This is a genomic window from Leucobacter edaphi (assembly GCF_016522535.1).
Taxonomy (GTDB): Bacteria; Actinomycetota; Actinomycetes; order Actinomycetales; family Microbacteriaceae; genus Leucobacter; species Leucobacter edaphi.
In genome coordinates this window covers 56,552-114,222 of record NZ_JAEHOI010000007.1, presented here as the reverse complement: position 1 = coordinate 114,222, position 57,671 = coordinate 56,552, and the positions used below count along the sequence as shown (strand labels likewise).

The following is a 57,671-nucleotide window of genomic DNA, read 5'->3' as shown; positions in this document are numbered from 1 at the left end:
CGCCGTCAATCCGACCAGATCGAGGACCTCATCGACGGGACGCGGGTTCGCAGAAAGCCGGCCAAAATGCCCGATCAGCTCGCGCGGTGTATACGGCCCGAGGTCGCCGGTGTCCTGTGCGACGATCCCGATCCGGGAGCGCCACGCACGCGGGGCCGAGAGCGGGTTCGCGCCGAGCACGCTGACCTCGCCGCCGCCCGGCCTCCGAATTCCCTCGAGGACCTCGATCGTGGTGCTCTTCCCCGCGCCGTTCGGGCCGAGCAGCGCGTAGGTCTCACCGCGCGCAATGTCGAGGTCGATCCCCTCGAGGATGGTGCGGTCGCCGTAGCGTTTCTCGAGGCCGCGAACGTGAACCGCGGTGTCCGCGGGGCTCCGATGGTCCTGATGCTGAGTCATGCTCCCAGAATCGCCCGTTCCGGGAGCGCGCGTAATGGGCCGTTCGCCCGAGATTCGGCATCCTCCGACCGGTGGATGCGCGCGCCCGTCTCGGCGGCGGCACCCGGCTCAGATGGAGTTCGCGAGCACCGTGAGCGTCACGTAGATCGCCACGAAGCCCGCAACGAAGATCGTCCCGGCCCCGACCCCGAAGCGCAGACGCCTGCCGCTCTCCCCGACGCGGCCCGCGGGTCCGCGGCGCTCCATCGTCAGCTCGCCAGCGCGCGCGGTCGGCTGGTCGAGGCGGTCGTCGCGCCACCGTTCCCACTGCTCGATCCGCTCCTCGAGCGCGGTGAACGCGTGGGCGAGGCGCTGCCAGTCCGCGGGGTCCCGCGTCACCTGGTCCTGCCGGGAACGGAACACGACCTCGCGCCCGCGGAGCTCGACGTCGTACCCGCGCGCGTCGTCGATGAGCCACGCCATCACGTCGGGGGTGAAGAGGTAGAGCGCATCGCGCTCGTAGCCCTTCGGGGCGTACAGCTCGAAGTATCGGTCGAAGTCCCCCTCGAGGGAAAGGTGCTGGTCGCGGGCGGGCGCGGCGTACGCGGAGAACGCGGGGAGGCGATTGCCCCGGGCGCGGAGGCGAATGTTCGGCAGCTCCGTCGCGAGCTGCACCGCGCACAGGCCGCCGAAGTGCGTGAACCCGTCACCCACGGCGTTCGCGTCCACCGCCTCGCGGTTCGCCACGAGCACCCGGTTCCGGATCCCCTCCGCGTGGAGTTTCCGCGTGAGCACGTCCTCGCCGTCGGGCGAGACCCCCGGTTTCGGGTCGTAAATCAGGCCGTTCACTGCGGCGAATTGCGCGTAGGCGAGATGATCCACCGGGCGCGTGATCCGCGCCCGCGAGCGCACCGACCACCACACCAGGATCCCTCCGCCGAGCAGCATGAGGGCGAGGGCCGCCGACATCCCGAGCAGCTGGCTCGCGGTGTCGTCCTTGCCGCTCAGGGCCTGCTCCGTCATGCCGAACACCAACGCGATGATCCCGATCGGGAAGATCGCGGCGACGATCGACACGAACGCGCTCCCCGTCGCGGCGGCCCCCGACGCCGCGACCGCGGGATCCGCCGCGGCATAGGCGCGCCCCTCGGCCCGCGGAATCTGCCTGATGAGCGGCCGGATGTCAAAGTGCGTACGCGCCGGATCGCCCACCAGCTCGACCCCCGCCCAGTCGCGGGCAAGCACCCGGCCGGGCGCGCTCGTACTCCGCTCACGGGCCCGGCCGAGCGCCGCCCCGATCTCCGCGCCGACCGGGATTGCGAACGCGTTCGGCCAGTACCCCGGCTCGATCGTCACGGGAAGGAGCAGCGCCGTGAACAGGAGCGGAATCCCGATCGTGACGAGCGCCCGCGCCCACAGCGCCCCCGGGCGCAGCCGGTACAGCAGACGGCCGAGTCCCGTACCGATGAACACGAGAAACACCGACGCGATCATGATGCGCGGCTCCACCGAGAAGAGCAGCGCGGCCGCGAGCAACCACGGCATGAGCGCGGCAAGGAATCGACCCGGCCGGCCGAGCCCGAGCGCGCCGAAGAGCTGCGCCGACAGCGGCCCGGTGCTCCGCCCCCGACGGATCCCGGCGCCGCTGGCGGCCGCGTCCGCGAGCCGCTCCGCGGACACGGGCCGCCCCTCGGCCTCCGCGCGCCGGTCCCGCCCATTCGCGGCCAACGCGACGAGCAGGGCGATCGCCCCGGGGATCAGGAACAGCGCACCCGAGAGCATCCCGAGCGCGGTACCGAAGGGTTCACCCCCGATCACAACGCCAAACCACCAGAACACGAGGATCAGGAGCGCGCCGACGAGAATCGCGAGGGCCGGCGCGAGGAGTCGCGCGCGCCGGGGTACTGCTGCAGACATGGGTCGAGCCTAATGCCGCCCGTGCGCCGGAGCACACGCGGGCGTACCCTGGGTTCCGTGACCGCACACGACGCCTCCATCAGCCGCTTCTTCGCCTCCGACAATTGGGCGGGGGTGCACCCGGAGGTGCTCGCCGCGATCGCGGCGGCGAACGTCGGCCACGCGCCGGCGTACGGCGGCGACGACTGGACGGCCCGCTTCCGCGAGCTCGCGCAGCGGCTGTTCGGCGAGGGCACCGAGGCGTTCCCCGTGCTGAACGGCACGGGCGCGAACGTGCTCGCGCTGCAGGCGGCGGCCCCGCGGTGGGGCGCGGTGATCTGCGCGTCGGCGGCGCACATCGCGGTCGACGAGACGGGCGCCCCGGAGAAGACAGGCGGGCTGAAGCTCCTCCCCGTGGCGACGCCAGACGGCAAGCTCACCCCGGAGCTCGTGGACCGGGAGGCCTGGGGCTTCGGGAGCCAGCATCGCGCGCAGCCGAGCGTGGTCTCGGTGGCGCAGGTCACGGAGTTCGGCACCTGTTACACGCCCGACGAGCTGCGCGCGCTCGCGGATCACGCGCACGGTCTCGGCATGCGCTTCCACCTCGACGGTTCACGGCTCGGCAACGCGGCCACCCACCTGGGCACGACGCTCGGCGCGATCACGCGCGACGTGGGGGCCGACATCGTCAGCCTCGGCGGCACGAAGAACGGCCTGCTCGGCGCAGAAGCTGTGATCGCCCTCACCCCCGAGGAGACGCCAGGGATCGAGTATCTCCGCAAGATCGATCTGCAGCTCGCATCGAAAATGCGTTTCGTCTCGGCCCAGCTCCTCGCGCTCTACGAGGGCGACCTCTGGGAGCGCTCGGCCCGCCACGCGAACGCGATGGCCGCGCGGCTCGTCGCCGGAATCGCAGGGGTCTGCGAGGGCGAGGACGAGCGTGACGGATCGGGATCCGGGATCCGGATCGCCTACCCCGTCGAGTCGAACGCCGTGTTCGCGCGGATTCCCGCCACGTGCATCGCCCGCGCGCAGGAACGCTTCCAGTTCGGCCCATGGCCGGGCGATCCGGAGCTGTACCGGCTCATGTGCGCGTTCGACACGACGCCGGGCGACGTCGACGCGCTCGTGCACGCGCTGTCGGCGTAGCTTCGTCGGCTGTCCCCGAGGAGGCCCTCGCGCTATACCCCGACCCCGCCGAACACGAGCCGCGCGGCGATCACGAGCATCACGACCGCGACCACCCCGTCGAGGATCTGCCACGAGCGTGGCGTCGCGAAGAACCTGGTCAGCGCCCTGGCGCCGTAGCCGAGCAGGAAGAACCAGGCGATGCTCGCGAGCGCGCCGCCCGCGACGAACCACCAGCGAGCGGGGTCGCCCTGCGCGTTGCCGATCGACCCCATGAGCACCATCGTGTCGAGGTACACGTGCGGGTTGAGGTAGGTGATCGCGAGGCAGGCGAGGATCGTGCGCTTGAGCGAGCTCGTGCCGCCCTCACCGGCGACGAGCACCTCGGGCTTCATGGCGCGCCGGGCGGCCGTCCACGCGTACCAGAGCAGGAACGCGACACCGCCCCAGCGCACGATCTCGAGCACCACGGGCGCCCGCTCCACGACGTAGCCGATGCCGACCACGCCGAGCGTCTCGAGCAGCGCGTCGGTCAATCCGCAGATCAGCACAACGGGGAGGACGTGTTCGCGGCGGATGCCCTGGCGCAGCACGAAGGCGTTCTGGGCGCCGATCGCCACGATGAGGGACAGGCCGCTGCCCATGCCGACGAGGAAGGGAAGGAACATGGTTTCGACGTTACGGGCCGGATCGCTCGCGCCACGAATTCAGAATCCCTAAACTTTCTGAAGGATCATCAAAATTGCTTCATTTACAACCCTGAGCCGGATCACAACCCGGTTCCGGATCACACCCCCGCCAGCAAGGAGCGCCCGTGGACCTGCCCGTCGAGCACCTCACCACATTCGCGGCGATCATCGCGGAGGGCAGCTTCGAGGGCGCGGCCCGCGCGCTCCACGTCACACCGTCGGCGGTGAGCCAGCGGGTGCGGGCCCTCGAGCAGCGGGTCGGCACCGTCCTGCTGCGCCGCACCCGGCCCGTCGAGGTGACGGAGGCCGGCGCAACGGTGTTGCGGCTCGCGCGCCAGTTCGAGCGACTCGTCGGCGACGCGGCGCTCGAACTCGGCGTCGGCGCGGGGCCGGGCGGCGCGGGCGACGGCGGAGCGGGGACCGACGGCGCCGCCCCGGGCACGGCGGCCGTGATCCCGATCGTCGTCAACGCGGACACCCTGGCGACCTGGTTCGTGCCCGCGATCGCGCGCGCCGCCCGCGAGACGGGCGCGCGTTTCGAGCTGATCAGGGCCGACGAGTCGATCTCGACGGAGCGGCTGCGTCGCGGCGACGTGATGGCGGCGGTCACGGCGACGCGGGAGCCGGTGCCGGGCTGCGTGTCCACGAAGCTCGGCGTCGACCGCTATCGCGCCGTCGCGAGCCCCGAGTTCGCGGGGCGGCACTTCGCGCGCGGTGTGAACGCGGAGTCCCTCGGCGCCGCCCCGATCATCGAGTTCGACCGGCACGACATGTTCCAGCACCGCTTCATCAGGCGCTTCACGCGGGCGACCGTGACGCCGCCGCGGCACCTCGTGCCGTCGTCGGCGGAGTTCGCGCACGCCGTCGAGCTCGGCATGGGCTGGGGCATGCTCCCCGAACTCCAGTGCGGCGAGCTCATCGCGGCCGGACGCCTCGTCGAGGTCGGGCCGAACGCCGCAATCGACCTGCCGCTCTACTGGCAGCGCTGGCGCCTCGACTCCCCGCTCCTCGACGCCCTCACCCGCGTGATCACGGAGGAGGCGGCGCTGGCGCTGCGCTGAGCCGAGGCGGCGTCGCGGCTGTGCGGGGCGCCGATCCGCGCACCGGATCGCGGAAACGCAGGAGCCCGCCCCGGCGAAACCACCGGAACGGGCCCTGATCAGCATCCGCTGCGGCGAGCGCCCCGCTACGCCCCCACGATCGCGAAGCCCGCGATCACGTAGGCGATGAGCGTGAGCACCGCGGCCACCGCCGCGTACGGCAGGATCGACAGCATCAGGTTGAGCGGCTTCACGCCGACCGACTTCGAGGCGAGGATGATGCCGTCGCCGTAGAGGCAGGTGGTCGAGCCGAGCGCGGCGCCCGAGAAGACCGCCGTGCCGGCGAGCACGGGGTCGACCCCGACGGCGATCGCGAGGGGCAGCACCACGGGCGTGATGACCGCGGCGAGATCCCAGAACGCGCCCGTCGCGTAGGCGTAGACACCGCAGACGAGGAACACGATCGCGGGTAGCCAGGCGCCGTGCATGACGGGCTCGGTCACCCCGATGACCCACTCGGCGAGCTTCAGATCCATGTTCATCTGCTGCACCATGAACGCGAGCACGAAGAGCACCATCACGTACCCCATGCTCATGATGCCCTCGAAGGCGCTCTCGAACACGGCCTTGATCGTCATCCGCTTCTGCGCGACGTAGAGAATGATCGCGACGACCACGGCGGCAGCGGAGCCCTTCACGATGTCGACCTCGGTGAAGATCGTGACGGCGATCAGGGTGATGATCGGGATCAGGAAGTTGAACGGCAGCGGCCTGTGGCCGGTGTCGGTCTCATCGGAGAGCTCTGCGGCGCGCTCCTCCTCGGTGAGGCCCTCGGGCAGCGGGTCTCCGGTGCGGTCGACGCGGAGCTGCTCCCTGCGGAGCGGGCCGACGAGCGGGATCACGCCGAGGGCGAGCAGCAGGCCGATCGCGAGCGCGAACCAGCCGAAGAACACGAACGGGAGCCCCTGCACGTAGGCGCCGAAGCCGGAGCCGTTGACGGTGACGCCGTCCTGCTCGAGGAGCGCGGAGAAGAAGACAGCCCAGGTCGAGAACGGGATGATGACCGCGATCGGCGCCGAGGTGAGCTTCACGATCGTGCCGAGCAGGGTGCGCGGCACGTTGTAGCGGTCGGTGACCTTCTTCATCGACGTGCCGACGGTGAGCGCGTTGAGGTAGTCATCGATGAACAGCGCAACCGTGAGCAGCCAGGTCAGGAGCAGGGATTTCCGTCGCGAGTTGACGAACTTCTCGGTCCAGCGCGCGAAATCGCTGACCGCCCCCGACGCGTTGAAGTAGGCGATCAGGATGCCGAACAGCACGACCACGAGCGCGAGCCAGTGGACGGTCTCGTTCGACATCGACTTGCCGAAGGTCGCGACGAGCGTGTCGAAGAATCCCCAGCCGCCGAGCAGGATCGCCCCGACGATCGTGCCCGAGAGCAGGCCGAGCAGGGCGCGCTTGGTGAGCACGGAGACGAGCAGCACGGTGATCACTGGCAGGATCGCGAGTGCGGTGTTTTGTGGGTCCATGGGTGTCCTCAGGAGAAGGGCATCGCTGCGGGATGCAGAAGTGGTGGGTGCAGAGTGTGTGGTGCGTGGTGCGTGATGCGTGATGCGTGGTGCGGCGTGCGCGCCGCCGTTATTCGGCCAGGTGATCCTCGCGGATTCCGTCGACGTAGGTCGAGATGACGGGCAGCTCGGCGAGATCGTCGCCGTTCACCCGCACCGGGTCCTCAGCCCAGACGGCGAGGTCGGCGATGGCGCCCGGACGGATCACGCCCAGGTCTTCGTCGCCCTGCGCGAGGGCGGCGCCTCGCGTGTACCCGTGGAGGGCTTCCGCGTTCGTGAGCCGCTCGTGGGGCTCATACACGAATCCGTCGCGGTCCCCAGGGTGGCGGCGCAGCACCGACCAGGCGAGGCCGAAGCGCGCGTCGAGGTCCGCGATCGGCCAGTCCGAGCCGAGCGCGAGCGGAGCGCCGGCGCGGAGCACGGAGCCGGCGTTCCAGGCGCGGGCCGCGCGCTCGGGGCCGAGTCGACGCGACCACTCGTCGCTGCCGTCCGCGATCCGCCACTGCATGTGCGGGAGCTGCATCGAGGCGGCGATCCCGGTTGCTGCGAGGCGCGCGATGTCCTCGGGCGTGAGGGTCTCAAGGTGCTCGATCCGGTGCACCGGACCGCCCTGGGGGCGCAGCCCCGCAGCCTCGTAGGCCGTAATCGTCTCGCCGACGGCGCGATCGCCGATCGCGTGCGTCGCGACCTGGAAGCCCGCGTCGGTGAATTCGCGCACGGCCTCGACGAAGCGGGCCTGATCATCCCAGAATCCGGTGATTCCTTCGCCCTCGGCGTCGGGCTCGTAGAGCCAGCCGGCTCCGGTCTCGATGACGCCGTCGGCGTAGAGCTTGATGATGCCGCCGCGCCAACGCTTGCCCGCGCGGTCGCGCTGCGCGGCGATCGCGGCGCGCTCGTCGGCGGAGAAAGTGGGGCGTACGTCCATCGCGCTCGCGATGCGCACCGGCAGGCCGTCGCCGGATCCGGCGAGCGCCTCGAGCAGGTCGAGCGTCTCGGAGTTGCCGTCCATGATCGTGCCGCCCGTGAGGCCCGAGCGGCGCATGCCGGCGAAGGTAGCGCGGGAGGCCTCGAGGGTCTCCTCGAAGGTCGGCTTCGGGGCCGCCTCGACGATCGAGCGGTAGGAGCTCTCTTCGCGCAGCTCGCCAGTTGGCGTGCCGTCGCCGCGCACGACGATCTCGGAGCTGTCGCCGAAGTCGCGCGCGCCGGTGACGCCACCGCGCGCGAGCCCCTCGGTGCTCGCGAGCGCGGTGTGGAAATCGAAGAAGAACAGGATTCCGGGGAGGCCGCCGAGCGCGTCGTCGATGAGCTCGGAGCTGAGCGGCACGCCCTCAAAGACGGCGTAGTCGAGATTCCAGCCGCGCACCCAGCCTCCGGCCTCGCCGCCGCGCACGCGCGCGGCTTCCGCGCGGAGCGCCTCGTCGAGCTGGCGGCGGTTCTCGATCCCGCCGAGATCGATTCCCTGGCAGAGCTCGACGCCCTGGATCGGGTGGAGATGGGCGTCGATCAGGCCCGGGGTGATCGTGCGGGTGCGCGCATCGTCGATCCGGGTCGAGGGTCCTGCGAACGCCTCGCGGATCGCGTCGGCGCCATCGGGCTCCCCGACCGCGAGGATCCGGCCGTCCGCGATCGCGATGGATCGGGGCGCGAGCTCGCCGTCTCCCGGCTCGATCGTGCGCACGGCTGCACCCTCGATGATGATGTCGGCTATCGTCCTTGACACGACCACTCCTCTGTGTTGGTTCCCGCGCGCCGCCCCCGGCGCACGGTGCTCCGAGCCCTGACTCGAAGATCAGAGGATAATTTACGCTCATTCAATTGAACCCGCAAGACAGCGGAGAAAGCGGTGACCCGATGGCTGAGCCGGGGCCCACTCCTGGGAAGCGCGCTGCCGGGCGCCCGAAGCGTGCGGTGCTCTCGCGCGAATCGATCCTCGCTGGGGCGTTCGCCCTGGCCGAGGAGCGCGGCGCGGACTTCACCCTGGCCGCCCTCGCCCGGCGACTCGGCGTGCAGCCCTCCGCCCTGCACCACTACTTCCACGGCCGCGCGGACCTCATCGCGGGCATGCGCGGTGAGCTCGCCCTGCGGGTCGGTGATCACGGCTTCGACCGCCTGCCCTGGCACGAGGCGATCATCCCGTGGGCGATCGCCTACCGTGACACCTTCGGCACGCACCCCGGGCTGATCGCCGCACTCGCGACGCTGCCGATCGAGAGCGAGCCGGAGTCCATGGTCGACTACGAGCGCGTCGCGGCGGCGTTCGCCCGCGACGGATACCCGGAGCACCTGATCGTGCCGGCGCTCGTTGCCGTCGAATCGTTCGTGATCGGATCCGCGCTGGACGCGCTGACCCCCGACGACAACCTGCGCCCCTCCGGCGCAGAGGCCGAGGCGAACGCCCCAACGCTCGCCAGCGCCGAGCGGTCAGCGCGCGAGGCGGCCGTGGCCCGCGGGCGAAGCGTCGCGACGGAGACCTTCGAATTCGGTCTCACGGCGCTCGTCGCCGGGCTCCGCGCGGCCGGCGAAACCCGCTGATGCTCGGCGTCCTGCAGGGCTTCGTCCTGATCCTCGGCATCATCGGGATCGGCTATGTTGCGGCGCGCGCCGGCGTCGTGAAGGGCGATCAGCGCCTCGTGCTCAATCGCGTCGCCTTCTACGTGGCGACGCCCGCGCTGCTCTTCGGCGTGCTCAAGGACAGCGATCCGGCCGTCATGCTGTCGCCGGTGATCCTCGTCACGAGCCTCGCGGCCGTGATCGTCGCCGGAGTGTACGTGGTCGTCTCACGGCTCCGCTTCCCCCGGGACCTCGCCTCGACAACGCTCGGCGCAACCGCCTCCGGGTACGTCAACTCGAATAACCTCGGCCTCCCCGTCGCGATCTACATCCTCGGCGACGCCCTCTACGTGGCGCCGCTGCTCCTCGTGCAGCTCGTGATCTTCGCCCCGATCGTGCTCGCGATCCTGGAGTCCACGAGGGGAAACCAGCGCGGGGCGATCGTCGCGCTCGGTCGCGCGGCCTCGAACCCGATCATCCTCGCCTCCGTCGCGGGCCTGCTCTTCGCGCTGCTCCGGATCCCCGTGCCGGAGTTCCTGATGGCGCCCGTCACCATGATCGGCAGCGCAGCGATTCCGATGGTGCTGCTGAGCTTCGGGATCTCGCTCCACGGCCAGCGCGCGCTCGCGCCGGGCAGCGATCGCGGGGCGGTCCTCTTCGCGACCAGCCTGAAGGTGCTCGCGATGCCGCTCGTCGCCTGGCTGCTCTCCCTCGCGATGGGACTCGGCGCGCACGAGACCTTCGTCGCGACGACGATCGCCGCGCTCCCGACCGCGCAGAACGTCTACAACTACGCCGCAACGTACCGGCGCGCCGAGACCCTCGTGCGCGACACGGTGTTCCTCACGACCTTCGCTTCACTCCCCGTGATCGCCGCCGTCGCGCAGCTGCTCGGCGGCGGCTGACGAGGATCGCCGTGCGCGCTCGGCATAGCGCCCGGGCGTCTCACCGACGATCCGCACGAACGCCCGATGGAAGGCCGGTTCCGAGGCGTATCCGAGCTGCCTGGCGAGGCTTGCCGCTGTGCCGCTGCCGTCGGCGAGGCGAGCGCGCGCGACGCTCATGCGCCAGCCCGCGAGGTAGGCGATCGGTGACGCGCCCGTGAGGTCCAGAAACCGGGCCGAGAACGCGGAGCGCGACATCGACGCGAGCCGCGAGAACGATTCGAGCGTCCACGCGTCGCCCGGTCGCTCGTGGATCGCGGCGAGCACCGGACCGATCCTGGCGTCGCGAATCGCCCGTACCCAGCCGCCGGCGTCGGCGCCCGCTCCCGCGACCCAGGCCCTGATCGCCTGAACGACCAGGATCTCTGCGAGTCTCGTCGCGACGGCTTCGGAGCCGAGCGCGGGGGCCGTCTGCTCGCTGGCCATGAGCCGGAGGGTGTCCCGGATCGCGGACGCAGCGGACTCCTCCTCCCCCGAGATCACGACGATCTCGGGCAGGCTTCTCGCGAACTCGCGCGCCGTCGGATCGTCGAACCTGACGATTCCGCAGATCAACCGCGATGCGCGGCCCCCGCCGCCGTACTCGAGCACGGAATAGTGCTCGGTCAGGTACTCCTGCGGCAGCTCGTCCACGCGCGGATGGGCAGCGTGCGCACCCGCCGCAGCGGGATCCGCGAGCAGTTCGTGGCCCCGCCCGTGCGGCACGAGGGCCAGGTCGCCCGCGCGGAGTTCCACGGGCGCGGCTCCCCCGATCCGGATCCACGCCGTCCCCGCGGTGATGACGTGGAAACTCAGGGAGTCAACGGTCCCGGGCATCTCGAGCGCCCAGGGAGCCGTGAGGGCGGCGTCGCAGGTGAAAGTGCTCCGCAGCCGCAGGGTGCGGAGGAAGCGGGCGAGGCGCGCCTCGCCGTCCGTCGTTGATCCGTCCATGCGCACAGCTTCGCACACGAAAGATCTGGATGCTTGGCGGAATGATCAATAGATCAGGTAATTTGCGCATTGTTTGTCCGAATTCACCGACCTATTCTGGGGTTTCGATCCGAAAGAAACCGAGGTCCGATGCCCTGGCTCGACAAGCTCGCCGTTCTGTCCGTCGCACTCAACGGGGTCCTCGCGGGACTCTATTTCGCGTTCACTTGCGCTGTGTCCCCCGCGCTCGGGCGCCTTGAGGATCGCAGCTTCGTGGTCGCGTTCCGCGCGATCAACGCGGCGATCCTGAACGGCTGGTTCCTGTCCGTGTTCTTCCTGGCCCCGCTCACCGCCGTAGCGGCCGCGATCTGGGGCGGATCCACGGAGCGGTCGTTCCCGTGGGCGCTCGTTGCGGGTGGAGTCCTCGCGGCGGTCACGTTCATCGTCACCGTCGCGGCGAACGTTCCGCTCAACGAGGGGCTCGCCGCGGCGCCCTCCGGCAGCGCCGCCCTCGACCACGCGGCCCGCGCGGCGTTCGAGTCCGCCTGGAACGGCTGGAACCTGCTCCGCACGCTCACCGGCACCGCGGCGACGGTCTGCCTCGCGGCCGCGCTGGCCGTCGGGCGCTGAGCACCCTCGGCGCTCATTGCCGCCCTGCGGAGTGCGCCGGCGGAGAAGGCGCCGCCGTCAGCGCTCGAGATACGGCGCGATCGCGGCCTCACAGGCCTCCCAGACGGCCCGTTCACGCGACGGATCCATCGATTCAGCGGAGGAGGGCGCGATCCGGTTCCGATCGATGTAGGACCCGCTCGGTGGTGGATCGTCCGAGACGATCGCCCGCGCGAGATACTCACCGGCCCGCTGGGGGCTCGTTCCCAGCGGGGTGAGCGTGAGCGCCGGCAGAAGCCATCGCATCGCAAACCTCGAGAGCGGATCCGCGGCCCGGGCGAGCCCCGTGCCCGGCACGAATCCGGGGTTGAACGACACGATCGGGGCGCCGGTGAGCCGCCTCGCCCACTCGTGGACCAGATAGATCGCCGCGAGCTTGCTCGTCGAGTAGGCCGTGCGCCCCGCGCGGACGCGCTCGGAGCGCGGATATCCTCCGGGCCGGAGGAGCCGCTCGATCGGGGCCCAGACCGGGCCGGGAACCATGCCGAGATTGTGCCGGAGGTCTCCGAAGTGCGTGTCGCTGACCGTGACCACCACGCGGGACCCGGCCTCGAGCAGGCCCTCGAGCGAACGGGTCAGGAGGTGCGGGGCGAGGAGGTTGACCGCGAAGGTCTCCTCGAAGCCGTCCGGAGACACCCCGATGGCGTCGCTTCGCTGCAGCCCCGCGTTCCAGGCGAGCGCGCGCACGGGTGGGAGGCGGCCCGCCCCGATCAGGTCCGCCACGTCACCTGCCGCGTCCGCCGTCTGCCCCAGCGAGGCGAGCTCGGCCCGGAGAGCGGTGACTCGCCACGACGCCTGGCCGAATGCCGCGCGCTGTTCCGCGGGGGCCTGCCGCCCGATCACAACGAGATTCAGGTCTTCATGCTCGCGGAGCAGACGCTCCGCGGCGATCCGGCCGATCCCGCGGCTCGCGCCGGTCATGACGACCGTTCCCTCAGGCACGATGGCTCTCCCCGGGGAGGGGGTGATTGTCCGAGGTTCCGCCGAGGAGCCGGACGAGTGCGTCGGCCTCGGCGTCGGGCAGAAGACCGTCGCCGCTGAGCGCGTGCGCGGGCCGCCGCCCAACGGCCGGGAGCGCGACCCCCGCGAGCGCAGAGCCGAGCACGATGCGCGCGGCAAGCGCCGGCGTGACGGTGAGGCTCTCGCCCCGCGTCTCTGCCCGCAGCTGAATCGCCGCGAAGTGCTCTTCGACCGGGGTAAAAACACCTCTCGCGAGGATCGCGGCGAGCTCCGCATCGTGCGCTGACTCGCCGAGGAGCACGAGCAGCGTGGGGCCCACGGTCCCCGCGAGCACCCGGCGCTTGTGCGCGAAGAGCGCTCGCAGATCCCCCGCGAGGGTCCCCGTGTCGACATCCGCGGCCTCTGCGTCCGCAATCTGGCGGGCGGCCGCGAGCAGGAGATTCCGCTTTGAGGGCCAGCGCCGGTACAGCGTCGCAGTGGAGACGCCGGCCCGCTTCGCCACGGCTGCCGTGGAGAGCCCCGAGTATCCGCGCTCAGCGAGCAGTGCGAGGACCGCCCGGATGATGGCGGGGGCGAGCTCGGGATCCAACGGTCGGCCTCGGGCAGCCTCTGGCTCGTCCATCGCGCTCCTCAATGAATACGAAATCGTTTCGTTTCATAAGGTAGTGCGATCCGACCCGCTTCGCAAGCCGCACTTTTCCACCGACGGGAATACTTCACCGGGACTCCCCGTTGCACCTCCCCGGACCGCTGCCCGGCGGCCCTCACCCCCGAACAAGGAGCACACGCTTGAGCCCCCGAACCGCCCAGACCAGCGTCCCCGTCATCGATGCCCTCTCCGCGCGCTGGAGCCCCAGGGCCTTCGACACCGAGCACGCGTTCCCGGAGGGCGCACTCCGCGGGCTGCTCGAGGCCGCGCGCTGGGCACCGAGCGCCGCGAACACGCAGCCGTGGCGCTTCATCGTCACCCGCCGCGGCAGCGACAGCTTCGCGCGCGTCATGGACACGCTGATGGGCTTCAACCGGGAGTGGGCCGGAGACGCCGCTGCACTCATCGTCAACGTCGCCGAGATGATCGACGACGAGGGCAAGCCCCGCCCCTGGGCCGAATACGACCTCGGCCAGGCCGTCTCCCACCTCAGCGTGCAGGCCACCGCCGAGGGCTTCCACGTGCACCAGATGGGCGGCTTCGACCGCGACGCGATCGCCCGCGAGTTCGACCTCGACGAGCGTTTCCGTCCCGTCTCGATCACCGCGATCGGCATGGTCGGCACCCCGGAGCAGCTCCCCGAGGTGCTCCGGGAGCGCGAGCTCGCCCCGCGCGTACGCAAGGATCTCGACGACATCATCATCGTCAACGACTGACGGCGAAGCACCGCGACGCGAAAGCGCCGGCGATCCGGATCAGGATCGCCGGCGCTTTCTACGCGATCGAAGCGGCTATTCGGCCGGCGGAGGATCGAGCCGCAGCGCACGGATCAGCTCCGCGGCGTGCACCGTCGAGACGATCACGCGCGTGAAGGTGTCGAACTCGCCGACCCAGCCGCGCTCGAGCGCCTCCTCGGGCTGCTCGAGGTCGATGACGACCGTGTCGCGGCCGCGCCGCACGAGCATGAAGTCCCGGCCCGAGGCACTCCGCCACGTGCCCACGGCGAGGGCGCCCGGCACGAATGCGCCGGGCGAGCGGACGCCGCGCACCCAGATCCACGGGTCATTCGTCACGACCGCGGACGTGATCGCGCTGCGATCCAGCACGATGTCCTTGCGGCGGAGCGCCGCAAGCTTCTCAGACGAGGTCATCTTGATGACGACCCGATCGCCGTGGACCTCGACCCGTGCCATCGCTAGTCCAGCATGTCGCTCTGGTCGATGACCGACTCGACGGTCTCGATGACCGCGCGCTTCTTCGCGTAATCGGGGTGCGAGGGGTCAGAAGCGTCGTCGGGCAGGCCCACGGCCGCGGCCGCCTCAAGGGTGTTGACGCCGACGCAGGCGACGATCGTGTCCTCGGGGAGGTTCGGGAACTGCGCCGCGACCTCCTGGGCGATCTTCGCCGAAGCGACGAGCAGCACGTTGATCCGGCCGGACTCGATGTCCTCGATCGTGTGCACGGACGCCGGCACGCCGACCGTCCGGAACGCGAGCACCGGAGTGACATCGTGGCCGCGCGAAATCAGACCCTCGGTGAGCACCGGAATCGCGACGTCCGAGCGGAGGGTGAGCACCTTGAGCACCTCACCCGTGTCGATCTCGTCCCACTCCTCGAGGAGCGCCTGCGTCGAATTCTCGTCGCTGGGCGTACGGGTGATCGGGTAGCCGGCGTCGCGGAAGGCGACCTCGGTCGCTTCTCCGACGAGCGCGACCTGCGTGTCCGGAGGGATCACCGCGTTGTGGTGCTTGAGCACATCGGCGACCGTGGAGCTCGTTGCCGTCAACCAGTCGAAGCGCCCGGCCTCGAGATCCTTCAGGGCAGCGACGAGCTTCTCCTCCTCGCTCGTGTGCGCGAAGTCAACGAGCGGAGAGATAACGGTGTGGGCGCCTTGCTCACGCAGCGCCATTGAGACCAGATCACCCCAGGTACCGCCGCGGGGAATCAGCACCCGCAGCCCGCTGAGTGGTTTCGCCTCACTCGACATAGACCCCACTCACTTGTTCTTTCGATCGGCTACCGGTTCCTGCGTCGAACATACGTGATCTACGCGCCACGGCACCGAAATCATTGCCACCATTCTCGCTCCGACCACGCCAGGACGCAAAACGAGGATGATTCGGACCGATAACGGAATGGAATTGTGACCTCATCAGGCTTGACCGAGGGCGCTCAGTCGAAGCGTTTCGCGACGGCGGCCGCCACGCCCCACACGACCAGCCCGGTCACGACCGCGACGCCCGCCACTCCGGCGAAGAATGCTGCGGGGTTCCTGCGCTTCGTCGCGACGATCTTCATGCGCGTGTCCTCGAGCGCGTCATCGACGCGCTTCGCGTAGTTGAGCTGGACTTTGAGCTTGCCGAGGGTGTCGTACAGCTCCGCGCGTGCGCGCTCGGCGTCGACGATGCCCTGGGCCTTTTCGATGGCGCTCATCGCCAATTCCCCTCTCCGCCGGCGCGCGGCATCGACTGCGAGTGCGTCGTGGAATCCTCAGCGTTGACCTTGACCTCGCCGAGAGCGACCACATCACCGCTGACGCGCTCGATGGTCTCCTCGGGTACCGGGTTGCCGCGCTTGATGAAGAACAGGCCGGCGCCGATCGCCGCGGCGGCGAGGATCAGGAGTGCCGCCGCGACCACGAGAGCCGCGAGCCACCAGGGCCAGACGAGCGAGAGCGCGGCGATCGCCGCAACCACGAGTGCCTGCAGCATGAAGAACAGGAAGAACAGCGCGATGACCACCGCGCCTGCCCCGATTCCGGCGTTCTTCGCCTTCGAGACGAACTCGCGTTTCGCGTTCTCGTACTCGACCTTCGCGAGCGTGACGATCTGCTGCGGGAGTCGCGAGAGCAGCTCGAACGTTCCCGCTTCCGCCTTTTTGCGACCCATCACGCGTCACCCGAGGCGTCTGCGTCCGCTGCGGCCGGCTTCTTCGCGGCGGACTTCTTCCCCGCGGTCGTCTTCGCCTTGGCCGCGACCGCGGGCGTTGCCGCTTCCGTCTTCGCCTCGGAGGCGGCGGCCTTGGCCGAAGCTGCGGCTGCCTGGCGGTGCGCAGCGTTCGCGCCGCCGCTGCCGGCCGAGTCATCGCGGAACAGCGCGGTGAACGCGCCCTTGCCGGCCTTCACCACGGAGTCCTTCAGCTGGTCCACACGCCCCTGTGCTGCATCCTTGACCACGGTCACACCCTGCTGAACCGGTGCGGTGTTCCAGATCGTCTGGGCTCCGCGCTTGATCTGCTCGTACCGCTCACGGCCAGCCCGGGTTCCGAGAACGTACCCCACTGCCGCACCGAGAACGAATGCGATCTTGCCCTTCATACTGCCTCCCGCCGATGGCGTTTCGTGCTGTGTTCCGCCAAGCCTACTCCGAGCGGAACGGTGAATGCATACCTCGCGAGCTATACATGTCGATCCGGGATGCTATGTCTATCTTGAGCGTCTCCGATCAATCAGCGATCCCCGTCAGTCGGCGACGGAGCGCGATCGCTGCGCTCCGTGCGTCAGCGATCGCGGCCGCAAGGTCTCCGCCGTGCAGCGCGGGGCCGACGGGGAGCGTCTCATCGCGAGCCGCTCGCCAGACCGCGAGCCGTGAGGCTTCGGCGTCTCGCTCCTCCGTCGTGACGTAGGGGGCGACCGCTCGGTGCGAGTCGAGGCCGGCGCCGCTGAGCCGCGCCTCCGCGTGCCCGATCGCGGCCGTGGCCCACTCGAGCTCCCGCGCGGTCGCGTGCCTTCCCTGCACGGCCCCGGCGGTCGGTGCCGCGTATGGCGTCGCAGCGCTGGTGGCCTCGGCGAACCAACCTCCCGCCCCGTCGCTTCCCAGCCGGACCGACCAGGGCGCCCCGGTGCCGCCCGTGTCGGCGACCTCGAGCGCATCGAGCGCATCGCGCGCCGGGTCCATCTCCGGAAGGCCAGGGTCCTCGATCGCGGCCCGCACCCGCAGCCGAGCGCTCCGAGGAGAGAGCTCGCCGAGATCCCCCGCGAGTCCGGGGAGTTCTCCCCCGAAGGGGTCGACGCCGACCACGAGCGCGCCGACCGTCCCCTCGACGCCCCGCTCCGACACGATCGTCCAGCCTTCGACGGCGTGACGCGCGTCGACAACGGGTTGCTCCGTGAACTCGACCTCGTAGAGCGCGAGCCGGGCCAGCAACGCCTCCCGGAGGGCGGCCCAGCCGCCTGCAGGACGGACGTGGGTTTCACGTGCAACGTCGCGCTCTGCGTACGCGAGCACCGCTCCCGAGAGGGTGCCGATCACCGTGAGGTCCTCGTTGAGGCCCGGAGCCGCGATCGCCATGTCGACGTCCGCGGCGGAAACCCCGTAGCGCTCACGAACAATCGGCTCGACGAGCCGCTCCAGCGCACCCTTGCCCATCCGGGACTGCACGAGCGCCCCCACCGACCGGGTCTTCCCGATCGTGAGCAAGGGCTTGACCCGGTCGAGATACGCGCGCGTCGACGCCCCGCCCCCGAGGACCGCCAGAGTGTCAGCAGACATCGGCACCGCGGGGATTCCGAGCACCTCGGGCGTCGGCTGCGGCACCCACTCCCCGCGTGAGGAGCGGAGCAACACCGGTTTGATCGGGGATTCCACCGGATCGGCCGCCGGAACGCCCGGGCCGCCCTCCGCGAGGGGCGCAGCGACGTGGGCGAGGAAGCCACGCAGCGCCGAGTCAGGGTCGGCGACGCCGGAGGACGGCAGAGCAGCCCAGGCCTCGTCGTCGCCCGGCGCCGGTGAGACGCGAATTCGTAATCCCACCTCTGCCAGTTCGAGAGCCGCGGCGAGTTCAGCGGCTCCGGTGCCGATCACCTGGACATCAACCACGGGAATCCTCCTGGGGGGCCTGGCCGGGCGTCTGGACCGGCAGAATCTGATCGGCGGGCCCCGAGGGCGGCGCCTGGGGTTCTGGCGAAGCCGCGGCCGCGTCAGCAGGCGAAGCCGGGGCCGGGGCCGAAGCCGGGGTCGGGGCCGAAGCCGGGGTCGGGTCCGCGGGCGAAGCCGCCGCAGGCACCTGGTGCGCGGGCGCGCCCGCTGCGGCCACCGTTCCCGGGATTCCCGCAGGATCGGGGATTCCTGCGCTCGGCGTCACCGGAACCTCGATCAGATCGATGCGCTCGCGGCCGTGACCGCCCTTTCGCCAGATGCGGACGGCGAGCCAGGCGAACACCGCGAGTCCCGCGATTTCGCCGACAACGCTGCCCGGCCCGCCGGAGTTTTCGGTCTGCGCGGTCGAGCCGCCCACCCCGAACGACATCATTCCGAACGCGAACAGGTTGTTGATCACGTGGATCGCGATCGCGGCCTCGAGACCTCCGGTCTTCCAGGAGACCCAGGCGGCGACGAGACCCATCAGGCCGACGGCGAGCAGTCCCCACACGTCGTAGATGTGACCGAACGCGAACCCGACCGACGGGATCACGATCGCGAACCACGGGCTCTTGAGCCAGGACCCGAGGACCTGCATGAAAAGCCCCCGGAACACGACCTCTTCGGCCGTCGCCTGGATCGGCACGAGCACGAGAATGATCGCAAGCGAGACGATCGCGGTCGACATGTCGAACGAGGGAGCCTCGGCGCTCGGGGGCTCGGTGAGCAGCCCGGGCTCGAGGATCATCTGCACCGCGATCCCGACCCCGTTCATCACGAGCACGCCGATGACCGCGGCGAACGTCGACCGCCACAGCAGGCCCCAGCGGATCCGGCCGGCCACCGACCAGACGCGCCCGACGGGCCGCATGCCGAGCGTCAGCATCGCGAGCAGCACGGCCGGCAGCATCACGATGATCGAGAGCAGCGAGAACACGAGCGAGATGGGGCGCTGCGTGTCGAGCAGTTCGGCGTTGCCGCTCATCATGTCCGTCGCGTACGAGGGATCGACCGCGAGCATGAGCGGCGCGAGCAGGAAACCGATCAGGAGCGATCCGACGCCGAAGTAGACGCCGGCGAGCAGCAGGAGCAGGAGCGGGCGCCACCACCGATAGTTGCGTGTGCCGCGGAGCAGCCGGTGGTACTCGAGCGGCTCGGTTTCGACGGTGATGAAGCGCTGCGCAGGGCGCGCCCAGCTCCACGCCGGAGGGGCCGCGGGGCCGTTCGGGAGGGCAGCGGGCGTGGCCGGGGCCTGGGAAGGGGTCGAACCGTCGCCGGTCGGGGGCTGGGTCTGCGCGTCACTCACGCCGTCCATCCTCCCAAATTCCCCAGGGAATTCCCTCCTCCAGCACTTTTCGTTCTCTCGCGTCACAAAAAACGGCTCCGCGCCTGCGTGCGCAGGAGCGGAGCCGTTGATTCGCGCCGGGTTACGCGCCGCGAAGGCGCTCGGCGAGGTAGGCGTGAAGCTCGGCCCTGGGAACGCGCTCCTGCTGCATCGTGTCGCGCTCGCGCACGGTCACGGCGTCGTCATCGAGCGAGTCGAAATCGACCGTGACGCAGAACGGGGTGCCGATCTCGTCCTGGCGGCGGTAGCGACGCCCGATCGCGCCCGAGTCGTCGAAATCGACGTTCCAGTCATCGCGCAGGTCTGCGGCGATCTCCCGGGCGAGCGGCGAGAGCGCCTCGTTGCGGCTGAGCGGCAGCACCGCTGCCTTCACGGGCGCGAGGCGCGGATCGAGCGCGAGGAGGGTGCGCTTGTCGGTGCCGCCCTTCGCGTTCGGCACCTCCTCCTCGCGGTAGGCGTCGACAAGGAACGCCATGAGCGAGCGGGTGAGGCCGGCCGCGGGTTCGATGACGTACGGCGTGTAGCGCTCGTTCTTGTTCTGGTCGAAGAAACTGAGGTCCTTGCCGGAGTGCTTCGAGTGGGTGGAGAGGTCGAAGTCGGTGCGGTTCGCGATGCCCTCGAGCTCACCCCACTCGCCGCCCGTGAACCCGAAGCGATACTCGATATCGGCGGTGCGCTTCGAGTAGTGCGACAGCTTCTCCTGCGGGTGCTCGAAGAAGCGCAGGTTCTCGGGATCGATGCCGAGGCCGACGTACCACGCCATGCGCTCGTTCATCCAGTACTCCTGCCACTCCTCGTCGGTGCCGGGCTCGACGAAGAACTCCATCTCCATCTGCTCGAACTCGCGGGTGCGGAAGATGAAGTTGCCCGGAGTGATCTCGTTGCGGAAGCTCTTGCCGATCTGGCCGATGCCGAACGGCGGCTTCATGCGGGCCGACTGGAGCACATTCGCGAAGTTCACGAAAATGCCCTGTGCGGTTTCGGGGCGCAGGTAGTGCATCCCGGCCTCGTCGTCGACGGGACCGAGGAAGGTCTTGAGGAGGCCGGAGAAGGCGCGCGGCTCGGTCCACTGACCGCGGGTGCCGCAGTTGGTGCAGACGATCTCGTCGAGGCCGCCCTTGGGCTCGCGGCCCTTCTTCTCCTCGAACTCCTCGATGAGGTGATCCTCGCGGTAGCGCTTGTGGCACTGGAGGCACTCGACGAGCGGATCACTGAAGACCTCGACGTGACCCGAGGCCTCCCACACCTGCTTGGGGAGGATCACGCTCGAGTCGATTCCGACGACGTCGTCGCGCTTCTGCACCATGGCCTTCCACCACTGGCGCTTGATGTTCTCCTTGAGCGCCGTGCCGAGGGGGCCGTAGTCCCATGCGGAGCGGGATCCGCCGTAGATCTCACCCGCTTGGAAGACGAAGCCGCGGTGGCGGGCGAGGGCGATGACCTTATCGAGGCGGGACTGCTCAGCCATTTCTAAATTTCACTCCAAGGTGCAAGCGGGGATCTTGGGACACGCCGCAGCCGGGAGGCCGGCCGCATCCGTCCATCCTACCCGCGTCCGCTCCCGCCCACGCCGCCAGGACCGAGGCGGCCGACACACCCCATTCCCCGACCGGATCGGCCGAAATCCTCGCCACGGCCGGGGAGTCCCCGCCGAGGCGCCGGAACGGCAGGAGCCGGGGAGGGATCGCGCCCTCGCGTCGATCCCTCCCCGGCTCCCCTGCGGCAGCCGTTCGCTACTGCACCGAGATCTGACCGGTGCGGCGGCGGATCTCGTCCGCGACCGCGCGGGCGTCACCCGATGGCGCGGTGGAATGCCGGTCCGGTCGCGCAACGAACAGGTAGACGAGGCCGGTTCCGAGCACAACGGCGAGGCCGATCAGCACCACGTAGTCGGCGAAGAAATCCCCGGTCTCGCCGGGTTTCGCGAGGAGATACATCGCGAAGAGCCCGTAGGCGAGGGCGAGGATGTTCACGATCATGCCGAGCCCGCCGAGGTTGAACGGTCCAGCCGGACGCCACCCCATGAAGCGCTGCCTGAGCGACGCGAACACGACCATCTGGAAGGCGAGGTAGATGCCGAGGATCGCGAACGAGGTCACCGGAACCAGGATCGCCTCGTTGAAGTAGATCAGGACGCAGATCAGGGCGGGCACGGTGCACGCGACGATCAGGGCGTTCGTTGGCACCTTGTTCCGGTCGGACACCTTCGACAGCCAGCGGTGACCGGGCAGCATGCCGTCGCGGGCGAAGGAGTAGAGCAGCCGGCTCGCCGCCGCCTGCAGGCTGAGCACGCAGGAGATGAACGCGAGGATCGCGATGACGAGGAAGATCTTCGCGCCGACCGTGCCGAGCGTCGCCTCGAGGATCGCGGGGATCGGGTCGCCCTCCTCACCCGCCACGATTTCCTTCAGGTTCGGGGCCGCGAGGACGTAGCCGCCGAAGGAGAACAGCGCGGACACCGCGCCGACGACGATCGTCATGATCATGGCCCGCGGGATCCTGCGTGCCGGGTCGGAGACCTCCTCGGCGACGTCGCCGCAGGCCTCGAAGCCGTAGAACAGGAACAGACCCGCGAGGGCCGAGGCGAGGAACACGGGCACATAGGAGCCGTCGCCCGCCGTGCCCATCGTGTCGAAGAACACCGAGAAGTCGTGCTGACGCTTGAAGATCAGCAGGAACAGGCCGATGCCGATCACGCCGATGAGCTCGGCGAAGAGCCCGATACGCGCGATGCGCGCGAGCCACTTCGTGCCCGTGAAGTTGATCGCGAGCGCGAGCAGCAGCAGGCCGAGGGCGGTGACGAGCGTGCTCATCGGGGTGAGCTCGACGCCGAGGAGGCTCGTCACGAAGCCCGCGCCGAACTCGGCGACGGCCGTGATCGTGACGATCATCGCCCAGATGTAGACCCAGGCAGCGAGCCACGCGTAGCGGCGGCCCCACAGGCGTCGCGCCCACGGGTAGATCCCGCCGTGGATCGGGTATTGGGACACGACCTCGCCGAACACGAGCGCGACGAGCATCTGACCGCACGCGACGATCAGGATCCAGAAGATCGAGGGCGGGCCGCCCGTCGCGAGCGCGGTCGCGAAGAGCGAGTAGACGCCGACGAGCGGCGACAGGTAGGTGAAGCCGAGGGCGAAGTTCGCCCACAGGCTCATCGAACGGTCGAACTGGCCCTCGTAGCCGAGAACGGCGAGGTGTTCATCGTCGGCCAGCTGGGCCTTCGGAGGTGTTTCGGACATGCTGTTTCCTTTCGGATCACCGTTGATCCGGGGGACGGCCATCGTCCCCACTGGAGCGAGCATAGTGGCCCCCGTGCGCGCCGACGCAGCGCATTCCGAAAAGTGGAAAATACCCGTTCAATCGCGGGTTTTGGGCGACGGGTGTGCGATATTTCCTGGAGAAGATCCGCGCGGATCAGGCCCCGCCCGCCCAGTCGCCGATCACGAGATTCTCCGGCCGCTCGCCCGCACGGAGGCGTTCGATCTGGCGCCGGATCAACGCGGTCATCCGCGGCAGCATCGCGCTGGAATCGCCGCCGACGTGCGGGGTGACCAAGAGGTTCGGGCAGTCCCACAGCGGGTGATCCGCCGGCAGCGGTTCGGGGTCGGTGACGTCGAGGGCGGCGCGGAGCCGGCCGCTGCGCAGCTCCGGCATGAGCGCCTCCGTATCGACCACGGGGCCGCGCGCGACGTTCACCACGAGCGCGCCGTCGGGAAGCTTCGCGAGCGCGCTCGCGTCCAGCAGCCCGCGGGTCTCGTCGGTGAGCGGCACGGCAAGGATCACGATCTCGGCATCCGCGAGCGCGTCGTGCAGTTCGTCGAAACCGCGCACCGGAACCTCATCGCCCGCGAGATTCCGATCCGTTCGCGCGGTGCGCGCGAGCCGCGTCACCTCGACCTCGAAGCCCGAGAGGCGCCCCTCGACGGCCTTCGACACCCCGCCGTAGCCGATGAGCAGCACGCGCCGATCGGCGAGGCTCGGGAACATGCGCCCCGACCACAGGTGCTCCTCGCCCTCGCGCACGAACTCGGGGATCCCGCGCTGTGCGGCGAGCGCGAGCGCGAGCGCGAGCTCTGCGGTCGAGGTCTCGTGCACGGTCGCCGCGTTCGCGAGCGGCACGCCAGCTGGCAGATACTTCTGCACGCCGTTGTAGCCGATCGATTGCCACTGCACCAGCCGCACCTCGACGCCCTCCAGCGCCGCGAGAACGCGGTTGCCGCCCCAGTACGGCGGCACGGCGATGTCGAGTCGATCGCGCGGAGCCGGACCGGTGAGGTCCCACTCGACGAACTCGACGCCCGGCACATCGCCGAGCGCCTCGCGCAGTCCTCCGGGCGGCAGGGAGACGACCAGGTCACTCATGTGATCGAGCATAGCGAGCCGCTCGGGGGCGCCGCGATGGAAAGGAAAACGCGTGGAGGGGAGTTCGATCAGGGGGGTGCTCGGGGTTCCCCTCCACGCGGGTCTTAGTGCGCTCTTCCGCCGGCTTCCGGCGCGGAGCCGCGTCGCCCGGCCCGGGGCCGCAGGGCGAAGAGCACGATGCCGCCGACGAGCAGGATCGCTCCCGCCGCCGCGATTCCGAGGCGACCTTCGCCGCCCGTCCTCGCGAGGGGTGCGTCGCCCGGCTCTGTCGCCGTGGGAGCGCTGGGCGCCGGCGCAGCAGGGACGCCGGGCTGCCGAGGTGTCGCCGGTTCCTGCGGGGTCGCGGGTTGTGGCGGTGTGACCGGGGAATCAGGACGCTCCGGTGTGGGGTGCTCCGTCACCACGGACGGGACCGCGATGCTCGGCAGGCCGCGGGGCGTCGCGCGCGAGTCCGCGCGGTTCTCGAGCACGGTCCCCCACGCATCGGGATCCACCCTGACTCGGTACGTGATCGCGATCTGCTGCCCCACCTGCAGCGCTCCCCTCCAGCTCAGCTTCGTGCCGTTGAGCTCGGGTGCCGGGGCGTTCGTCGCGGATCCCGGGATCTCGGCGATCGGGTCTCCCACGAGCTCCGCGTGCTTCAGCACGCCCGCGAGCTCGTCGCCGATCTCGACGTCGTCGAGCCCGGTCCCGCCGGTGTTTCTGCCGGTGAGGGTGTAGGAGATCGTGGAGCCCGGTGCCACGGTGGTGCCGGATTCCGGATCGGCCGTCTTCGTGAACTCGTAGCCGGGGATCGCCGTCAGCGCCAGATCGAGCGTGAGGTTCGTGAAATCGTCCGTGACGCCCGGAGGGACGGGGAGCCCTGCAACGTTGTCGCCGATGGGGGCCTGCCCCTCGATCCGGGATCCATCGACCTTGGCGCGCAGCTTGAGCACGCCGGAGCGCACCGCCGGTCCGTGCTGAATGGTGTTGTGGTCCAGGCCCTCGTCGACGCCAGCGTTCGGATCGACGATCGCGCCCGTGCGCTGTGCCGCGTACCCGGCGAGGGGGCCTCCCGGCGCGAACTGCGACGCAGGGATCGTCGCGAAGTAGTCGCCCTGGGGCAGGCTGTTCACGATCCAGCGGCCGTTCGCGCCCGTCGTCGTGGACCCTCCCGGAACGAGTTCGCCGGTTTCGGCGTTGCGCACCTCGACCGCGACGCCCGCGGGGGCCGCCTCGTCGACGCCCGGGGTGAACACGCCATCGTCATCGCGATCCAGCCAGATCAGGTCACCGATCGAGTATCCGACCACGCGCACCGTCACCTGATTCGAGGTCAGCAGCTGATGCCGCCCGCCGTTCGCGAGGGTGTCGCTGAAGGCGGTGAATCGATTCGCGTAGCGGTCGCCCGCGGCGTTCGCCGACTGCTTCGTGGTGAACGTGATCTTCAGCCCGGCGGAGTCCCCGGTCGCGGCGACACCCAGGGCATCCGCCGCAACGAACTTGAACGCGGTCGCGTCAGCGGTGAAGTCCGGCGACCAGATCGTCGGGTCCGTGTCGTGATCGAGGTCCTGCGGAACGCGCTTCGGATCGATCGTGGTGAAGAGGAAGGTGCCGGCCGCAGGCGTCTTCTCGTCGATGAGGAAGGCCTTCGGCGCCGCCTCGATCCGGTTCTCGCCCGCGAACGACGACGCTGGGGAGCGGTTCACCCTCGCGTCGTTCGTGGCGTCGCCGTTGTAGGGCAGTACCTCGATGATCGTCGGCTTCTCGATCGTCAGCGTCTCGCTGAAGTTCCTGATCTCAAGCGAGTACTTCTGGTCCTGATCCTGCAGGTCGAGTGTCTGGTCCACCGACTTCTTGAGCTGGAGCGTTCCGGGCTGCGTGACCGTGACGGCGTGCGTCGCCTGGTGTCTCGCCGGGTTGGGCACGATCCCGTCGGCGGTGATCGCCACGGTGTTCGTGAGCTTCGTCCCGTTCGCGAGCAGCGGGTCGACGTGCGTCGCGATCTTAAGCACCGGGAGCGCCTCGTTGGGCACCCGCTCCCCGAGCCGCCACGTGAGGACCGTGGTGCCGTCGTCCCGAGTGGTGACGCTCGTCGGCAGCCGGTTGCCCGGGATCTCCGCGGTCGCGGCGGCGTCGTACTCGGCGCCCGCGGGCAGCGTGTCGGTGATCACGAGGTCGTCGATCGGCGCGGGATGATCCGTCGCCGCGCCGAGCGAGGAGTCGATCTGCCAGATCACCGGGGATCCCGCGCGCGCCGAGCCGATCGACCCGGCCGGCGCAGCGCCCGTGGCCTGCGTCCCATCGACGGTGCCGTCGGTCGTGTGCTTCGAGACGGCCATGGTGGCGCGCGTGAGCGTCCAGCGATCCCCCATCCGGGAGCCCTTGCGGTCCTGCCAGTCGCCGCCCGCGGTCGTGCCGGCGGCCGGCACGAAATCGTTCTTCTCCGCCCACGGGCCGAACGTCGAGGATCGAAGGTTCGCGAAGTTCGCGGCGACCGTCTGATCGGGGATCGTGGCGCCTGCGTGAGGCCCGCCGTGGTAGCGATCGCGCTGCTGCAGACCGAGCATCATGGTCGCGGTCGTCGCGGCCGGCTGCACGTAGCCGTCAGCGGCGCGCACCCACACCGCGTTCACCTCGTCCGCTCCACCCGGCACCTGATCGGGGGTGTCGTACCAGGTCACGGCCGGGTCCCCGCACGCGATGTTCGGGCGGCTCGCCGCGGACTGCTGGCGCGTCCAATCGCCTCGCCAGCGATCGTGCGCGGTGTCGAATGAGCCGAGGTTCGGGTTGTCGCCGGTCAGATCGACGTGACCGTAACTGAACACCCAGTTCGACTGGAACGCGGGCATGCGGGACGTCACGATCCCGTTCTGCCCGGGGGCGGTCGCGACGACTGCGGCGTATGCCGCGTTCCAGACCGGGTCGGAGGACGTGTTCCCCGCGATCCCCGCGAGCCGCTCGATCTTCAGCGTCGAATTGTCGAACACGTCGCAGAATTCGAGGTTCTTCGCGTCGATCGAGAGCCGCGCGGTGATGTGCGAGCCGAAGGTCTCACCGGGCTGCACCTGCCCCTTGCCGTCGCCGATCGTGTTCGCCGACTCGGGAAGCGGTCGCTTTCCGGCTCCCCAGGTCCCCGTCGGGTGCACGAGGGCCTTCCACCAGTTCCCTGGCACGATCCGCACGTTCGCGGCGTCCGCAACGTTGTTGCTCCGCCTCGCCTGCGCGCCCGGCGCCGCTGGCATGTCGGCGCACTTCGTCGACCTGTCGGTGTTCGGGCCGGGCGCGCAGTACCCGGGCTCCACGCCATCGCCGTGGTTGCTGGCACCGGAGATCCCGATCGGATCGAAATCCCCCACGCGGTTCCAGAGCTGCACGGCGCCGCTCGCGTTGCCCGGCGTTCCGTCCAGGGCGTCCACGGCGTCGAACGGGACGAACGCCGTGACCGCAAATGCACCGACGTAGTGTTTTCCGCTCTCGAGGGGGGTTCCGGCCTTCGACTCCGTGGGATAGCTCGACCCCGAGGTGTCCATGCCCGTGATCGTGAGCTTGAAGTTCCCGGTGGCGGGGTCGCCGACTCGCTCGAACGCGCAGGAGCCCGAGTCGACGACGGAGTTCGCTGCAGAAGAGGCCGGCTGCCCCGAGGTGAGCGCCCCGCCGATCTTTCCGTAGACCGTCGTCGCGCCTGGCCCTGCCGAGGCATTCCCGGTGTCGGGGACGCAGCTCGTGATCTCCCACGGGAATTCCGGCAGCGGCGTGGACTTCCCGTCTGAGCTGAGCGCCCAGAGCGAGTCCTCGAAGGTGACGGGATCGCGGAGCCCCTCCACTCCGACGTTGCGCTCCGCGGCGATCTGCACCGAGTAGACCACCTCCCAGCCGTACTTTTTCTGGCCGTTGATGTCCTTCTGGCCGAGGGGCCGCACGCTCGGCCGCTGCTTTTCGAGGTCGTAGGCGGGGGCCGCCGTGATCACGAAGTCCCCGTAGTGCTGCGGCTTCGCGGGACGCGCCGTCGCCGTACCGTCGGCCGCGACGCCGTAGCTGCGGACATCGGTCGACAGCTTCGCCCCGTTGGCCGACGATCCGGATACGAAGATCTGCGTCGGCAACAGGTGGTTCGGTTGCGCCTCGCTCATCGCTCCGAGCTCGCAGGCGAGCACGACGCTCGTTGTGCCTGCCGGAGGATCGACGCGCGCCGGGAGTCGCTTCCCGCTCGGCTGCGCGGTGATCGTGCTGTTCGCCCCACACTCGTTGGGAACCTCGCCGAAGTTTGCGACGGCGCCCTCCCCGAGCACGATGGTCTGCTCGAACCACCCCGTGAAGCTGCCCCCGAGGTCGACCTCCTCGCTCGCGGTGACGGACCAGTCGAAGGTGATGAGATCCCCGGATCTGATCCGGTCGTTGGCCGGTCCTGCGTCGTGGCCCGGAGCGTCGTCGTCGCCGTCGAAGGCAGCCTTGCCGGTGCGGATCGCGAGGTTCTGATATCCGCTGGGATCCCCGGCCGCGATGAGATCGAGCCGCCAGGTCGGCGCGACCAGGGCGTTCAGGGTCAGTCCCTCGGCATCGGCGGGGATCGGCGCGGAGACGCTGCGCTGCGCATCGGCTCCCTCCCGCACGAAGTCGTTGACCCCTGGCGTCGCCGTCGCGGGAACCAGGTAGGCATCTCCCGCGACCCCGTGCGCATCGATGGTCACGGTGAACGGGCCGGGAGAGGCCGAGCGATCCGCGTCGGCGGGGAATGCCCAGTGTCCCGCGGCGTCGGTCGTGACGGTCCAGCCAGGGTGGCCGGGGTTCGTGCCCCGCAGCGTGACCAGCACGCCCGCGGCGGGCAGGTCGTTCTCCCCGATCGGCTCGCCGGTCGCGATCGCCCCGTCGTGGTTCGCGTCGACGGTGACGGTGCCGCCGACCAGTTCGCCCGGCGCCGCATCGGCCGCGGTCGCCGGAAGTGTCACCGCACCGAACGCGACGAGGATCGCCAGCGCGGCCGCGCTCAGCGATCGTGCGCGGCGTGCGCGCGCCCCTGAATCAAATCGGATCCCCAAAACAGTTTTCTCCCAGAGCCTCATCGTGCGTTTCGCACCCGCGCGGACGAGACGGACCCGTCGAGCGATTCATCGATTCCCGGAGAGCGAGGTGCGACACTCGGCGAAAATTCCGCCTGGAAATCCCATGCGACACCTTCGCCGCACTGCAGAGAAAGTAACTCCGACCAGGGAATCCACCCAAGTTCTGCATGTAAATTTCTCGGATTTAGATCCAATTCCGAGTTCAATCTGTGGAGTGATGACAAACTTTTCATAAATTAATCTATGAAACTTAGATCCTATTGCGGAATTGCGTTATTTCTGATCTCGGAAGCCCACTTCACTCGTTTCGACCCCTCCTTGTCCCGATCAAAACGAAGAACGCCCCGGGGTCAAGTGACCCCGGGGCGTTCTCATGCGCAGGTTATCCGCGTGAACGTCGCCTCCGCCTACTGCGTGCGCGTGCGCCTCCGCAGCAGAAGAAGCAGCACCCCGCCGGCAACGAGCACGGCGCCACCGATCGAGAGCGGCAGGAGCGGGGCGCCGCCCGTCTCACTCAGGCCGCCGTCCTTCGGAGGGGCAGGCTTCACCGTGACCGGCTTCTCCGGGTCCGTCGGGTCATTCGGATCGGTCGGGCCTGTCGGGTCGACCGGGTCGACCGGATCTACCGGCGCCGACTTCCCGTCACCGTGGCCGAACCACACCGCCTCCGCCGTAACCGCCTCGTCGAGACCGCCCGCGGTACCCGTCACGGTCGCGGTGTTCGTGTACGCCCCCTTTGCAATCGGCCCCTTCGCCTCGAACACGACGCTGCCGCCCGCGGGGATCGTCCCGGAGAAGTCCGCGGGCTCGACCGCGGTCGTGACGGCCCCGAGCACGCTGTCCTCGAGTTTCACTCCCGAGACTGCCGTATTGCCCTCGTTCTTCACCGTGTAGCGGAAGGTGACCTCGGTGCCCTCCGTGACGTGCACCGCATCGGCCTCGGTCGCTGCGACCTTCCCGTTTCCGGTCTTCTCAATGGCGAGGCCGGTGGTCACCCCGAAACCGTGCCACGTGTCCTCAGCCGTCACCGCTGCCCCGTCACCGTCAACGCCGGACACGGTTGCGACGTTCCGGTACGCGCCGGCCGCGACCGGGCCCTTCGCCTGTGCAACGACGCTTGCCTTCGGCTCGAGCGTTCCGGTGAAGTCCGCGGGGAGTGAGGTCGCGCCGAGCACCGAATCCGTCAGCGCCACCTCCGAGAGCGGCACGTTGCCCGTGTTCGTGATCGTGTACTCGAACGCGACCTCGGCACCGGCCGCGACATTCACCGCGTCCGGCTCGGCCGGTGCGTGCACCGCATTGCCGGTCTTCTCCACGGAGATCGCCGGCGCGGGGGTCTCCGTCCGCCAGGTGATGAGCGCCGGATCGCCGGAGCCCGCCTCGTTGAAGGGTGTGATCTGGGCTTCATAGTCGGTCCCGGGCGCCAGCCCGGTGATCGTGCGTCCGATGTCGGTCGAGGCGGCCGCTCCGCCAGGCACCGCGGCCATGGTCCAGGCGGTGTCTCCCACCTTTCGGTACTTCACGACGTAATCGAGGAGATCGGGCTGCTGGTGGCCGACCGTCGACTCGCCCCAGGTGATCTCCGCGCTCGTGATCCCGGGCGTCGCCATCCCGGTACCAGCGATCGAGGTGGGCGTCTTGCCCCAGATCTGCACGATCGAACGCGCCGTGCTCGTGTTGTTCGAGTTCTGCGTGGCCGCGTAGAGCAGGCCCCGATCGTCGACCGCGAGGCCGCGCACCAGGCTCATGTAGGAGTCCTGCTGGCTGGACGGGCCGTTCAGCGCGGTCGGCGCGGGAAGCGCCGCTCCCGTGCTCGCGTCGATCGCCCCGATCTTCACCCCGGACGCGCCGTTCAGCGAGTAAAAGAGCGTGTTCGAATTCGGGTCGGCCTCGAGGCCGAAAACGGTCTGCCCGGAGAAAATCAGGCGCCCGAAGAAAACCGACAGCGTGTTATCGGAGAACTGGACCGCGCCCTGGTTGCCGAAGCTCGTGTCGAGCGTCCACTTCCAGCCGGCCGGATTCCAGCGCGCACTCGCGGGACCGCCACTCTTCGTGAGAATGTATTTCTTGATCGACGCGGGTTTCAAGTTCTTCGCCGTCGTGTCACCGTTCTGGAAGTGCACCTTGTAGTCCGGCTGGTAGTAGCCGCCCGTGTCGCCCACATAGACGACCGTCTGGCCGCCCTCCTGCTTGACGCTCAGGCCGTAGGTCTCGCCCATGAGATCGGGCTTGCCGTATTCCCGAGGAACGTCGACCATGCGCGTGGCCCACTGGACGCGGGCGGGCTGGTTCTCACCGTTCTGATCGAAGTAGCCGCTGATTGCCGTGATGAACGTGCCGTTCTGGTCGAAGACGCTGACGCCGCTGATCGTTCCCACATAGACGTTGCCCTCGGCGTCCGTGTCAACGCCAAGCGCTCCGGGGATCTCCCCGGGGACGCCCCCGCCAGCCGGGCCGAAGGTCCTCGTCGTGGCCCCGAGCGCCGAGGAGGCGTACTGTCGCATGAACGGCGAAGTGGCCGGCGCCGCCCCAGCGGGGAGTTCGTAGCTGGAGCCGGAGACCCGCCCGTCCGGGCCGAACGCCACACCGCGAGGGCCTCGGGCCTGATCCGTCGGGTAATACACGAGCGCCTCGGGGCTTGCGATCCCCTTCGGATCCGCAATCGTGCTCTTCGTGTTCACGATGTCGTACTGCCCGTTGCCGAGGTAGTCGCCGTGCCCAGCGGATCCGGGAACAGCGGTCCGCGTGAACGTCTGCAGCGCGTGGCCGGGCACCTTCGTCCCCGTTTCATTGGCAGCGAGTCCCGAATCGGTGACGGCGATCTTGGTGCCGTCGACGTCGATGCCGTAGGGCAGGAAGAACTCGCCCGCTCCGGGCTGGGTGGTCTTGTTCAGCTTGCCGAACTGGCCGATGTATCCCCACTTGTCCGAGCCGACCGCGCGGCCCTTTGCCGCGGCAACATCCGTCGAAACCGCCTGCGCGGGTGCCGGAGCCGCGACGATGGACGTGAGTCCAACGGTCGCGATTCCCAGCGCCGCGAGCGCCCCGAGTACCTTGCTTCTCAAATCTTGCTCCCTGCTGTGAAATCGGCTGCACGGTGAACATGCAGCGCGATCTCTCCCCCCAACGGGATCGGCGCGCGACAGGCCTACCAAGTTCAAGAGGGTAATCAATTTCGAGCCGTATCCAAACCGAATCGGGCAAATTTTTTCGTCGGAACGGGTGAAATTTCCCAATCAGTGATTGACCACGGATTTAGCTATGGGCGCGCCATGGTAACGCTGAAAGAAGATGCTTGGAATCGCTGGTCAGAGAGGCTTTTGAGATCTTTCGCCAGGGCTCGAGTCTGTGGCCCCTCTCGCTCCGAAATGAACGCGAACCGCCGAACTCACGCACGGCCCGGATCGCAGAGACCGCACTCCAGCCCCTCGCCCCACCCGCGCGCACGGCGCTCACAGCCCCGCAGAAACCAGAAATCCCCGGCTCCGAAAACTCGGAACCGGGGATCGCGGTGGCGGGTGAGGGATTCGAACCCCCGTAGGCAGTGCCAGCTGATTTACAGTCAGCCCCCTTTGGCCGCTCGGGTAACCCGCCGTCGGTCATGCGTGCACGACCAAGAGAACACTCTACAGGTTCTCGCGGGTCGAACGGAAATCGGCTGTTCGGCGGTCGAGTCGGCGCCGGATCGTGGCAGGATCGTCGCATGGACACCACCGGCGATGACCTCCAGCTCCGGATCGCGCGCTCGCTCGACGAGATTCCCGTGCGCACCCTGTATCGGATCGGGCGTTTGCGCCAGGAGGTCTTCGTGGTGGAGCAGGAGTGCGTCTACCTGGACCTCGACGGCAGGGACCTCGAGCCAGGCGCGGTGCAGCTCTGGTTCGAGGCACCCGATGGCACCGTCGCGGCGAGCGTGCGGATTCTGCGGGAGCACGGGGGACGCCCGGGTCTGCGCAGCATCGGCCGCGTGGTCACCCACCCCGACTTCCGGGGTCGCGGGATCGCCGCGCGCCTGGTCGAGGCGGCGATCGCGGAGTGCTCGGGCGACCCGATCCTGATCCACGCCCAGTCCTATCTGACCGAGTGGTACGCGCGCTTCGGCTTCGCGCAGGACGGCGAGGAGTTCCTGGAGGACGGGATCCCGCACACCCCGATGAGTCTCGGCTAGCGCCGGAGGCCGCCCCGAAGGCCCCGACGACGCCGGCGCCCGCGGGGTCTTCGCGGGCGCGAGGGCCCCGCTCCCCGGAGTTACTCCCCGATCAGCTCGTCGAGTCCTGGCGCGGGAGTTGCAAGGCCGTGCCGGTGGGCGCGAGCGGAGATCGCCTGCTCCCGGAGCAGAGTGAGCAGTTCGACGGGACCGGCCATCGTGACGGGTTCGGACCAGAGCGCGGTGCGGTCGAGGCCTCCCATCCACTCGGCCGTGCGCACGGCGTCGCCGCCGATCAGGCGGACGCGATCTGCGCGCTCGCCATCCGCGCCGAGCGGGCCCGATACGGCCAGGCGTTCCACCCAGTCGTCGTCGCGTTCGAGCGACACCTCGATCCCCTGGCGTTCGAGGAAGTCGGATACGGACTCGGGAAGAAGCTCACCCGTCGAGATGGTGATGGGGGCGTGGACCAGCAGGGCGGCTGCGAGCACGCGGACGAGTTCCGCGACCGAGCCACCCTCGGCGAGGCGGATGTGCGTGGGGACCGGGAGGTATCGCACAGCATTGCGTTCGATCCCGAGCCCGATGCCGTCGGTCACGATCGAGAACGTGGTCCGCCAGGAGAGCGCGTCGGCGAGCGCGGCGCGGCGCACCTGATCGAAGTCCTCGTAGTCGAGATCGGGCTGCGCAGCCTCGATGAGGAGCTGCACCTCGGGCGTGAGCCCGCGGAGGTGCAGCGTCTCGCTGCGCGTGCCGGATCGCGTGCGCCAGGATCCGAGCGGGATCAGGCGGTTCGGTCCTCCCGCGAGCGCGGGGAGGCCCATTCCGGCTTCGCCCCAGCCGCCGCCGGGGTGCCGTTCGATGCGCGCGGAGGTGGTCGGCCGGTTGATCGCGAGGAACGAGGCCCGAACGCCGTCGACCCAGGTCAGGATCTCGCTCTCGTCGTAGGACTGGATCCCGGCCGCGCCACCGCCGCCGGCGTTCTGCAGGGAGATCGCCTCACCGAGGGTGTGGGCGTGGGCGATCCCGATGACGGGCACCCCGCGAGCGTCCTCCCAGAACGTCGAGTTCGCGCCGACGCCGAGGCGCACGCCCGGGCGCCACAGCCGGCCCTCCTCGTCGAGCCGCTGGGGTTCGACGAGCCACTCTTCGCCCCGTCCGAGCTCGGTGAGGGCGCGCAGACCGGCCGCGTCGGGCGCGGCGGCCAGCGGGCCGAGGTCGAATCCCAGCGGATCCTGCCCGTCCGGGCGCGCGGTGTCGCCGACCCGGATCGCGCGGACGGCGTCGGCGAGGCCCTCGCGGAAGCGCTTGGAACGGCCGACGCTGCCGAGCAGGATCGCCACCTGGGCGCCGCGCGGATCGGATCCTGCGCCGCGAAGCGCCGACTCGACAACGTCTGAGACCGCGGCGTCGAGGTCCGCAGACGGGGTGACGAGGATCGAGCCTAGCGCGCGGAACCGGCCCTCGACGCGGAGGTCCGGCCTGCGACGCGCGAGCTCCAGCGCCGCCGCCCGGTCTCCGAGCACGACGGCGCGATCTACCCCTGGTGAGGCCGCGATTTCTGCGAGCGTCCGCCCGACAACGATCGCCTCGAGGCGCACGGCACCCGCCGAGATTCCCGCGATCCCCCACTCCTCAAGGAGCACCTGCGCGGCCGCGAACGTGCGCTGGGGGACGGACCACAGCACCCCGCTGCCCGCCGCCAGCATCGCGAGCACCGCCTCGGCCTGCGTGGACAGCGGCGTGCGCTCGTCGGCTGCGACGAGGGCCAGGGTGTCGGGAACGAACGTGGCGCCGCGCACCGAGCTCAGCGCTTCGGCGAGCTGCCCGGCGTAGCGCGCCGCGTCGACGACGTCATCGACCTCGGCGTCGAGTTCGGCCGCCGGCGCGCCCGTGTCGAGCGCGAGCGCCTGAAGGAGCCGATCGCGCGCGGCGACGACGGCGAGGGCCGCGCGCCGCAGCCGGGAGGCGCGCGTCGCGTCGGGCAGGGCGCCCCAGCGCTCGCCCGTCTCGCGTGCCTCGGACGCGGCGACTGCCGGGTCGAGGTCCGCCTCCGAGAGCGCGACGGTCTGGTTGACCTCGTCCCGCTCGCCGGCCTCCTCCGCCGCGCGGGCGAGCACGCCCCGCACCCAGTCGCGGTTGCCGGCAAGGCTCGCGTCGGTCTGCGGCTCATTCGCGAAGCCGGACGCGGAAACCACGGGGATCGGCACCGGCGCGGAAATCGCCTCAAGCTGGAATTCCCCGGTGTCACCCCTGATCAGGCCGAGCACCGCGGCCGTGAGTCCCCCGGTGTCGAACTGCGACGGCTCGTCGGGGGCGCGGTAGAACAGCGCGCTGTCGCGCGCGGTCGGGTCCCACTCCCGCGAGCGGAGCTGGGTGCGGTGCGACACCGGCGCGTCCTCGGCCGCGAGCGCTGCGGCCCCGGCGAACTCCGTGTCGGCCGCAGCGAGCGCCCGGCGCCCCAGTGCCTCCGGGTCGCCGTCCGCTCGGAGTTCCTCCTCGTCGGCGTCGGCAGCGGCGGGCTGCACGGGAGTGAGCAGGGTTTCGAGGCGGGCGATCGGGGATTCCGGATCGGCGGCCTCCGCGGCGATCCCGACGAGTGTGTCCACCGCGCCCGCGAACTCCCGCGGCGGGACGACCGGCAGAGCGACGCGCACCTCCGAGAAGCTCCCGGCGAGCACCTCGGCCAGACCGGGGGCGACCCCCGCACGCACCTGCACGCTCGCGAGCGCGCCGGAACCCTCGCGCTCCGCGATCCCGGCGACGGCGCCGAGCACGTGAAGGTCCTCGGTCTCGACGACGGGCCGGAGAAACGCCGCGCGGCCCGGATGCAGCGCGAGCTCGGCGAGCCGGAGCAGGTTCGCGGTGACCTCAACGCGGTCCTCCAGCACCGGGACGGCGAGCCCCGACTCGATCGAGAGGATCCGCTCCCGGCCCGCGACGCCGCCGACCCCGATCACCACCTCGGCCGGCGCTCCGCCCTCGGCGACGCGACGTTGCGCCCAGCGGCTGATGTGATCGTAGATCTGCCGCGATTCGGGGAGTTCGGCGAAGAGGCGGACGCCCACCCACGCGCGATCCAGCACGGGGTCCCCGAGCGCCTGGGTGAGCACCGCGGGGAGCAGCCGGCTCCAGCGCACGTCGCGCGGTTCGAGGAGGACAACCGTGCCGTGGGCCACCGAGGCCTCCAGGATCGGCCGGAGCCGCTCGGCGGCGATCGCGACGTCGTCCGCGGCGCTCCAATCGCTCCCGCTCGGGGCGATCCTGGCGGGATCGACGACGAGGTGGCCGAGCGTGGGGATCGAGGCGAGCGCGGTCAGTCGTTCCACCTCGAGGGCAGCGCCGTTCGGACCGTGCACCGGGTCGCCGAGCGGGCGCACGACGGGGACGAGGCCGCGCTCCGAGTACCCTCGGAGCCCGTCCGCGAGGGGCCCGGGTTTCGCGGCTGCGGCCGCGGTCGCCGGCAGCTTCGCCGCCAGGACGAGGCTCGCAACCCGATCGCGCAGCCAGCGGCGGGCCACCGGCATGACCGCCCACGGGAGTCCGAGCGATGCCGCACCGCCGGCGCGCACCGCGAGCCGGTCTCGCGCCGGCATCGACGTGGGAACGTCCTGCGCGACCTCGCGGAAGCCGAGCGCCGAGGCGAACGCGTCATCCGTACCGGCCACCAATTCAAGCAATCGGCGCGTGAATTCGAAGTTCTCCGGGTCGCGGCGCATGCCGCCGAGGAAGTCGACGGTCTCGGATCCGCGCTCACCGAGCGCCTCGAGCCAGCCGGCCGCACGGCCCGTTGCGGCCGCCGCGAGATCGGCCCAGGCAGCGGCCTGGGCGGTGGTTTCAGCTCCCATGTGCCCACCATAGGGGCGGGAGTTGGTGAAACGCGGAGCGCGCGCCGGGCAAGCACGCGCGAGTCGCGCGATGCCCGGCGCCGCAGCCCGGCTGACCCGTTAGGAGAGCAGCGCCCGATCGTCGAGCTGGGCACCCTTGATCTTGCCGAACTCCTCGAGCAGCGCCGCGACCGTGAGCTTCTGCTTCTCCTCGGCGCCCGCCTCGAACACGATCCGACCCTCGTGCATCATGATCAGGCGGTTTCCGAGCCGGAGCGCCTGCTCCATGTTGTGCGTCACCATCAGCGTGGTGAGCCCGCCCTGGGAGACGATGCGGTCGGTGAGCTCGGTGACGAGCGCGGCGCGCTGGGGGTCGAGCGCGGCGGTGTGCTCGTCGAGCAGGAAGATGCTGGGGTGCGTGAAACCGGACATGAGCAGGGAGAGCGCCTGCCGCTGTCCGCCCGAGAGCAGTCCGACCTTGGCCGTCAGCCGGTTCTCGAGCCCGAGCTCGAGCGACTGCAGCTCCTCCCTGAACCGGTCGCGCAGCGAGCGATTCAGGGCGAGGCCGAGGCCGCGGGGCTTTCCGCGACGGACCGCGAGGGCGAGGTTCTGCTCGATCGTGAGATCGGGCGCGGTGCCCGCCATCGGGTCCTGGAATACGCGGCCGATGAATCGCGCCCGCTGGTGCTCCTTGAGCTTATTGACCCGCTGGCCATCGATCTCGATGACGCCGGAATCGACCGTGTACCGCCCGGAAATGGCGTTGAGGAGCGTCGACTTGCCCGCGCCGTTTGAGCCGATCACGGTAACGAAGTCGCCCTCATCGAGGGTGAGGCTGAGGCCCGCGAGCGCGCGGCGCTCGTTGACGGTTCCGGGGAAGAAGGTCTTCTCGATGTTGTCGATGCGCAGCATGATTACCTCCCGGTCGTCTCGGTGGCGGCGGGGCCGGCGCCGGATCCGGATCCGGATCCGGATCCCACCGAGGGGATCGCCTCGGCCGGGGCGGTACGTGGAGCAGGATCGGGGCCTGGATCGCCACTCGGGGGGACCCGGCCCCCGCGGCCGCGGAGCGAGGGCAGCTTCTTGAGGAAGCCCCAGCGCGGGAGCAGCAGCGCGATCACGACGAGGAGCGCGGTGACGAGCTTCATGTCGTTCGGATCGAGTCCGGCGCGCAGGGCGAAGAAGATGATGAGGCGGTAGAGCACGGCGCCGAGCACGACGGCGAGGCTTGCGACCCAGATGTAGCGCTGACCGAAGATGGCCTGGCCGATGATGACCGAGGCGAGGCCGACGAGGATGAGGCCGACGCCCATGCTGATGTCGGCGAAGCCCTGGAACTGCGCCACGAGCGCCCCGCAGAGCGCCACGAAGCCGTTGGAGATCGAGAGCGTCAGGATCGTGCTGCGATCCGTGTTGACCCCAAAACTGCGGATCATCGGGCCGTTGTCGCCCGTCGCCTGGATCGCTAGGCCGAGATTCGTCGACAGGAACCAGTCGACGATGAACTTGAGGACGAGGACGCCAGCGGCGATGATCGCGACCGACGCCCAGGTGCCGAGCAGGCTGTTCTCGCGGAGCGGGGTGAACACCGTCTCGGCGCGGAGCAGCGGGAGGTTCGCCGCGACCGCGGTGCCCTCTTTCGCGGTTCCCATGATTCTGAGGTTGATCGTCCACAGGGCGATCATCGTGAGAATACCCGCGAGCAGGCCGTCGATGCGGCCCTTGGTGTGGAGGAGACCGGTGACGAAACCGGCAACGAGCCCCGCCCCGCCACCCGCGAGGGTGGCGAGGACGGGGTTCTGGCCGTTGGTGATCAGCGCGGCAGCGACCGCGGCGCCGGTGGTGAAGCTGCCGTCGACCGTGAGGTCGGGGAAGTTCAGCACCCGGAAGGTGAGGTAGACGCCGAGTGCCATCACCCCGTAGATGAGGCCGAGTTCGAGCGCGCCGATCATTCGGTATTCCTTTGTTCGCGGATCGAGATCCGGTTACTTGATGGTTTCGGCCTTGTCGAGGATCTCCTTGGGGATCTCGACGCCCATGCGCTTCGCTGCCTCGGGGTTCACGACGTACGCGAAGTCCTTCGAGAGCTCGACGGGGGTGTCGGCCGGCTTGCCGCCGTCCTTCAGGATCTTGATCGCCATCTTGCCGGTCTGCTCGCCGAGCTTCGTGTAGTCGATGCCGAGCGTCGCGACGGCGCCGCCCTTGACCGTGCCGGACTCGGCGCCGATCACGGGGATCTTCTTCGCCTCGGCGACCTGGATGAGCGAGCCGATGCCCGCGACGACCATGTTGTCGGTGGGGACGTAGATCGCGTCGACATCGCCGAGGGCCTCGGTGGCCTGCGCGATGTCGTTCGCCGTGGTGACGGTCTTGGTGACGATCTCGAGGTCGAGCCCCTTCGCGGCTTCCTTGGCGGCCTTGACCTGCACCTCGGAGTTGACCTCACCCGAGGCGTAGACGATGCCGATCTTCTTGGCGTCCGGCTTGATCTGCTTGATCATCTTCAGCTGGTCCTCGAGGGGCGCGAGGTCGCTCGTGCCGGTGACGTTGGCCCCGGGCTTCTCGTCGGACTTCACGAGCTCGGCGGCCACCGGGTCGGTGACCGCGGTGAAGAGGATGGGCTTGTCGGTGATCGCCTGCGCGGCAGCCTGGGCCGCAGGCGTCGCAACGGCGAGGATCAGGTCATTGTCGCTCGTGGCGAAGCCCTGAGCGATCGTGACGGCGGTGGCCTGCTCGCCGTTGGCGTTCTTCACGTCGAAGGTGACGGTCTTGCCCTCGACATAGCCTGCATCGATGAAGGCCTTCTTGAATCCGGCGGTTGCGGCGTCGAGCGCGGGGTGCTGAACGAACTGGCTGATCCCGATCTTGACGCTCTGGGTGTCTCCTTCCGAAGAGCAGCCGGCCAGCGTGAGCGCGGCGGCGGCGGCAACGCCGACGATGGCGAGTGCGCGGCGGCGGAACGTGGTCTGTCGCATGTGTATCGATCCTTATGCAGAGGCGGTCGCCGCGAGTTCCGCGGCGAACTGAGAAATCGGCATGAATAACCGCCGATTCCAGAATGGTAGACCGGAGCAGACCGGATCGCCCAAACCGCGGACGGCTTCGTGATCCAGCCGTTGCGAACGGTCTCCCAATCCGAGGAGGTTTTTAGGCGGCTCCGCCGAACTCCCCGGTCGAGACGATAATCGCACGGGCGATCACCGCGTCGCGCATGAGGAAACCGAGCACCGCCGGTGTGGCCTGCGGGTCGATCTCGATCTCAGGAACGTCGAGCGCGTGCACGACGAACCAGTAGTGGTGCACGCCCGTGCCCTCGGGCGGGGCAGCGCCGGTAAACGCGGGTTCACGCATTTCATTGGGCTGGGTCGTCGCGCCGGCGGGAAGCAGTTCGCTTCCCGGGGCGCCCGCCCCCGCCGCGAGCTCGGTGACGCTCGCGGGGATGTTTGCGACCGCCCAGTGCCAGAACCCGGATCCGGTCGGGGCATCCGGGTCGAAGCAGGTGACCACGAAGGACCGGGTCTCCTCGGGGAAGCCGTGCCACTGGAGCTGGGGCGATTGATTCGCGCCGCCGGCGCCCTCACCGTAGGTCTCAGCCGGCAGCGGCTCGCCGTCCTGGATGTCGGTGCTGGTCAGGGTGAAGCTCGGCACCTGGCGCATTCCCGCATAGGGGTTGAGTGCGCCTCGGCCTGGGTTCGGCTGCGACATGGAACTCCTCACTCCGTTGTTGATGATGTTTCACGTGGTCGAATCAGGCTGGTGTGCCTGCCTCAAGCCTACGGCCAGCGCTCACTCCCTGCCAGGTCGTTCATCGAGGCCGCTCGCGGGATGCGGCCCGGGATACCGGACCTTCGCCTCCGCAGCACACGGTATCGGGCTCGCCATTGTGTGCCGTACGGCCACGCTCCGTTCGTCCTCCCTCGATATACTTGCGGTTCAGCCGGGCGCACCCGCGCCCGACGGAAGTACGGGGTGATCATGGCAATGACGACGGGGTCCGAGCGGGCGCGCGCCACGCTCACTTACCTGCGCCGCAACATCACGACGGGCGAGTGGCCCGTGGGCAGCCGCATCCCCATCGAGCCCGAGCTCGCTGAGGCGACCGGCGTCGGCCGCTCCACCATCCGCGAGGCCGTCCGCTCGCTCGCGAGCGTCGGAATGCTCGAGACGCTCCCCGGCCGCGGAACGTTCGTGCGCTCCGCCGCCCCCACGAGTGCGCTCCTCAACGAGTTCCTCGCCTCGTTCACCCTCGAGGAGATCCTCAGCTACCGCCGCGCCCTCGAGATCGAGGCGGCGCAGCAGGCGTCGATGCATCGAACCGAAGAAGACGTGCGTGCGCTCGAGCACGCCGCCGAGGACGAGGTCGGCTGCACGCGCTGCCCCGTGCTCGGCTTCGCCGACGGCGAGGAGTCGGCCTTCGAGAGCCGCTTCCACCGGCTGCTCTTCGACGCTGCAAAGAACCGCCTCCTCGCCTCCCTCTACGCGGGGATCAACGAGCAGCTCCGCACCCCGGAGCATCGCGGCCGCCTCGCCAATGTGGCAACGGGCAGCGAGATGGAGCGCGACCACGCGCGCGTGCTCGACGCGATCCGCCGCAAGGACTTCATCGACGCGGTGCACGCGATGGCGGACCACGTCGACCACGACGTGGTGATCGTCAACGATCAGCACGAGGTCGTCCCGCCGCTCACCCGCACCCCCGAGCAGCAGCAGCGCATCGATTCCGCCCGAGTGGCGCAGGAGCAGGCGAACGCCTGACGCCGGCTCAGACGCGCGCTCAGCTCAGCTCGCGCGCGACGTAGGCCTGCAGGGCGTCTCGCACGAAGCCCGCTCCCTCAGCCCCGCCGTAGTTCGCGGCGAAGCGCTCGTCGGCGACGTACATCTCCGCGAGACCGAGGACGTAGCCGCGCAGGTCCCCGCCGTCGCCCGCCGGCGTCCCGGGGATTCCGCTCAGCCAGGCGACGTGCCTGGCCGAGAGTTCCTGCGCGCGCGGCGATTCCGGATCGACGCCGGCCTCTGCCGCCTCCCGCCAGGCCGCGACCAATGCGTCTGATCGGGACTTCCAGTCGCCCCGTTCGGTGTCGTTCAGGCCGCGCCACCAGGTGTCGCTCCTGCGGTAGGCCTCGCCGCCCCAGCGGCGCTCCACCTCTTCGCGGTGCTCCGCGTGGTCGAAGCCGTCGAACATTCGATCGGTCATGAGTGTCTCCTTCGTGTGGTGTGTTCCCTCCGCCGCAAGCGCGGCGATCGTGTGCTCCACCGCGGCGATCCGCGCCTCGAGGCGGGTCCGCTCGTCGTGGAGGAGCGCGAGATGGTCGGTGAGGATCCGCGTTTCCGCGGCTTCCGCCCGCTCCGTGGGGAGCCGATCGGCGTCCTGCGCCGCGAGCACCCGGCCGATCTCCGTGAGCCCGAGCCCGAGCTCGCGGAGGAGCAGGATCCTCTGCAACCGGACGAGCGCTCGCTCGTCGTAGTAGCGAAATCCGTTTCCCCCGATCCGGGTGGGTGGAAGAATCCCGATGTCGTCGTAGTGACGCAGCGTTCGCGAGGTCGTGCCCGCCGCGCGGGCGACCTGCTGAATGGTGTGTTCCATCGCTGTCCCTCCGGTCTCGTCGCTCCCGGCCCGTTCGATCGGGCCGGCACTGCCACGTTAGAAGTTGACGTTACGTCAAGGTCAAGCCTTCCGCGATCGCCCTCTCGAACCCACCGCCGCGTACGATGGATGGGTGACCGAGCCCAAGATCCTGCTGTACTACGCGTTCGCCCCGATCGCCGACCCCGACGCCGTGCGCCTGTGGCAGCGTGAGCTCTGCGAGTCGCTCGGACTGCGCGGCCGGATCATCGTGTCGAAGCACGGGATCAACGGCACCGTGGGCGGGGAACTCGACGCGTGCAAGCAGTATCTGCGGCGCACCCGCGAGTACGGTCCGTTCTCCTCGCTCGAGGTGAAGTGGAGCGAGGGTTCCGGGTTCATCGCCTCGCGACCCGAACTCCTGCACGGCGTCGACCGCGCGGCCCCCTGGCAGCGCATCGAGGATTTCCCGCGGCTCAGCGTGAAGGTCCGCGACGAGCTTGTGGCGTTCGGCATCCCCGAGGAGACCGAGGTCGACGCGAACGGCGTTGTCGGCGGGGGCGAACACCTCTCTCCCGACGCGGTGAACGCCCTGGTCGCCGAGCGCGGTGACGACGTCGTCTTCTTCGACGGGCGCAACGCGTGGGAGGCGGAGATCGGGCGCTTCCGCGGCGCCGTCGTCCCCGACACCCGCACCACCCACGACTTCATCTCGCAGATCGAGAACGGCGACTACGACGAACTCAAGGGCCGCGCCGTCGTCACCTACTGCACCGGAGGGATCCGCTGCGAGATCCTCTCGGCCGCGATGCGCAAGCGCGGTTTCGACGAGGTCTACCAGATCGACGGCGGGATCGTCCGCTACGGCGAGGCCTTCGGAAACGACGGGCTCTGGGAAGGATCGCTCGCCGTGTTCGATGGGCGCGAGGCGATGGACTTCGCCCCCGGCGCCGCGGTGATCGGGCGCTGCGCGGTGTGCGAGGCCCCCTCGAAGCAGCTCGCGAACTGCGCGGATCCGTCCTGCCGCGAGCGACTCGTGCTCTGCGCGACGCACGCGGGGGCCGGCTGCCCCGCGCACGAAACCGTCACGGCGTAAACGGCCTCCCCCGGCGGGGCAAACACGCGTTCGCTACACCTGTGAAGCGACTGAGCGCTGTGGGCGAACATGCATTGCGCCGTACGGTTCTCGTTTTAGCATTTGGGCATGGATCAGGAGAAACCCCTCGAAAGCGGCGTCGCGGCCCGGATCGTCGACCGCGCGCTCGACCGCGTGCTCGTGGTGCAGGGACCGCTCGTGCGTGCGCACGTGAAGCGCGCAACGGCGAAGCGACCGAACGCCGCTCCGGAGGACCTCGTGCGGCTGCTCGAGCGGCAGTTCCTCACGACGGTCACGGTGGGCGGCGGTGCTGTGGGCGCCGCGGCAGCCGTTCCCGGTGTCGGTACGGCGACCGCGCTCGCGATCTCGGGTGCCGAGACGGTCGGCTTCGTCGAGGCGACCGCCCTGTTCGCGCACTCGGTCACCGAGCTCCACGGGATTACCCGCGTGGATCCGGATCGGGCGCAGACCCTCGTGCTCACGCTCATGCTCGGTCAGGAGGGGCTCTCCCTGCTCAGGCAGGTATCCGGACAGGCGACGGGCGGACCTGGCCGGAACGCGTTCTGGGGAGAGTTCCTCACCTCGTCGCTCCCGCGGCAGGCCGTCGGGCCGCTGCTCGATCGGCTGCGAGCAGACTTCGTGAAGCGGCTCGCCAAAGTGGGGACCGCCTCGGTGATCGGCAAGGCGATCCCCTACGGCGTCGGCGCCGTCGTCGGAGGTACGGGAAATCACCTGCTCGGGCGCGGTGTCGTGCGGGCCTCCCGCAAGGCGTTCGGCCCCGCGCCGCTGATCCTGCCGGATCATCTGCGTTTCGAGGCGACCCCGTGGGAGGATCCCGCTGCGGCGGGCGACCCGGCGGCCGAGGCGGGCGAGAGCTCGAAGAAGCGGTCCTTCATTCTGCCGAGCCGTCTCGCCAAGCAGGCCGCGAAGAAGGCCGCACAGCGCGGCGATCCGGCGCGCGAGACGATCGTGCTGCAGGCGCCGGCCCAGTACGCTCCCCCGCAGTACGCTCCGCCGCAGTACGCTGCTCCGCAGTACGCTCCTCCGCAGTACGCACCGCGACCGGAGCAAACGGACGATCCTGGATCGCCGGCCGCCGCCTAGCCGGGAATCCCGAGGCGCTGTGAACGCCTGAGGCGACCAGGGAAAACCCGTGAGCGCTTCCCAGGGGGGGGGAATCGTCTCCCCCGAGGGCTTCGGTTATCCTCCCGCCGCCCCGTCACGCCAGGCCGGTCGGTCCTCTCCGAACTGCCGTCCAGCCCACGGCCCCGGATCCGGGACGCCCGCTGCCTGGTACGCCGGCCGCGCGATCGCGACTGTTCCGAGCGGACCGTCCACCGATCCGGGTCCCGCGAGCCGATCCGGGTCCCCGATCTCCGAGAGTTCGGTCGGGGCGAGCAGCGGGGCCCCGAGGAGCAACCCGGCGAACCCCTCGAGGGTCGCTTCGACCGTGCCCCCGCGCCCAGCACCGAGCAGGGCGATGATGCCCGCGGCGAGCAGAGCACCCGCACTGTGGTCGAGTGCCTGAGCGGGGAGCGTCCCGGGTGTGACATCCGCCCCAGACGCCGCGGCGCGACCGCCCGACCCTTCGGCGACGGCAATGCCCGTCGCCGCCTGCACGAGGCTGTCGAAGCCGCGACGGTCGGACCAGGGACTCGCACCATCGCCGCCCGGATGCGTCGCACGATCCGGGTCCGCTCCCCATGCCCGGACGCGCGCGTGGATCAGCTCAGGTCGGCGCTCGGCGAGCTGCTCCGGCTCGAGCCCGAAGCGCGCGAGCGCACCCGGGCGCGCGCCGGTGACAACCACGTCCGCCCCCGCGAGAAGCTCGGTGAGGATCCGCCTGCCGTCCGCCGATGCGAGGTCGAGGAGCGCCGATCGTTTTCCCTCCCCCGTGTCGAGCCATTGCCACAGCGGTTCGGGCCGGTGCGGCGCGTCGACACGAAGGACATCTGCGCCGAGACTGGCGAGCACCCGGGTGCCGACCGGGCCGGCGATGACCCTGGTGAAATCGAGCACCCGTAGACCGGCGAGCGGTGCAGCAGCGGTCCCGCCGCTCCACGGCCGGGCGTCTCCGACAGGGCGAAGCCGGATCGCCGGCGGCGGCCACGCGCGCCCGCGCTCGGCGGCCCACGACGCGGCGGTGCGCACTGCGACGGCGAGCCCCCCTGCGGCGAATGCGGCGCGCTCGAGCTCCCTCGCGGGCCAGTCGGCAATCGCTTCGGCCGCGGCGTCCCGAGTCCGGGTTCCGGACAGCCCGAGGGTTCGCGCGAGGGACTCGGCGTGCCACGGATAGTTGGCGTGGGTGCGTACCCAGCCGTCGCGCGCCCGGAAGAACCCACTGAGGGGATCCCAGACACTCGGCGGCTCGCCGTCCCGCCGGAAGAGGGCCGCGCTGCGATAGGACGCCCCGATCCGCTCGGGATCGAGGTCGATCGGCCCGCGCCGTTCCTGGCGGGTCGGGAGCCCGTCGATGGCGAGCGCGAGCGCGGCGGTTGCGTCTTCGGCAAGCTCGGCCGTCCGCGTGCGCGCGGGCAGCGGCACGCGGGAGGGAAGTGCGATCCGATCCGGATCAGAGCTGAGTCCGGGCTGAAGCCCAGCCATCAGCGCAGTGATAAACGAACCCATCAGGGCTTCCCTCCTCACCGCGTCCGAGGACGAACTACCAGATGCTGACGCGCTCCGCCTCATCGAGCCAGAGTCCGTCACCCGGCTTCGTGCCGTACGCCTCGTGGAACGGGGCGAGATTGCGGACGATCTGGTTACACCGGAACTCGTTGGGCGAGTGCGGGTCGATCGTGAGCAGCCGGACGGTCTCCGCTGGCCGCGACTTCTGCTGCCAGGCCTGCGCCCACGACAGGAAGAAGCGCTCGGCCCCGGTGAGACCGTCGATCACGGGAGGCTCCGCGCCCTCGAGCGAGCGGAGGTAGGCCTTCCACGCGATCTCGAGGCCGGAGAGGTCACCGATGTTCTCGCCGATCGTGAGCTCGCCGTTGACCTTCTGGCCGTCGGCACCCTCGGGCGAGAGCTCGTCGTACTGCCCGATCAGGGCCTTCGTGCGGCTCTCGAACGCGGCCCGGTCCTCCTCGGTCCACCAGTCGGTGAGCCGCCCGTCGCCGTCGTAGCGGGACCCCTGATCGTCGAAGCCGTGTCCGATCTCGTGCCCGATCACGGCGCCGATCGCGCCGAAGTTCGCCGCGGCGTCGGCGCGCTTGTCGAAGAACGGGGGCTGCAGGATCGCTGCAGGGAACACGATCTCGTTGAAGCCGGGGTTGTAGTAGGCGTTGACCGTCTGCGGGGTCATGAACCACTCGTCGCGGTCGATCGGCTTGCCAACCTTCCCCAGTTCCCGCTGGAAGTCGAACTCGGCGACCCGGCGCGCGTTGCCCATCAGGTCACCCGCGTCGGCGGCGAGCGCCGAGTAGTCGCGCCACTTCACGGGATAGCCGATCTTGGGGGTGAAGCGGTCGAGCTTTGCGAGCGCGCGCTCGCGCGTCTCCTGGCCCATCCAGTCGAGCTTCTGGATCGAGTCTCGGTAGGCCTCGATGAGGTGTTCGACGAGACCGTCCATCGCCGCCTTCGCGTCCTCGTCGAAGTGGCGCTCCACGTAGAGCCGCCCAACGGCCTCGCCCATCGCGCCCTCCACGAAGGAGACGCCGCGGCGCCAGCGCTCGCGCTGCTCGGTCGCGCCCGTGAGCGCGGTGCCGTAGAAGTCGAAGTTCGCGCGCGACAGCTCCTGCGACAGGAGCGCCGCCGATCCGCGGACGATCACCCAGTTCAGCCAGGCCTTCCAGGACTCGAGCTCAGCGGGAACGAGCAGCTCGGCGAGGCCCGTGATCGCCTCGGGCTGCGCCGCGACGACCTCGGCGAACGCGGCTTCAGGCGCACCCATCGCGGCGAGGTAGGCCTTCCAATCGAGGCCGGGGGTGAGCTCCTGCAGCTCGGCGAAACTGCGGAGGTTGTAGAGCTTCTGGATGTCGCGGCTCGCGACCTTGTCCCAGTGCGTCGCGGCGATGCGGCGCTCGAGCTCATAGCTGAGCTCCGCCTGCCGCTCGGCGTCCGGGACGCCGGCGAGTTCGAGCATGCGGGCGATGTGCGCGCGATACTGCTCGCGGGTCTCGGCGAACTGCTCCTCGCGGTAGTAGGACTCGTCCGGCAGCCCGATCCCGCCCTGCATCACGAAGACGATGTACCGCTCCGGGTTGCCCGGGTCGTTGTCGACATACATGCCGTAGAAGCCGCCGACGCCCTCGCGTTCGAGGCGTGCGACGAGCTCCACGAACTCGGGGATCGTCTCCACCGCGGCCACGCTCGCGAGGTCCGCGGCGATCGGCTCAGCCCCCAGGGCGTCCGCCCGCTCGACATCCATGAAGCTCGCGTAGAGCGCGGCGACCTTGTCCGCCTCCTGCTCGGCGGGGGCGCCGGCGGCGGGAGCCTCCGTGCCCATGATGATGTCGCGGACCGCCTCCTCCGCGTTCTCCGCGAGCACGGCGAAGGAGCCGTAGCGGGCCTTGTCCGAGGGAATCTCGGTGCGCTCAATCCATCGCCCGTTGACGTGCGTGAACAGATCGTCCTGCGGACGGATCGCTGGGTCGAGTTCGCTGATATCGATTCCGGAGACCGGTGCGGCGTTGCTCATGGGCTCCACCCTATCTGCGCGTCCTCCGGAAGTGTCCGGGGTGCCAGATACTGTGAGTAATGTGAACGAGATTCCACCCTCCACGGGGCGGGGGCCGACGAACGGCCCAGCCGCGGAGCCGGACGAGCCCGCCGGCGGGTCCGTCCAGCCTGAAAACGCGCCCGCCGGTCGCGGCGAGCGGCGAGCGATCGATCGTCGCATCGCCGCGCTCGCCGTCCCTGCACTCGGCGCGCTGATCGCCGAGCCGCTGTTCCTCGTGGTGGATTCCGCGCTCGTCGGCCACCTCGGGGCGGGGCCGCTCGCGGGCCTCGCCGTGGCAAGCGCGATACTGCAGACCGCTGTCGGCCTGATGATCTTCCTGGCCTACGCGACGACGCCGCTGGTCGCCCGGCGCCGCGGCGCAGGCGACCTGCGGGGGGCGGTGCAGGCCGGCATCGACGGGCTCTGGCTCGCGCTCGGCATCGGGGCGGTCGTCGGTCTCGGCTTGTGGGCGCTCTCCTCCCCGCTCGTGGCGGCGTTCGGTGTCGATGCCGCAACGGCGAAGCAGGCGCTCGCCTACCTGACCGTGTCGTGTCTCGGGATCCCGGCGATGCTCGTCGTGTTCGCGGCGAGCGGGCTCCTCCGTGGCCTGCAGGACACCCGCACCCCGCTCTTCGTCGCCACAATCGGTTTCGCCCTGAATGCGCTGCTGAACTGGTGGTTTATTTATGGCCTCGGCTTCGGGATCGCCGGCAGCGCATGGGGCACCGTGGCGGCGCAGTGGAGCATGGTCGTGGTCTACCTGCTCGTGATCGCGCATCACGCCCGCCGGCACGGGGCCGGTTTCCTGCCGCAGCTCGGCGGCCTCGCCCACGCGGGCCGCAGCGGCGGCTGGCTGTTTGTTCGCACGGTCGGCCTGCGGGCGGCGCTGCTCGTCACGGTGTTCGCGGCGACGAGCCACGGCACGGCGGCAACCGCCGGCTACCAGATCGTGTTCACCCTGTTCTCGACCGCGGCGTTTGCCCTGGACGCGCTCGCGATCGCGGCCCAGGCGCTCGTGGGCGACGCGCTCGGCGCAGGCGACGCCGCGCGCACCCGCATCATCGTGCGCCGCACGGTGCTCTGGGGGATCGTGTTCGGTGTGGTCGCCGGCGGGCTTCTGGCCGCGGCGAGTCCCGTCCTCGGGCGGATTTTCACGAGCGATCCCGCGGTGCTGTCGATCCTGCCTCCCGCGCTCCTCGTGCTGGGCGTCTCCCTGCCGCTCGGGGGTCTCGTCTTCGTGCTCGACGGGGTGCTCATGGGCGCAGGGGACGCCCGCTACCTCGCCTGGACGAGCCTCGTGAACCTCGCCGTCTACCTCCCGGCGCTCTGGGCGCTCACGGTGCTGGTGCCGAGCGGCACGGCCGCCCTTGTCGCGCTCACGGCCGGTTTCACGATCGTGTTCATGGCGGCCCGCGCGGTCACGCTCGGGCTGCGCACGCGGAGCGACCGGTGGATCCGGCTCGGCGTCTGATCCGCCGCGGATCGCCGCTGCGATGCCCCACTGTCGCCCGGAGTCGCCGGTCCCCTAGACTCAGCGCGTGACCACAGCGCGCCACCCCGACGCCCCCGGCAGCGGCCGCAACCGGAACTGGTCGAATGCGATCCTGCTCGTATTCGCGCTCATGGGGGTCGGCTTCGGCAGCTGGCTCGGCCGTCTTCCCGCGGTGCGCGATCACCTCGGCGCGAGCACCTTCGAGATGAGCCTGATCGGCCTCACGCTCGCCGTCGGCTCGGTGATCGGCCTCATCCTGTCCGGTCGCACGGTCGCGATTCTCGGCCCCGCCCGGTCGCTCGCGGTCTGCATCGTCGCCCAGGCCCTCGCCATGACCTGCGCGAGCATCCTGTTCTGGGTGCATCTCCCGGTCGCAGGAGCGATCTGCCTCGCCGTGTACGGCTTCACATTCGCAACGGGCGACGTCGCGATGAACGTGTCGGGGGCGAGCGTCGAACGCGCGCTCCGCAGGTCCCGCATGCCGCTCTTCCACGCCGGTTACAGCTTCGGCAGCGTCGGCGCCATGGGCATGGGCGCGCTCGCCGAGTCGCTCAGGATCCCCGTCCCGCTGCACCTGGGCGTGATCTTCGTCGCGCTCGTTGCCGGCATCCTGCTGGCGCTCCGCTTCGTCCCGAACGCCGATCCGCAGACCGCCGACACCGAGGTGCATCCGAGCGTGCACACCGGGCCGATCACTCTGCCCGCGACGGAATCGACTGCCGAATCCGTCGCGGGAACCACGGCCGGAAACGCGTCTGGAAACGCGTCCGGGCCCGTCGCGGGGGCGTCCGCTGCTTCTTCCGCGCGCGACTACTCCCCGTGGCGCGACCCTCGGATCCTGATCATCGGCCTGATCGCGATGAGCATGGGTCTCGCGGAGGGCACGGCAGCCGACTGGCTGCCCCTCGCGCTCGCCGACGGCCGCGACTTCGCCAACTCGACGGCCACGCTCATCCTCGGTGTCTTCTTCGTCTCCATGACGCTCTCGCGCATCGCGGGGACGTGGGTGCTTCCGGCGTTCGGCCGGGTCGCGGTGCTGCGCTGGGGCGCGCTGTTCGTGGTCGCCGGCGTCGCGATCACGATCCTCATCCCCGCTTCCTGGGCCGCGGTGGCCGGCGCGGTGCTGTGGGGCGTGGGGTGCGCGTACGGATTCCCGGTCGGGATCTCGGCGGCCTCCGACAACCCGCAGACCGCGATCCGCGGCGTCGCCACCGTGTCCGCGATCGCGTACACCTCGTTCCTCCTCGGACCGATGCTGATCGGTCTGCTCGGCGAGAAGTTCGGACTCCTGCCGGCGTTCTGGCCGCTCGCCGGCTTCGCCGTACTCACGATCGTCTTCGCGGGCAGCGCCCGTGAACCGGACGCGACCGCCGCACAGCGGCGCTGAGCGGCGGTCGGCGGTGCAGAAACGGTCCTGATCCGGGGTGAATACCGCGATTTTTGGCTCGTGATTCGGCACCCGCCCCGGATTACGCCGTATTTCCCCAATCATTAAACGACATCTGTAACATGGGGAATCCGGGCGGCTGCTGCGGAATCGTTCCCGATGGAACGATTCCTCCCCCCCTGCAGTCGTCCGGGCCAAGCGCCACGCGGGCGATCGCGGTCCTCGCCGAGCGCCGGCGACCCCCACCCGCAGGATCGGCAGAACCATGGCCCAGCAGCCCACCACCTCGCAGACCACGAAAGTTCATCTCGGCGGCTGGGTGCGCGCACTCCTCGGCGCCGCGATGCTCGGCGTCCTCGTGGCCTACACGCTGACCAGGATCCTCGACCTCGGGGCAGCGGTCTTCCCCGGCGACTGGCTCGTGCTCCTCCTCGTCGAGGCCATGCTGTGCGCGTTCCTCCTGAGCTGGCATCAGCTTCGGATCGAAGGCAGTGCACTGGTGATCCAGTGGTTCCCCTATTTCACCAGGCGAGTTCCCCGGGACGAACTGGAAAGCGTCGCTGAGGCGACCGCCGACCCCTGGCAGACCGGCTCGGGCGCGCGAATGATCGGCAGCGGCGCACTCACCCCCATGCAGAGCGGGACCACGGCGGTGCTGCTCACTTTCGTCTCGCAGAAGTTCCTGGTCACCCTGAACGACGACGACGAAACCGCCGAGTTCATCGCGCGATTGCAGCACTCACTCCCCCGTCCGTAACGCACCGAGCCGCCTCACCTCCGGGCCGAGCCCCTCATCTCGACCGCGGGACCGGCCGCCGTTCGAACCGTCCGCCCACCAGGGACGGGTACACTCGTGCGGGTGCGAATCGTTGTTGCAGACTGCTCCGTGGACTATGCCGGACGCCTCGCCGCGCACCTGCCGCGCGCCAAGCGCGTCCTCATGCTGAAGGGCGACGGCTCGATCCTCGTCCACTCCGACGGCGGCTCCTACAAGCCGCTCAACTGGATGAGCCCGCCCTGCTCGCTCGCGACCCTCGACCTCGACGAGGATCAGGAAGCCGCCGGTGTCGTGGAGGCGTGGCAGGTCACGCACAAAAAGACCGCGGACCGGCTCGTCGTCTCCGTGTACGAGTTCTTCCACGATTCGACGCACGACCTGGGAGTCGACCCCGGCCTCATCAAGGACGGCGTCGAAGCCCACCTGCAGGAGCTCCTCGCCGACCAGATCGAGCTCGCGGGCGAGGGCCACACGCTCGTCCGCCGCGAATATATGACCGCGATCGGGCCCGTCGACATCCTGGCTCGTGACGCCGAGGGCGCCTCCGTCGCGATCGAGATCAAGCGCCGCGGCGAGATCGACGGCGTCGAGCAGCTCACCCGCTACCTCGAACTCATGAACCGCGACCCCCTCCTCGCCCCCGTGACCGGGATCTTCGCCGCGCAGGAGATCAAGCCGCAGGCGCGCACCCTCGCCGAGGACCGCGGCATCCGATGCCTCGTGCTCGACTACGACGCGATGCGCGGCATGGAGGACCAGAACACGCTGTTCTGAGAATCTCGGCGCGGCACCTGGGCCTCCGGAATCCCGAACCGGCGGGTTCCCTCGCGGTGAGCTCTTTGCGCTTCAGAGCATCCTGACGAGAGCGCGTTTCTTGAGGAAATACGCGTGCGTCTCGATCTCACCGCGCTCGTACTGCTGCTCGAGCTCACGGATCGCCGCGGCCGCGTCGGCGCGTTGGTCGAGATCGTCCGCTGAGGCGATCTCCAGTTGCTCCCTGATTCGCACACTGCCCCCGACCCGACCGAAACTGCGTTCGATCAGGATAACCTGCGATCGCGCAGGTGGCGTGCGCAAGCGCCGATCAGGGCGCTGACGACTGACCGACGCCCCGTCGCCCGCCTCACGCGCTCAGAGGCAGCGCCGGGGCGCGCTAGCCGTACGGATTGGTCGTCGGCTTGCCCGACTCCACGTCGCGGATGAGGGCGGGGTCGTCTTCGCCCTTTCGCGGATCCGCGTCGGCATCGAAGGGCTCCGTTGCGCCGTCCATCACCGGCTCGTCGAGGGTTTCCTCGGGCTCGCGCTGATGCTCGTTTTGGTTCTCTGAACTGGGGCTCATATCTCTCAGTAACGCACAGACCGCGCGCGAAATCTAGCCCAGGCGGGCAACTTCCTCAGAGGCCTGAGGCCGGGGCATCTCGCCTCCCCGCCGCTTCGCCCCGCCAGCGGCCGCCCCGGGGCCGCGCGAACCGCACGGCGATCGACCCGCGACGGCTAGGCTCGTCGTGAGTTCAGACAGATAGGAAAGGTGCGCCCGATGAGCAGCACGAACCCGGGTCAGTACGGCGAGACCCCCCAGGATCCCGCGGCGCCGCAGCACACGGCACCCCTGGTGCCTCCGGCGCCCCCTGCTCGCCCGGCCGCACCCTCGGCCCCCTCGGTGCCCCAGTACGCGGCTCCCGCTGCGCCCGCTGCGCCCGCTGCGCCGCAGTACGCCACCCAGCAGCCTCAGTATGCCCCGCCCGCGCCGCCGCTCCCGCAGCAGCACCCGTCTGCTCCGGTCGCCCCGGGGTTCTCGCAGCAGATGCCCCAGGCGGATCCTGCGCGGTGGAGCGGCATGGCCGTCACCGGATTCATCCTCAGCATCGCGGGCTTCATTCTCCCGCTCGCCTCGCTCATCTCGATCGTATTCTCGAGCATCGGGCTCTCGGCGACGCGCGGCAACATCAGGCGGGGTCGTGCGCTCGCGGTCTGGGGCCTGACGCTCGGCATCATCAGCTGCACGCTCGGAGCGATCTTCGGCGTGATCGGGGCGATGCAGGGAAACAGCTTCTAGCGCCCTCGCGCTCTGCAATCCTTCGTGTGCCCCGGCCGTTTCTGGCCGGGGCACACGCGTTTCCGTCGCTCTACAGGTGCATTCGCCCCATGAATCGCACTCGGGTACGACGCCGAAGTTCATGCTCGGGAGCGATTCGGAACGTCTCGTATTCCGCAATCGTTGAGTCGCCGGCGCCGATCCCGCGCCCCGGCGAGCGAAACAGCTTCAGAGTGAAGGAAACGCAGCGCATGAACAGAAACATCAGATCAGTCGCGAAGGCAGGGGCGTGCACCGCGCTCATCGGCGCGATGCTCTTCGGCGGAGCAGCAGTGGCGAACGCTCACGGTTACGTCGGCAGCGAGTTCTCCGACGTCGTTGCCCGCGCGGCCATGAAGTCGAACCGCGATCTCGGCCCGATCGCCTCGGAGCCGCAGTCCGTCGAGGGACCGAAGGGCTTCAGCCTCAACCCGGCGACCGGCGGGCCGGTCGACGGCAAGCTCGCCTCCGCGGGCAATTGGCGATCGGTGAAGCTCGACGAACAGAGCCCGGAGCGCTGGGTCGAGAACGAGGTCACCGTCGGCCAGACCCTCAACATCGGATGGGAGTACACCGCTCCCCACCGCACCTCGCAGTGGCACTACTACATCACGAAGAACGGCTGGGACCAGTCGAAGCCCCTCACGCGTTCGGCCCTGCAGCCGCTCACGAGTTTCACGCACGACGGCACCCCGGCGCCGCGCGGCCGCACGCACCAGGTCACGCTCCCCGCGGATCACGTCGGCGATCACATCCTGTACGCGGTCTGGGACGTTGCCGACACGGGCAACGCCTTCTACAGCGTGATCGACCTGCACATCTCGGGGAAGGCGCAGGCCACCCAGGCCCCGGCACCGGTCACCGTTGCGCCGCCAGCGCACACCTCGCACCCCGCACCTGCTCAGCCCGCTCCCGCCCCCGCTCCCGCGGCGTCGAAGCCGGAGCTGCCGAGCAAGGGTCCCGCCTCGCCCGAGTCCCTGCACTCGATGGGTACGACCGCGACGAGCGTCGATCTCATGTGGTTCTCCGCGGAGGACGGCGCGAACGAGAGCTACGCGGTCTACCGCTCCACCCGGGGCGCACGCCCCGAGCGGATCGCAACGACCTCGAAGGCCCGCTACCTCGATCGGAATCTCACGCCCGACACCAAGTACGCCTACTTCGTCGTGACGATCGATGCCGCGGGCAACGCCTCGCAGCCGAGCGAGCCCTTCGTCGTGACGACGCGGACCGCGCCGGTCGCCCAGCCGGCACCCGCTCCGGCTCCCGCCCCTGCACCGGCGCCCGCACCGGCACCGGCACCGGCGCCCGCACCCGCTCCGAAGCCGGTCACCACCCCGGCAAAGCCCGCGCCCGCTCCCGCCCCTGCAACGGCAGGCGTCGTGAGGCCGTGGTCCTCCATCGCGGCGTACAAGAAGGGTGAACGCGTCAGCCACAACGGCGCGATCTACGTCGCCATTCAGGACTACCGCGGATGCGGGAATCCGGGCTGGATCTTTGCCCCCTCCCTCTGGAAGCGGGTCGGATAGCCCTGATCCACCGCGATATTCGCGGCATTCGTCGCGTTCGCGGAAATCGCCCCGATCCGGTTGGTTACGGTATCAAACCTGCCAGCCGGGTCGGGGCGCACGCCCACCCTCCCCCATGAAATTCGGGCCCGGTCGGCGCACACAGAGGAACCACCATTACTTCGCAATCACCCCCGCACGCCGCACCGTCTCCCGCCCAGCAGGCCCCCGCCACAGGCTCACCCACTGAGCAGCTCCACGCTCGCGAGCCTTCGCCGCCCGGCCCCCGCACGACGCCGGATCCGATCCGAATTCTCCTCGTTGACGATCAGGAACTCATCCGGATCGGCCTCCGCCTGGTCCTCGACGGCGAGCCCGACTTCGAGGTCATCGGCGAGGCGGAGGACGGCGCCCAGGCCGTACAGCTCTCGGATGAGCTCGATCCGGATGTGATTCTCATGGATGTCCACATGCCGGGGACCGACGGCATCGTCGCGACCGAGCGGATCTGCGGCGAGCGCACCTGCTCGAGGGTGATCGCCATAACGGCGTTCGACGTGGACGATCACGCCTTCGGGATGCTGCGCGCAGGCGCGAGCGGGTTTCTCCTCAAGGACGCGGGACCGGACGCACTGTGCGCTGCGGTTCGGGCCGTGCACGCCGGCGATGCCGTCGTCTCGCCCCGCGTCACTCGCCGTCTGATCGACCGCTTCGTTCACCGGCTCCCGAGCCCGTGCGCCCCGGGCTGCCACCTGGGCGAGCTCACTTCGCGGGAGGCAGAGATCCTGGGCGCGATCGGCGAGGGTTTGAACAACACGGAGCTCGCCGAGCGCTTCACCCTCTCGGAATCAACGGTCAAGACCCACGTCGGCCGGATCCTCAAGAAGCTCCACCTGCGGGATCGCGTGCAGGCGGTGCTGTACGCCTGCCGGACGTCCCACAAGGACCGCTGATCCCCTCCCCGAGTTCAGGGAGCGAGGACGCCAGGCACTCTGGTAGCTAGGACGCCAGGTGCGCGCAGGTCTGGATCACGCCCTGCATCTCGTCGACGGCGCTCGGATCGGTCGCTGCTCTGCGCTCGAGTTTCTGCATCTCGTCGAAGGTGAAGTTCTTCTCGGACTCCTGCAGCGCGCACTCGCAGTAGGCGCTCTTCCCACCCGACGTGGCCTCGCAGGATTTCAGAAAGGCCTGGCGATTCACCTCGGGCCAACCCGACGCCGTCGTGTCGCCGCCCTCCTGCTCGGCCGAGTTCCCCTCCTGGGGAGCTGGCGTCCCGCCACCCTGGGAGATGGGGTTCGGGATCATTCCACAGCCCGCGAACGAAGCCGACAGGGCGAGGGCCGCGGCGACGTACCCCAGTTTCTTCACTGTCTTCACGCGGATCACGGTATCAGCCCGGCTCCCCCGATCGGGGATTCTTCACGAGTTTTCATCTTCGTTCACGTGCCGTGCTTCGGATCGAAATCGCCCGGACCGCCTCGCCAGAGGACTCGGCCGCCAGCCGGGCTCAGACCGAGCGCAGTCCCGCGAGAATGATGTCGAGCCCCCGCTCGAACGAGGCGTCCAGGGCGGCCGTGCCGGCCCGCGAGGCGTCGACATCGCCGGGATCGTCCGTCGCTGCCGGGTTCTGGCTCGCGATCAGCGCCCCCATCTCCTCGGCCTGCTGATGGGTCTGGGTCGACTGCGTGTGCCCGAACGTGTAGAGGATCAGGGTGAGCGCCCCGTCCGGGCCGACGAGTTCGGTGAGGTGCTCTTCGATCCGGGAGGAGCCGAGCCGGAAGGCGGCGGCCGTCGCGACGACTTCGGCGCCATCGCGGATTCTGAGGAGTGCGGCCCTGAGCTCGCGGCAGAACTCGCGCGGATCCGTTGTGCGCGCTCCCACTTCCCTCACGATCTCGTCTGCCATCAGGGAAAGCAGGGTCTGCTTGTTGGGCACGTGGTGGTAGAGCGCGCTCGGCTGTACGTCGAGCTCGGACGCGACCCGTCGCATCGAGCAGCTTTCGAGCCCGTGCTCGTGCAGCACACGCAACGCCGCGGAGACGACGTCTGCGAGGGAGTTGCGCATTTCCCCAGCCTATCGGTAACCTGAACATCGTTCACCAGAACAGTGTTCAGGTGAACAGCGTTCTTGTGATCGATGTTCGGGCGACC

At 69.7% G+C, this 57,671-nt stretch carries 49 protein-coding genes and 1 tRNA gene (1 of these 50 cut by a window edge); 17 read left to right on the top strand and 33 right to left on the bottom strand.

Translation table 11 applies throughout. The features are described 5' to 3' along the window. Both JD292_RS08695 and JD292_RS08690 read right to left on the bottom strand, forming a co-directional pair. On the bottom strand, positions 1–396 hold the 5' end (the start) of the coding sequence (locus JD292_RS08695) for an ABC transporter ATP-binding protein (protein WP_200132354.1). It extends 543 nt beyond the left edge of the window; only the first 396 of its 939 coding nucleotides appear in the window; it begins with the start codon at positions 394–396; the stop codon falls past the left edge of the window. Between the two features lie 108 nt (positions 397–504). Then, the gene (locus JD292_RS08690) at positions 505–2,292 is read right to left on the bottom strand and encodes a hypothetical protein (protein WP_200132353.1); all 1,788 of its coding nucleotides are present in this window, start codon (positions 2,290–2,292) and stop codon (positions 505–507) included. 12 nt (positions 2,293–2,304) lie between these two features. Here JD292_RS08690 and JD292_RS08685 point away from each other — a divergent pair, with 12 nt between their 5' ends. Further along, positions 2,305–3,420 carry a threonine aldolase family protein gene (locus JD292_RS08685; RefSeq protein ID WP_200132352.1) on the top strand — a complete coding sequence of 372 codons (1,116 nt, stop codon included), beginning with the start codon at positions 2,305–2,307 and terminating at the stop codon, positions 3,418–3,420. 32 nt (positions 3,421–3,452) lie between these two features. Here the strand turns inward: JD292_RS08685 and lysE are convergent, their stop codons facing one another. Next, complete coding sequence (gene lysE, locus JD292_RS08680) at positions 3,453–4,067, bottom strand: L-lysine exporter (protein WP_200132351.1); 615 nt, start codon at positions 4,065–4,067, stop codon at positions 3,453–3,455. A 146-nt stretch (positions 4,068–4,213) separates the two neighbouring features. Here lysE and JD292_RS08675 point away from each other — a divergent pair, with 146 nt between their 5' ends. Then, entirely contained in the window at positions 4,214–5,149 is a 936-nt protein-coding gene (locus tag JD292_RS08675; protein WP_200132350.1) for a LysR family transcriptional regulator ArgP, read from the top strand. A 125-nt stretch (positions 5,150–5,274) separates the two neighbouring features. Here JD292_RS08675 and JD292_RS08670 read toward each other — a convergent pair whose 3' ends face one another. Together JD292_RS08670 and JD292_RS08665 are read right to left on the bottom strand one after the other, a co-directional pair. Next, entirely contained in the window at positions 5,275–6,657 is a 1,383-nt protein-coding gene (locus JD292_RS08670; protein ID WP_200132349.1) for a TRAP transporter large permease subunit, read from the bottom strand. A 109-nt stretch (positions 6,658–6,766) separates the two neighbouring features. Beyond that, complete coding sequence (locus JD292_RS08665) at positions 6,767–8,416, bottom strand: amidohydrolase (RefSeq protein WP_200132348.1); 1,650 nt, start codon at positions 8,414–8,416, stop codon at positions 6,767–6,769. 131 nt (positions 8,417–8,547) lie between these two features. Here JD292_RS08665 and JD292_RS08660 point away from each other — a divergent pair, with 131 nt between their 5' ends. After that, positions 8,548–9,228, top strand: a complete 681-nt coding sequence (locus JD292_RS08660; protein WP_200132347.1) for a TetR/AcrR family transcriptional regulator — start codon at positions 8,548–8,550, stop codon at positions 9,226–9,228. Further along, positions 9,228–10,151 (top strand): AEC family transporter, encoded by a 924-nt coding sequence (locus tag JD292_RS08655; protein WP_200132346.1) that lies wholly within the window; start codon positions 9,228–9,230, stop codon positions 10,149–10,151. Before JD292_RS08660 ends, JD292_RS08655 begins: the two co-directional genes overlap by 1 nt. Here JD292_RS08655 and JD292_RS08650 read toward each other — a convergent pair. Beyond that, positions 10,104–11,120: an AraC family transcriptional regulator gene (locus JD292_RS08650; RefSeq protein ID WP_200132345.1), complete on the bottom strand. Its 1,017-nt coding sequence runs from the start codon at positions 11,118–11,120 to the stop codon at positions 10,104–10,106. The two genes, JD292_RS08655 and JD292_RS08650, sit on opposite strands and share 48 nt — an antisense overlap. 129 nt (positions 11,121–11,249) lie before the next feature. Here JD292_RS08650 and JD292_RS08645 point away from each other — a divergent pair, with 129 nt between their 5' ends. Continuing rightward, positions 11,250–11,729, top strand: coding sequence for an anthrone oxygenase family protein (locus JD292_RS08645; protein ID WP_200132344.1), 480 nt, complete (start codon positions 11,250–11,252; stop codon positions 11,727–11,729). 57 nt (positions 11,730–11,786) lie between these two features. Here the strand turns inward: JD292_RS08645 and JD292_RS08640 are convergent, their stop codons facing one another. Both JD292_RS08640 and JD292_RS08635 read right to left on the bottom strand, forming a co-directional pair. Beyond that, positions 11,787–12,710, bottom strand: coding sequence for an SDR family NAD(P)-dependent oxidoreductase (locus JD292_RS08640; protein ID WP_369411206.1), 924 nt, complete (start codon positions 12,708–12,710; stop codon positions 11,787–11,789). Then, entirely contained in the window at positions 12,703–13,350 is a 648-nt protein-coding gene (locus tag JD292_RS08635) for a TetR/AcrR family transcriptional regulator (protein WP_200132343.1), read from the bottom strand. The genes JD292_RS08640 and JD292_RS08635 overlap by 8 nt, the downstream gene beginning before the upstream one ends. A 167-nt stretch (positions 13,351–13,517) precedes the next feature. Between JD292_RS08635 and JD292_RS08630 the strand changes: the two genes are divergently transcribed. Further along, entirely contained in the window at positions 13,518–14,093 is a 576-nt protein-coding gene (locus tag JD292_RS08630; RefSeq protein ID WP_200132342.1) for a nitroreductase family protein, read from the top strand. 75 nt (positions 14,094–14,168) lie between these two features. Here the strand turns inward: JD292_RS08630 and JD292_RS08625 are convergent, their stop codons facing one another. The 13 genes from JD292_RS08625 to JD292_RS08565 all read right to left on the bottom strand — a co-directional run bounded on the left by JD292_RS08625 (position 14,169) and on the right by JD292_RS08565 (position 32,582). After that, positions 14,169–14,570, bottom strand: a complete 402-nt coding sequence (locus JD292_RS08625) for a hypothetical protein (protein WP_200132341.1) — start codon at positions 14,568–14,570, stop codon at positions 14,169–14,171. Between the two features lie 2 nt (positions 14,571–14,572). Next, a complete protein-coding gene (locus tag JD292_RS08620) occupies positions 14,573–15,286 on the bottom strand; it encodes a uroporphyrinogen-III synthase (RefSeq protein WP_233613883.1) in 714 nt (237 codons plus the stop codon). Positions 15,287–15,549: 263 nt separating this feature from the next. Beyond that, complete coding sequence (locus JD292_RS08615) at positions 15,550–15,810, bottom strand: hypothetical protein (RefSeq protein WP_200132339.1); 261 nt, start codon at positions 15,808–15,810, stop codon at positions 15,550–15,552. Then, a complete protein-coding gene (locus tag JD292_RS08610; RefSeq protein ID WP_200132338.1) occupies positions 15,807–16,265 on the bottom strand; it encodes a phage holin family protein in 459 nt (152 codons plus the stop codon). Before JD292_RS08610 ends, JD292_RS08615 begins: the two co-directional genes overlap by 4 nt. Then, a complete protein-coding gene (locus JD292_RS08605; protein WP_200132337.1) occupies positions 16,265–16,693 on the bottom strand; it encodes a YtxH domain-containing protein in 429 nt (142 codons plus the stop codon). Before JD292_RS08605 ends, JD292_RS08610 begins: the two co-directional genes overlap by 1 nt. Before the next feature lie 127 nt (positions 16,694–16,820). Further along, positions 16,821–18,194 carry a hypothetical protein gene (locus JD292_RS08600; RefSeq protein WP_200132336.1) on the bottom strand — a complete coding sequence of 458 codons (1,374 nt, stop codon included), beginning with the start codon at positions 18,192–18,194 and terminating at the stop codon, positions 16,821–16,823. Further along, positions 18,187–19,551: a CPBP family glutamic-type intramembrane protease gene (locus JD292_RS12470; protein WP_200132335.1), complete on the bottom strand. Its 1,365-nt coding sequence runs from the start codon at positions 19,549–19,551 to the stop codon at positions 18,187–18,189. Before JD292_RS12470 ends, JD292_RS08600 begins: the two co-directional genes overlap by 8 nt. Before the next feature lie 112 nt (positions 19,552–19,663). Then, complete coding sequence (locus tag JD292_RS08590) at positions 19,664–21,049, bottom strand: glycine--tRNA ligase (RefSeq protein ID WP_200132334.1); 1,386 nt, start codon at positions 21,047–21,049, stop codon at positions 19,664–19,666. Positions 21,050–21,314: 265 nt separating this feature from the next. Beyond that, positions 21,315–22,823, bottom strand: coding sequence for an APC family permease (locus JD292_RS08585; RefSeq protein WP_200132333.1), 1,509 nt, complete (start codon positions 22,821–22,823; stop codon positions 21,315–21,317). A gap of 175 nt (positions 22,824–22,998) precedes the next feature. After that, entirely contained in the window at positions 22,999–23,946 is a 948-nt protein-coding gene (locus JD292_RS08580; protein WP_200132332.1) for a 2-hydroxyacid dehydrogenase, read from the bottom strand. A 104-nt stretch (positions 23,947–24,050) separates the two neighbouring features. After that, on the bottom strand, positions 24,051–28,874 hold the full coding sequence (locus JD292_RS08575; protein ID WP_200132331.1) for a DUF7927 domain-containing protein: 4,824 nt from the start codon (positions 28,872–28,874) through the stop codon (positions 24,051–24,053). Positions 28,875–29,395: 521 nt separating this feature from the next. Further along, positions 29,396–32,053 carry a CLIPPER-2 domain-containing protein gene (locus tag JD292_RS08570; RefSeq protein WP_200132330.1) on the bottom strand — a complete coding sequence of 886 codons (2,658 nt, stop codon included), beginning with the start codon at positions 32,051–32,053 and terminating at the stop codon, positions 29,396–29,398. Between the two features lie 447 nt (positions 32,054–32,500). Beyond that, positions 32,501–32,582: transfer RNA gene (locus JD292_RS08565), tRNA-Tyr, on the bottom strand. Between the two features lie 109 nt (positions 32,583–32,691). Between JD292_RS08565 and JD292_RS08560 the strand changes: the two genes are divergently transcribed. Continuing rightward, positions 32,692–33,156: a GNAT family N-acetyltransferase gene (locus tag JD292_RS08560; RefSeq protein WP_200132329.1), complete on the top strand. Its 465-nt coding sequence runs from the start codon at positions 32,692–32,694 to the stop codon at positions 33,154–33,156. An 80-nt stretch (positions 33,157–33,236) separates the two neighbouring features. On the opposite strand, the gene JD292_RS08555 is transcribed toward JD292_RS08560, so the two are convergent. The 5 genes from JD292_RS08555 to JD292_RS08535 all read right to left on the bottom strand — a co-directional run bounded on the left by JD292_RS08555 (position 33,237) and on the right by JD292_RS08535 (position 40,667). Continuing rightward, entirely contained in the window at positions 33,237–36,983 is a 3,747-nt protein-coding gene (locus JD292_RS08555; protein WP_233613882.1) for an aldehyde dehydrogenase family protein, read from the bottom strand. 99 nt (positions 36,984–37,082) lie between these two features. Next, positions 37,083–37,874 (bottom strand): ABC transporter ATP-binding protein, encoded by a 792-nt coding sequence (locus JD292_RS08550; RefSeq protein WP_200132328.1) that lies wholly within the window; start codon positions 37,872–37,874, stop codon positions 37,083–37,085. A gap of 2 nt (positions 37,875–37,876) precedes the next feature. Continuing rightward, positions 37,877–38,914 (bottom strand): ABC transporter permease, encoded by a 1,038-nt coding sequence (locus JD292_RS08545; RefSeq protein WP_200132327.1) that lies wholly within the window; start codon positions 38,912–38,914, stop codon positions 37,877–37,879. 33 nt (positions 38,915–38,947) lie between these two features. Next, complete coding sequence (locus JD292_RS08540; RefSeq protein WP_200132326.1) at positions 38,948–39,937, bottom strand: ABC transporter substrate-binding protein; 990 nt, start codon at positions 39,935–39,937, stop codon at positions 38,948–38,950. 172 nt (positions 39,938–40,109) lie between these two features. Beyond that, entirely contained in the window at positions 40,110–40,667 is a 558-nt protein-coding gene (locus JD292_RS08535; protein WP_200132325.1) for a YbhB/YbcL family Raf kinase inhibitor-like protein, read from the bottom strand. 270 nt (positions 40,668–40,937) lie between these two features. Here JD292_RS08535 and JD292_RS08530 point away from each other — a divergent pair, with 270 nt between their 5' ends. Further along, a complete protein-coding gene (locus JD292_RS08530) occupies positions 40,938–41,717 on the top strand; it encodes a FadR/GntR family transcriptional regulator (protein ID WP_200132324.1) in 780 nt (259 codons plus the stop codon). A gap of 19 nt (positions 41,718–41,736) precedes the next feature. On the opposite strand, the gene JD292_RS08525 is transcribed toward JD292_RS08530, so the two are convergent. Further along, the gene (locus tag JD292_RS08525; protein WP_200132323.1) at positions 41,737–42,546 is read right to left on the bottom strand and encodes a MerR family transcriptional regulator; all 810 of its coding nucleotides are present in this window, start codon (positions 42,544–42,546) and stop codon (positions 41,737–41,739) included. A 133-nt stretch (positions 42,547–42,679) separates the two neighbouring features. Here JD292_RS08525 and JD292_RS08520 point away from each other — a divergent pair, with 133 nt between their 5' ends. Both JD292_RS08520 and JD292_RS08515 read left to right on the top strand, forming a co-directional pair. Continuing rightward, positions 42,680–43,621: a tRNA uridine(34) hydroxylase gene (locus JD292_RS08520; RefSeq protein ID WP_200132322.1), complete on the top strand. Its 942-nt coding sequence runs from the start codon at positions 42,680–42,682 to the stop codon at positions 43,619–43,621. Between the two features lie 108 nt (positions 43,622–43,729). Next, positions 43,730–44,725 carry a hypothetical protein gene (locus JD292_RS08515; RefSeq protein WP_200132321.1) on the top strand — a complete coding sequence of 332 codons (996 nt, stop codon included), beginning with the start codon at positions 43,730–43,732 and terminating at the stop codon, positions 44,723–44,725. A gap of 96 nt (positions 44,726–44,821) precedes the next feature. On the opposite strand, the gene JD292_RS08510 is transcribed toward JD292_RS08515, so the two are convergent. Next, positions 44,822–46,225, bottom strand: a complete 1,404-nt coding sequence (locus tag JD292_RS08510; RefSeq protein ID WP_200132320.1) for a CoA transferase — start codon at positions 46,223–46,225, stop codon at positions 44,822–44,824. Between the two features lie 58 nt (positions 46,226–46,283). Continuing rightward, positions 46,284–48,260 (bottom strand): M13 family metallopeptidase, encoded by a 1,977-nt coding sequence (locus tag JD292_RS08505; RefSeq protein WP_200132319.1) that lies wholly within the window; start codon positions 48,258–48,260, stop codon positions 46,284–46,286. A gap of 187 nt (positions 48,261–48,447) precedes the next feature. Here JD292_RS08505 and JD292_RS08500 point away from each other — a divergent pair, with 187 nt between their 5' ends. The 4 genes from JD292_RS08500 (at position 48,448) to nucS (ending at position 52,712) form a co-directional block, all read left to right on the top strand. Further along, positions 48,448–49,752, top strand: a complete 1,305-nt coding sequence (locus JD292_RS08500) for an MATE family efflux transporter (protein WP_369411211.1) — start codon at positions 48,448–48,450, stop codon at positions 49,750–49,752. Positions 49,753–49,819: 67 nt separating this feature from the next. Then, positions 49,820–51,160, top strand: coding sequence for an MFS transporter (locus tag JD292_RS08495; RefSeq protein WP_369411204.1), 1,341 nt, complete (start codon positions 49,820–49,822; stop codon positions 51,158–51,160). A gap of 265 nt (positions 51,161–51,425) precedes the next feature. Beyond that, positions 51,426–51,917, top strand: a complete 492-nt coding sequence (locus JD292_RS08490) for a hypothetical protein (protein WP_200132317.1) — start codon at positions 51,426–51,428, stop codon at positions 51,915–51,917. Between the two features lie 102 nt (positions 51,918–52,019). Further along, positions 52,020–52,712 (top strand): endonuclease NucS, encoded by a 693-nt coding sequence (gene nucS / locus JD292_RS08485; protein WP_200132316.1) that lies wholly within the window; start codon positions 52,020–52,022, stop codon positions 52,710–52,712. Positions 52,713–53,091: 379 nt separating this feature from the next. Here nucS and JD292_RS08480 read toward each other — a convergent pair whose 3' ends face one another. Continuing rightward, positions 53,092–53,277, bottom strand: coding sequence for a hypothetical protein (locus tag JD292_RS08480; protein ID WP_200132315.1), 186 nt, complete (start codon positions 53,275–53,277; stop codon positions 53,092–53,094). 198 nt (positions 53,278–53,475) lie between these two features. Here JD292_RS08480 and JD292_RS08475 point away from each other — a divergent pair, with 198 nt between their 5' ends. Beyond that, positions 53,476–53,994, top strand: a complete 519-nt coding sequence (locus JD292_RS08475) for a DUF4190 domain-containing protein (RefSeq protein WP_200132314.1) — start codon at positions 53,476–53,478, stop codon at positions 53,992–53,994. A 230-nt stretch (positions 53,995–54,224) separates the two neighbouring features. Next, positions 54,225–55,541: a lytic polysaccharide monooxygenase gene (locus JD292_RS08470; RefSeq protein WP_233613880.1), complete on the top strand. Its 1,317-nt coding sequence runs from the start codon at positions 54,225–54,227 to the stop codon at positions 55,539–55,541. A gap of 218 nt (positions 55,542–55,759) precedes the next feature. Here JD292_RS08470 and JD292_RS12465 read toward each other — a convergent pair whose 3' ends face one another. Then, on the bottom strand, positions 55,760–55,990 hold the full coding sequence (locus JD292_RS12465; protein WP_369411203.1) for a hypothetical protein: 231 nt from the start codon (positions 55,988–55,990) through the stop codon (positions 55,760–55,762). On the opposite strand from JD292_RS12465, the gene JD292_RS08465 reads away from it, so the two are divergent. Then, a complete protein-coding gene (locus JD292_RS08465; RefSeq protein WP_369411210.1) occupies positions 55,877–56,473 on the top strand; it encodes a response regulator in 597 nt (198 codons plus the stop codon). The genes JD292_RS12465 and JD292_RS08465 overlap by 114 nt on opposite strands. A gap of 46 nt (positions 56,474–56,519) precedes the next feature. On the opposite strand, the gene JD292_RS08460 is transcribed toward JD292_RS08465, so the two are convergent. Beyond that, a complete protein-coding gene (locus JD292_RS08460) occupies positions 56,520–56,897 on the bottom strand; it encodes a hypothetical protein (protein WP_200132313.1) in 378 nt (125 codons plus the stop codon). A 130-nt stretch (positions 56,898–57,027) separates the two neighbouring features. Continuing rightward, positions 57,028–57,585: a TetR family transcriptional regulator gene (locus tag JD292_RS08455; protein WP_200132312.1), complete on the bottom strand. Its 558-nt coding sequence runs from the start codon at positions 57,583–57,585 to the stop codon at positions 57,028–57,030. Positions 57,586–57,671 lie beyond the last annotated feature (86 nt).

Bases quoted from the DNA above. Each gene is read 5' to 3' on its own strand.
- JD292_RS12470 (WP_200132335.1), bottom strand. From the start codon at position 19,551: ATGGACGGCGTGAGTGACGCGCAGACCCAGCCCCCGACCGGCGACGGT.
- JD292_RS08650 (WP_200132345.1), bottom strand. From the start codon at position 11,120: ATGGACGGATCAACGACGGACGGCGAGGCGCGCCTCGCCCGCTTCCTC.
- JD292_RS08635 (WP_200132343.1), bottom strand. From the start codon at position 13,350: ATGGACGAGCCAGAGGCTGCCCGAGGCCGACCGTTGGATCCCGAGCTC.
- JD292_RS08560 (WP_200132329.1), top strand. From the start codon at position 32,692: ATGGACACCACCGGCGATGACCTCCAGCTCCGGATCGCGCGCTCGCTC.
- JD292_RS08455 (WP_200132312.1), bottom strand. From the start codon at position 57,585: ATGCGCAACTCCCTCGCAGACGTCGTCTCCGCGGCGTTGCGTGTGCTG.
- JD292_RS08685 (WP_200132352.1), top strand. From the start codon at position 2,305: ATGCCGCCCGTGCGCCGGAGCACACGCGGGCGTACCCTGGGTTCCGTG.
- JD292_RS08555 (WP_233613882.1), bottom strand. From the start codon at position 36,983: ATGGGAGCTGAAACCACCGCCCAGGCCGCTGCCTGGGCCGATCTCGCG.
- JD292_RS08525 (WP_200132323.1), bottom strand. From the start codon at position 42,546: ATGGAACACACCATTCAGCAGGTCGCCCGCGCGGCGGGCACGACCTCG.
- JD292_RS08510 (WP_200132320.1), bottom strand. From the start codon at position 46,225: ATGGCTGGGCTTCAGCCCGGACTCAGCTCTGATCCGGATCGGATCGCA.
- JD292_RS08585 (WP_200132333.1), bottom strand. From the start codon at position 22,823: ATGTCCGAAACACCTCCGAAGGCCCAGCTGGCCGACGATGAACACCTC.
- JD292_RS08535 (WP_200132325.1), bottom strand. From the start codon at position 40,667: ATGTCGCAGCCGAACCCAGGCCGAGGCGCACTCAACCCCTATGCGGGA.
- JD292_RS08660 (WP_200132347.1), top strand. From the start codon at position 8,548: ATGGCTGAGCCGGGGCCCACTCCTGGGAAGCGCGCTGCCGGGCGCCCG.
- JD292_RS08690 (WP_200132353.1), bottom strand. From the start codon at position 2,292: ATGTCTGCAGCAGTACCCCGGCGCGCGCGACTCCTCGCGCCGGCCCTC.
- lysE (WP_200132351.1), bottom strand. From the start codon at position 4,067: ATGTTCCTTCCCTTCCTCGTCGGCATGGGCAGCGGCCTGTCCCTCATC.
- JD292_RS08475 (WP_200132314.1), top strand. From the start codon at position 53,476: ATGAGCAGCACGAACCCGGGTCAGTACGGCGAGACCCCCCAGGATCCC.
- JD292_RS08645 (WP_200132344.1), top strand. From the start codon at position 11,250: ATGCCCTGGCTCGACAAGCTCGCCGTTCTGTCCGTCGCACTCAACGGG.
- JD292_RS08540 (WP_200132326.1), bottom strand. From the start codon at position 39,937: ATGCGACAGACCACGTTCCGCCGCCGCGCACTCGCCATCGTCGGCGTT.
- JD292_RS08490 (WP_200132317.1), top strand. From the start codon at position 51,426: ATGGCCCAGCAGCCCACCACCTCGCAGACCACGAAAGTTCATCTCGGC.
- JD292_RS08550 (WP_200132328.1), bottom strand. From the start codon at position 37,874: ATGCTGCGCATCGACAACATCGAGAAGACCTTCTTCCCCGGAACCGTC.
- JD292_RS08610 (WP_200132338.1), bottom strand. From the start codon at position 16,265: ATGGGTCGCAAAAAGGCGGAAGCGGGAACGTTCGAGCTGCTCTCGCGA.
- JD292_RS08605 (WP_200132337.1), bottom strand. From the start codon at position 16,693: ATGAAGGGCAAGATCGCATTCGTTCTCGGTGCGGCAGTGGGGTACGTT.
- JD292_RS08670 (WP_200132349.1), bottom strand. From the start codon at position 6,657: ATGGACCCACAAAACACCGCACTCGCGATCCTGCCAGTGATCACCGTG.
- JD292_RS08530 (WP_200132324.1), top strand. From the start codon at position 40,938: ATGGCAATGACGACGGGGTCCGAGCGGGCGCGCGCCACGCTCACTTAC.
- JD292_RS08620 (WP_233613883.1), bottom strand. From the start codon at position 15,286: ATGGCGCTGCGTGAGCAAGGCGCCCACACCGTTATCTCTCCGCTCGTT.
- JD292_RS08545 (WP_200132327.1), bottom strand. From the start codon at position 38,914: ATGATCGGCGCGCTCGAACTCGGCCTCATCTACGGGGTGATGGCACTC.
- JD292_RS08625 (WP_200132341.1), bottom strand. From the start codon at position 14,570: ATGGCACGGGTCGAGGTCCACGGCGATCGGGTCGTCATCAAGATGACC.
- JD292_RS08480 (WP_200132315.1), bottom strand. From the start codon at position 53,277: ATGAGCCCCAGTTCAGAGAACCAAAACGAGCATCAGCGCGAGCCCGAG.
- JD292_RS08615 (WP_200132339.1), bottom strand. From the start codon at position 15,810: ATGAGCGCCATCGAAAAGGCCCAGGGCATCGTCGACGCCGAGCGCGCA.
- JD292_RS08470 (WP_233613880.1), top strand. From the start codon at position 54,225: ATGAACAGAAACATCAGATCAGTCGCGAAGGCAGGGGCGTGCACCGCG.
- JD292_RS08590 (WP_200132334.1), bottom strand. From the start codon at position 21,049: ATGGCTGAGCAGTCCCGCCTCGATAAGGTCATCGCCCTCGCCCGCCAC.
- JD292_RS08655 (WP_200132346.1), top strand. From the start codon at position 9,228: ATGCTCGGCGTCCTGCAGGGCTTCGTCCTGATCCTCGGCATCATCGGG.
- JD292_RS08505 (WP_200132319.1), bottom strand. From the start codon at position 48,260: ATGAGCAACGCCGCACCGGTCTCCGGAATCGATATCAGCGAACTCGAC.
- JD292_RS08515 (WP_200132321.1), top strand. From the start codon at position 43,730: ATGGATCAGGAGAAACCCCTCGAAAGCGGCGTCGCGGCCCGGATCGTC.
- JD292_RS08580 (WP_200132332.1), bottom strand. From the start codon at position 23,946: ATGAGTGACCTGGTCGTCTCCCTGCCGCCCGGAGGACTGCGCGAGGCG.